Consider the following 57,671-nt stretch of genomic DNA (forward strand, 5'->3'; position numbering starts at 1 on the left):
CGGCGATGTGTTCGGCAGGGACGGCGAAAAAGCGGGTGTCGAATCGGCGCGGCCGGCGCGGTGGCGTAATGGCGCGGGCAATCAGCCGGAAGGGCGCGAGATCGGGCAGCAGCGAGCGTTCGGCAAACGCTTCCCAATCGGAACCGATTGGTTTCTTTGCGCTTTTGGCGCCGATGAACAGGCCGGCTTCCTCGTAGGTTTCGCGCACGGCGGTGACGGCCAACGCCCTGGCGCGGGCAACGGTCTTTGGCGCGCGCATGCGGGCCATCACGCGGGCACGGGTCGCTTCCTCGTAGTCGGAGGCGATCGGTACGCGCGAATCGGCCGGGTCGACGCGGCCGCCGGGGAAGACGAATTTGCCCGGCATGAACACATGGCCCATGTGTCGCTTGCCCATCAGCACGCGGGTTTCCGATTTGCCGCGTTCCAGAATGAGAAGGGTGGCCGCATCCTTCGGGCGCCGGTTCGGGTTGTCCATGGCCCGTTCGGTGGCGGTCAGCCGTGCGACGAAATCGTTCACCTGTGTGCCTCCACCGCAGGGTCGGCAATCGGGCCTTCCGGCGGGGCGTTGGGATCGAAACCGTGCATGTAGAGCGCCCACTGATAGGCCACCAGCGCGCCCTTGATCGGCCTGAGGAGCGACAGCGAGGCGATCAGCGTCAGCGGCCCCCACAACAGGGCGTGCACCCAAAGCGGCGGGTGCAGGGCAATTTCCACCGACAATACCAGGCTGACGATGACGTGGCCGACGATCACGATGGTGAAGTAGGGCGGGGCGTCGTCGGCGCGATGGTGATGCAGCGCCTCGCCGCAGGCGGGGCAGTGGTCGCGGACGGTCAGATAGCCCTCGAACATGGAGCCGACACCACAGGCCGGGCATTTGCCCAGCGCGCCGCGCTTTACCGCCGGCCAAACCGGACGAAGCGGCAGCTCTTCGGGCAGGGTTCCGAACGCGGACCGGGAGGGTTCAGACGTCATGCGCGGGCCTTTCTGCGTCCCTTCTTGGGCGCGGGCGATCGCTTGCGGGAAGCCGCAGTCGCCGGCCGCTTGGGACGGGCTTTCCTGCCTTGATAATCCCCTTCGCCCAGAAGCTCAAACCTGAGGGCGCCGGCAAAGGGGGCCGCTTCGACCAGGCGCACGTCGACTCGGTCGCCGAGACGGTAGCGCACTTTGGTCCGATCGCCGACCAACGAATGGGCGCTTTCCTCGTAGCGGAAATAGTCCTGGCCCAGCGTGGAGATCGGGATGAAGCCGTCCGCGCCGCTGTCGTCCAGGGCGACGAACAGCCCGGACCTCGTGACGCCGACGATCCGGCCGGTGAACTCCGCTCCGACATGATCGACGAGCCAAAGCGCGATCAGCCGATCGATGGTCTCACGTTCGGCGGCCATGGCTCGGCGCTCGGCCGCCGACAGCTCTCCGCCGAGCACATCCAGACGCTCGGCGTCTTCGTCGGTCAAGCCATCCGACCCGAGCTTGCAGGCGCGGATCAACGCGCGGTGCACCACCAGGTCCGCATAGCGGCGGATCGGCGAGGTGAAGTGGGCATAGCGGCGCAGGTTCAGGCCGAAATGGCCGATATTGGTCGGCGCATATTCCGCCTGGGCCTGGCTTCTCAGCACCACTTCGCTGACGAGATGGGCATTCTCCGTGTTCGCCACCTTTCCCAGGATGCCATTGAACTGGGAGGGCCGGAGATTGCCGACCTTGGGGAATTTCATGCCGATGGTCGACAGGAAGTCGCGGAAGGCGGCCAGCTTTTCCTGGCTCGGATTGTCGTGGATCCGGTAGAGCAGGGGGATGCGGGCTTTCTCGCAGGTCTCCGCCGCCGCCACATTCGCCTGGATCATGAATTCTTCGATCAGCTTATGGGCGTCGAGGCGTTCCGGCGTGACGACCCGCTCCACCATGCCGTCGGACGTCAGCAGGATCTTGCGCTCGGGGATGTCGAGCTCGAGCGGCTCGCGTGCGTCACGGCCGCGTGTCAGGCAGGCATAGGCCTGCCACAGCGGCCTCAGGATTGGCTCCAGGATCGGTTCGGTCTTGGCGTTGGGACGGCCGTCGATCGCCGCCTGGGCCTCCTGATAGGACAGCTTGGCGGCCGAGCGCATCATCACCCGGTGGAAGCGATGGTCGAGCTTGCGGCCCTGGGCGTCGAAGGTCATGCGCACGGCCATGGCCGGGCGATCCTCGCTTTCGCGCAGGGAGCAGAGATCGGTGGACAGCCGTTCCGGCAGCATCGGCACGACGAAGTCGGGGAAATAAACCGAGTTGCCGCGCTTCTCCGCTTCCTGGTCCAGGGGGGCACCGGCGCGGACATAGTGCGCGACGTCGGCGATCGCGACGGTGACGATCACGCCGTCCTTGTTGGCGGGATCGGTGTCGGGTTCGGCGTGGACGGCGTCGTCGTGGTCCTTGGCGTCGGCCGGGTCGATGGTGATGAGCGGCAGCTCGCGCCAGTCCTCGCGCCCCTCGAGACCGGTGACGGCCTTCGTCTTCTCCGCCGCATTCAGCACTGCTTTCGGGAACTCGTGCGGGATGCCGTGCGCGTGGATCGCGATCATGGAGACCGCGCGTTCGGAGTGCATGGAGCCGATGCGCTCGATGACCTTTGCCTTGGCGGGCCCGTAACGGCTGGAGCGCTTGACCTCGACCTCGACCAGGTCGCCGTCCTTGGCGTCGCCGATGTCGTCGGGATCGAGCACCAGCTCCTTCTGTTTCTTGTCGATCGGAGAGAGCTGCGCGCCGCGTCCGGTGTCGTTCAGAACGCCGAGCACACGGGCCGGCTTGCGCGCGATGACCTTGATCACCTGCGCGGTTTGCTGCGGCTCGTCCGCCGTGCCTTCGCGCACGCGCACCAGCACCCGGTCGCCCACGCCGGGCGCCGGGCCGGGACGGCGGCCACGGCCTCCGCCCTTGCGATCGGCGAGAACCACGACCTTCGGCGCCGGGCCGTATTCTTCCTCGTTCCACTCGGTGGGCTCGCCGATCAGCTCGCCATCGCGCGAGGTGCCCGACAGATAGAGCACCGTCACCTTGGGCAGCACGCCCGGCCGTTCCAGCTTCTTGCCGCGGCGCTCCACCAGCCCTTCGTCGTCGAGCTCGCGCAGGATTCGCTTCAAGGCGATGCGCTGGTCGCCGGTGATGCCGAAGGCGCGCGCGATCTCGCGCTTGCCGGTGGCGCCGGGATTTTCGGCGATGAATTTGAGGATCGCCTCGCGGGAGGGCAGCCCGTTGTCTTCGTTCGTCTTCTTCGTCCGGGCCACAGAGGCCTCGTCATCAGTTGGATGTCTTTGTGGAGCGGGTGGCGCTCTTGCCGCCCGCCGATTTGCCCGTCGCCTTCTTGGTTCGGGTTGAGGAGGAAGTGGTGCTTTTCTTCGCCGTTGTCGAGGTCTTTGCCTTCGACTTCGCGCCGGATGCCTTCTTCGGTGCGCCGGCTTTGGCCTCCAAAAGCTGGACCGCCTCGTCCATGGTCACGCTCTGCGGATCGGTGTCCTTGGGCAGCGTGGCGTTGACCTTGCCGTGGTTGACGTAGGGGCCATAGCGGCCGTCGCGGATGCTTACGGCACCGCCGGCGCTCGGATGCTCGCCCAGCGCCTTGAGCTCCGTCGCCGCGGCGCGTCCCTTGCCGCGTTTCTCGCGCTTTTCCGCAATCAGCGTGACCGCGCGGTTGAGACCGACGGAGAACACCTCCTCGACCGACTCCAGATTGGCATAGGTGCCATCGAGCTGGACGAACGGCCCGTAGCGGCCGATGCCGGCGGTGATCGGCTTGCCGGTTTCGGGATCGGCACCGACCTCGCGGGGCAGCGACAGCAGCTTCAGCGCGTCTTCAAGCCCGACAGTGGCGGCGCTCCAGCCCTTGGGCAACGAGGCCCGCTTCGGCTTCTCGCCGCCGCTCTCCGCCTCGCCGAGCTGCAGATAGGGGCCGAACCGGCCGGACCGTACGGTGACCTGCAGGCCGCTTTCGGGATCGATGCCGAGCACTTTCGGACCGTCGGCCTCCGCCTCGCCGTCGCCGTTCGGCTGGGCGAGCTGGCGGGTGTAGCGGCACTCGGGATAGTTGGAACAGCCGATGAAAGCGCCGAACTTGCCGAGCTTCAGCGAGAGACGGCCGTCGGCGCACGACGGGCAGGCGCGCGGATCGCCGCCATCGGCGGGCTTGGTGAAGATGTGGTCGCCGAGGATCTCGTTGAGCGCTTCCAGAACGTCGGAAACGCGCAGCTCCTTGGTCTCGTCGACATGGGCGGAGAAGTCCCGCCAGAAGTCGCGCAACACCTCCTGCCAGGCGAGATCGCCGTTGGAGATCTTGTCGAGCTTCTCCTCCAGACTGGCGGTGAAGTCGTACTCCACCCAGCGCTCGAAGAAGGACTCCAGGAAGGCGGTGACGAGCCGGCCCTTGTCTTCCGGCACCAGCCGGCGCTTGTCCAGTACGACGTAGCCGCGGTCGCGCAGGACCGCCATGGTGCTGGCATAGGTCGACGGCCGGCCGATACCGAGCTCCTCCATCTTCTTGATGAGGGTCGCCTCGGTGTAGCGCGGCGGCGGTTCGGTGAAGTGCTGGCGGGTCTCGATCGCCGTCTTCTTGGGCTTCTCGCCCTTGTCGATCGGCGGTAGCCGGCTGCCGTTTTCGTCCTCTTCGTCGTCACGGCCCTCTTGATAGAGGGTCAGGAATCCGTCGAATTTGATCACCTGGCCGGTGGCGCGCAGCTCCGCCTTGCGGTCCGCGCTCGAGGCGGCGATGTCAACGGTGGTGCGCTCGATTTCCGCCGATTCCATCTGACTGGCGACGGCGCGCTTCCAGATCAGCTCGTAGAGCTTGGCCTGGTCGTCGTCGAGGACGCGCTTTAGATCCTTCGGGTGGCGTGAGGCGTCGGTCGGCCGGATCGCCTCGTGCGCCTCCTGGGCGTTCTTGGCCTTGGTGGCGTAGTGGCGCTGCTTTTCCGGCAGGTAGCGTTTGCCGAACGCGCTTTCGATTTCGCGCCGGACGGACTGAATGCCCTCCTGGCTCATCTGGACGGCGTCGGTCCGCATATAGGTGATGAGGCCGACCGTATCGCCGCCGAGGTCGATGCCTTCGTAGAGCCGCTGGGCGATCTGCATGGTGCGCGAAGACGAGAAGCCGAGCTTGCGCGAGGCCTCCTGCTGCAGCGTCGACGTGGTGAAGGGCGGTTGCGGATTGCGCTTCTGCGGCTTGGCCTCGACGGAGGTGACGACATAGTCGGCGCCGTCCAGGAACGCCTTGATCGCGCTCGCCTCGTCGCCCGTCTTGATCGCCAGCTTGTCCAGCTTCTTGCCGTCGAGCCCGGTCAGCCGCGCATCGAACGGTTCGCCGCCGGCCGTCAGCATCTTGGCCAGCACCGTCCAGTATTCCTGGGAGACGAAGCGCTCGATCTCCGCCTCGCGGTCGCAAACCAGACGCAGCGCCACCGACTGCACGCGGCCGGCGGAACGGGCGCCGGGCAGCTTGCGCCACAGCACCGGCGACAGGGTGAAGCCGACCAGATAGTCGAGCGCCCGGCGAGCGAGATAAGCGTCCACCAGCGGCACATCGATCGCGCGCGGATTGCGCATCGCGTCGGTGACGGCCTGCTTGGTGATGGCGTTGAACACCACCCGTTCGATGCGCTGGTCCTTGATTGCCTTCTTCTCGCGCAGCGCCTGCAGCACGTGCCATGAGATCGCTTCGCCTTCGCGATCGGGGTCGGTGGCGAGGATGAGCGCGTCGGCTCCCTTCACCGCCTTGGCGATCTCGTTGATCCGCTTCTGCGACTTTCCGTCGACCTCCCAGGACATGGCGAAGTCTTCGTCCGGCCGCACGGATCCATCCTTCGCGGGCAGGTCGCGGACATGTCCGTAGGACGCCAGGACGTAATAGTCCGAGCCGAGATATTTGTTGATGGTCTTCGCCTTAGCGGGCGATTCCACGACAACGACGTGCATCGTTACCTTCGCGTCTTCGAGTTCTTCGGCCGGCGCGCCGCCGCATATGCGGCGCGCGATCCGCGTGCCGAGTGCAACTGATCCGATCCCAGAGGTGGGGAGGCCACCGAGCCGCGGACAATCCGGAATCCTGGCGGGCCTGTCAAATGGGGAACAAAAGTGGAGTGGGAACCCCCAAATTTCCGAGGAACAACTAATAAGAGTATCTTCACGAAATAATGCACGTCATGATACACAGGAGATGGAGCGCTGAGACGCTCCGTCGGGGGCAGATCAAATCCGGTCGGGCAAGGGCTAAGATGGGTCGACGAAGCGACACCGAGGAATCCACGCGCGTGTTGGTGACGCCCGACGACACGGCACGCTATATCGAAAACATGAGCGCCGAGCTGGCGCGGCTCGCCCACGTGTCGGGCTTCGATCTTCTCGCCTATCTGCTGGACGTCGCCCGCGAGGAAGCTGCCGCGCGGTCGCTCGAGGGGGCAAGGTCGGCGAAATCGAAGCTGTCCTGATCGTCCCCGGCGCCTGTCTTAACCTTTTCCTCAGAAATGGGTTGCCTCGAGCCGCGCTGTCGTGACCCTTTCGCAAACGGCATCGTATGCGAGGGTGTCCGGGAACTTCTTCGGGTGCGAGCCGTTTCCAGGGCGATTGGGCTGGGCACCTCAGCCTTGGATAGCGATAAAGGACGGAGGCGACGATGGCTGAACCGCAGGCGAAAGACGCTGAGACCGCGGCCAAAAAGACGACCGACGACATTTCGAAGGACTTAGACGCACTGCGCTCCGACGTGTCGCGTCTGGCCGATACGGTGCGGACGCTGATCGGTGAGGAAGCCGACACGGTCCGTTCGCGTTTCAACGAGCGCGCCGAGGACATGGCGCGGCAGGGTCGCGCCTATCGCGATGCCGCCTATGACGAGTTTCGCTCCTACGAGGCGGAGGCGGAAGCCGCTATCCACCGCAATCCCTTCACCGCGATCCTGGTCGCGCTGGGACTTGGCCTGTTCCTTGGCTTTCTAAGCCGCGGCCGATGATCGCGACGATCTTCAACGAACTCACGGCGACGGCGCGCCTCGCCGCGCTCACCACCGTTCGCTCGATCGTGCGAACGGTGGTGTTTGCGTTGGCGGCGTTGCTGACGGCGCTCGGCATGGTGATCTACCTCGCCAATGCCGCGCATCGGGTGATCGCCGACCACTCCAGTCCGGTGATCGCCGATTTGTCGCTGGCCGGATTTTTTCTGGTCCTCTTCCTGATTTTCCTCATCGTGCTGAGCCGTCCGCGCAGGAAGGTTGTCGTCCGCCGCCCTTTCGCTGAACCGCCGGTGGCGCCGCCGCCGGCGGAGAGCGCTGCTCCAATCGGCCCCGCACCGGGCGTGGCGGAGACCGTGAAGGCCTCGGTGCCGCGCAAGCCACTGGTGTTCGGGGCGCTGGTGACGGCTTTTGCGATCGGCTTCGGTGTCGCGCGGCGATAGCGTTCGCGGGGTGGACGCCTCGGGTGGTGCCGTCTTTCGGAAAATACGCGGGCGCGACGGGGTGTTCGCGCTTGCCTGTCTGGTCGCCATCGGCCTCTATGTGCTTCTGGCGGCGGCGCTTCTGCGACAGCCTCCGAGTCTGTCTTCCGACGATGGCTTCAACTTTGCGCGGGCGCTGACCCGCTTTTCCGTTCTCGATTTCTCGCCGCACTTTCCTGGCTATCCGGTCTTCGTCGGGTTGGGGCGGCTGGTGCGCCTGGTTGTGCCGGATCCGGTTTCCGCCCTGCAGCGCACCACGACCGGTGTGGCGCTCGCCTTGCCGTGGGCGGCGGCCTGGGCCGCCTGGTCCTGGACCGGCGCGCGCTGGGCTGCACTCGCCGCGTTCGGTCTCACGCTCATGCAGCCGATCTTGCCGGCGCTGGCGCTCTCCGGCCTTTCCGATGGCACCGGACTTCTCTTCTTCGTCGCCTTTCTGGCGCTGGTGCTGCTCGCGGAGCGAAACGCGGGCGGAAGCGTGGCTGCCGGCCTGTCGCTGGGCCTGTCGGCCTGGGCGCGTCCGTCCTACGGCCTGATTCAGGCCGGTGCCTGGCTGGTCGTTGTCGGAAGATCGCCATGGCGAGGCTCTGTCATTCTAGTTGGTGCCATCGCCGTCACGATGCCCGTTCTCGCCATTCTGCTTTCTATAGAGGGTTGGGGCTATTTTCGAGAGGGCCTGCGCTTTTTTGAGGGCCACACCCTGGTGTGGGGCAACACCGCCCTTTCCGGGTCAAGCGATGGAGCAGGGTGGGGCGCGGTGCTCTTGGAGCGGCCGGCGGTTCTGGCGCTTCTTTGCCTCTACGCCGGTGCGGCGGTGGTCTCGCTCGCTGGGGAGCGACGACGCGTGGCCGCTCCCGCAATCGCCGCTTTCGCCGTCTCTCTGGTCTGGATGCTGGCCATGCAGAACCCGGACAATCTGCGCCATCTCGCGCCGACGCTGATGCTTGGTGGGCTGCTTGCGGCGACGATGCCGGGACGGCGTGCTGTGCGGGCTGCGGTGATCGGCCTGGCACTGGTGTTGAACAGCTGGCTTGCGGCCACGACCTGGGACCTTGCCGACCCCCGGCCCGCACCGTTGGCCGCCGCCAGCGTCGCCCTGCAAGATCGCGCGCCGGCGCTTTTGGTAACCAACCAGGGCGTTGGCTTCCTACGCGACCGTCTCAACGAGGTCCGGGTCTACGATCTTTTCTATCCGGAAACGGCACATGCCGGAGTTGCCGCTTCGGATCTGCCGGCCTACCGGCTTACCAGCACGCCAATCCCTGCTTGCGAGCTCGCCGCGGTGTTTCCGGGACGGGCATTTGGGGAGCCGGCGCTCCTGCTCTATCGGCTGAACCGGGCGGGACCGGCTCCCGTCTGTGAGTGGGAGCCGCAATAGGCTGAGTTCCCGCCCGGAACGACATATTCCGCTTAAATGGTTGAAATCGATCAGGCCGCCGCCGGCGAGGCCGAAGCGGCGGCGAGCCGCGCGGCGATCTCCGTGACTTCCTTATCGATATAATAGAGCGTGTGGGGGCCGTCGCCGATCAGCTTGGTGCGATCCACCAGCTCGCGGAAGGTTTTCTCCTCCTCGCGTTGCTCCATGATGAACCATTGCAGGAATTCGAAGGTGCCCTGGTCGCCGATCGCCTGGGCCTCGCTCGCCGCGGCGTAGATGTTGCGGGTGACCTTGCGCTCGTGCTCCAGGATCAGCTCGAACAGGTCGCGAACATGCTCAACCGTGATCTTCGGTTCGGGCAGGGCGGCGAAGCTCGGCTGCAGGTCGACATCGATCATGTAGTCGAGGAACTTGCGCATGTGCATCAGCTCCTCGGTGGAATGGTCGAGCAGGAAGGTGGAACAGCCGTCCAGGCTGCGGGCGCCGCACCACGCTCCGGCCTGCATATAGATGTGAGCCGCCTGCAGCTCTCCATTGAGGAGGCCGTTCAAGGTCGGTCCGATCGATCCGAGTGTGTCTTCACTCATGTCTTGGAATCCCCCAGCGAGAAATAGATGCCAGATTAACTGGCAGATCGGCCATTAAGCGGCAAGTGAGGGATCTGAATATTAGATTATTACTATTCTAAACCGTGCAGCCCGGATTTAGGCCGTCTGCGATTCGAGTTGATCGAAAGTTGCAGAGGACGGGGCGGACCGTGAACTTCGCCGGTCGGGTTCTTGGTTCAAATCGTTTCGTTATTTCAGTGCGTTAGTCTGGTATGGTTCGCGTCTTGCCGAGCGGCTCTCCCTATGTCGGCGACTGGCCGAAACGCGTTGGACCGAGAAGATGGGCGCGAATACCGGCCAGGCCGGCGATGCTGTCACTCCCTCTTAATCCGGGGGTAATCTGAATAGGAGAGGAGAGCGGGATGAGGAAAGTGGGCTTCCCATTTCCCGTCCGGCGCTTTCGGACGGTCGCGAGTTCCAATTTCCAGCAAAGCACCTAAGAGGGCAGCACAATGATAACTGAGGGGGAAATCGCCGAGGCGGTGGCGGCGCTGGATACAGCGGAAAAGAGCCGGGTGCAGACCGGGCTCCTGTCCCTGAAATATCCCGGTATGGCGCTCGACGACGCCTATCTGGTCCAGGGCGAATGGGTGCGGCGCAAGCTAGCTGCGGGGCGGACTTCGATCGGCTGGAAGATCGGGCTGACCTCCAAGGCGATGCAGGACGCGCTCAAGATCGATACGCCGGATTCCGGCGTGCTGTTCGACGATATGCTGTTTGAGAACGGGACGACGATCCCCGCGGATCGGTTCATCCAGCCGCGCATCGAGGCGGAGATCGCCTTCGTCATGAAGGCTCCGCTGCAAGGCCCCGGCGTCAGCGTGTTCGACGTCCTGTCGGCGACCGACTACGTCACGCCGGCCCTGGAGATCCTCGACACCCGCATCCTGCGCGCCGACCCGGAGACGGGGAAGACCCGGACCGTGGTCGACACCATTTCCGACAATGCCGCCAATGCCGGCATCGTGCTGGGCGGCCGCGCCATGCGGGTCGACCAGGTTGATCTGCGCTGGATGGGCGCGATCGTGTCGCGCAATGCGGTGGTGGAGGAGACCGGGCTCGGCGGCGGCGTGCTCAACGATCCCGCTGTTGGGATCGCCTGGCTCGCCAACCGGCTAGGGAGCTATGGCGGGCGGATCGAAGCCGGGCAGGTGGTTCTGGCCGGCTCCTTCATCCGCCCGATCGAGGCCGGCCACGGCTCTACGATCATGGGCGACTATGGCCCCTACGGAACGGTCGGCTGCTATTTTGCCTGATTTTGTGAAGTCCGGAATCCCGCTTAGTCTCGCCACTCGATCGGAATGTCTTCGCGGAAGGCGAACCGAACGAGATGGCGGACCACGACGTCCTTGAGCTGCTCCATCTCTTCTTCGTTGCGGGCTGCAAGCGTGAGCGTCAGCGTCTGATCGTTCGCGTCCAACCGGCACGTGCCGATCGCGAAGGAAATCTCTCCATGCTGGGCGTCGAAATTGACCGGCCGCTTGTGCTGGAAGTGCTTGCAGAGCTGCTGCAGGTACTTCGATGCGGACGGCGTGGGCACGTCGGCGATGGCGGTCAGGGTGAGGTCGCCGGCTTGGGTGTCGGTCATGGACGTCTCCAGGGTACGGGTGGCCGTCTCGAGAGCGGAAGTGATGGTCGCGACAGTGTCGGGATCGATCGGCCCCTGGTAAAGGTGCGTGCGTATGGCGGATTTGAGGTCGCGCATGGCGGTTCGGATCTCCTCCGGCCGGTCCGCACCGCCGCGGTGACGGTGCCGGCCTAGCGCACCCTCGGATGCGCCGCCTGCCATTGCCTCGGCCGGCTCCCGCCCGGAGCCGGTCTCGGCGGCTCCATGCTGCCAGCCGTGGCGGCCGCGATGGCGATGACGCCGTCCTCTCGTTTCAGAATGGGAATGCTCGCCCTGTGACCCGGGGCCGGGGATGTCTGTGTGTTTCATGACGATCACATATATCTCGATATGTCGTAAATCAAGATATATCGAAATAGGTCGTGTGACGTCAAGCACGACCGCCGGCGTGCCATGTGTCGGAGGATGCCTTCTTTGGCGGGAGCGAACACGAAAAAGGGGCGGCGACCGGGCCGAATTGGCCGGGTCGCCGCCCCAGGGTGTTTGTCGCGATAGAGCGGTTTCCGCTCAGAGGAAAACATCTGAGCGAAAAAAATTGCTCCTTCCTCCGGCCTTCGCAGGAATGAGCGGAGAGGATTGCGGCTTAGTTCCCGTCCTGTTTGGCCTGATGGGCGCCGTTCACCACCTCGCTGTGCAGCTTCTGCACGCGGGAGTGATAGGGGTGGACCAGATCGGCGAAGTCGGCCTGGGACTGGTAGACCTTGGCGAAGAATTCGTCGTCGGCGATATAGTCCTTCACCACACCGTTCTGCGCCTCGATGAACAGGTCGTAATACTCGTCCGGCGTGTCGAGCATTTCCACGCCTTCGGCTTCGTACTCCTTCACCGCCTTGGAGTTCTCGTAGAGATTGACGGCCTGTGTCATGGTCGCATTCGCCATGATCGCCGTCTCCACGATCGCCTGCAGGTCGGTCGGCAGCTCGTCCCAGAAGTCCTTGCAGATCATCAGCTCGCCGACGTCGGTCTGCTGATGAAGGCCTTGGAGATAGTAGTACTTCCAGATGTTGTTGAGGCCGAGATTGCGGTCGTCGGCCGGGCCGATCCATTCCGCCGCATCGATCGTTCCGCGCTGGGCGGAGGGCACGATGTCGCCGCCGGGCATGGCGACGGCCGGTACGCCCATGGCAGTGTAGGTCTGGCCGGCAATGCCGGGGGGTGAGCGATATTTGATCGAGCGGAACTCGTCCATGTTCTCGAATTTCTTGGAGAACCAGCCGAGTGGGTCGGGCCCCATCGGCTGCATCAGGAAGGGCATGACCCGGTAGCCCATCACGTCCTGGGTCAGCTCCTGATAGAGCTTCTTGCCGTCCCCGGCATAATACCAGGCCATCAGCGATTCCTGGTCCATGCCCGTGCTCGCGGGCACGTTGGAGAACAGCACATAGGCGGGGTGCTTGCCGGACCAGTAGTGCGGCCAGGCATAGCCGGCCTCGACCACGCAGTTGTCGACGGCATCCAGGATCTCGAATGCCTTTACCTCGGCGCCATCCGGCAGAACTTCGACTTCCATGCGGCCGCCGGACATGGCCTCAACGCGATCGCCGAAGTCCTGAAGCAGCTGGAAATAGAGGCTGGAGTTGGGGATCGCGGTCTGGATCCGCATCTCGTAGCTTTCGTCCTGCGCGAAGGCAGCTCCGGCAAGCAGGCAGAGTGCACCGGCGGTGCTGCCGGCCAATAGCCCGATCCTTGAAATCGGCATTGGTAGTCCTCCCAATGTTCGTTGGTTTGTTGATGGTTTTCTCAGGTGTCTCCCGGTCGATATGTCAGTGTGCGTCTCCCTTGCGGTTGCAGGTCGGGGCGGGATCTGGAGATCATTTGAGCGCGTTCGGCAGCCAGAGAACGATTTGCGGGAACAGCACCAAGAGCAGCACGACGATGAGCTGCAGCGCCACGAACTGGGTCATGCCGAGATAGATGTCCCCCATCTTCCAGCGCGGCACGACGCCTTTCAGGAAGTAGGCCGAAAGCGCCATCGGCGGTGTCAACCAGGAGGTCTGGAGCGTCACCGCGATCAGGATGGAGAACCACAGTGGATCGTAGCCCATCTCCACCATGGTCGGCAGGAAGATCGGGACGATGATCAGGACGATCGGGATCCACTCCAGGGGCGAGCCGAGCACGAACACGATGGCGAGGATGATCAGGAGCATCACCGTCGGCGAGAATGGCAGGCTCAAGAGATAGTCCGTGAGCAGGTTTGCCGAGCCCAGCCGGGAGAACACCGCGCCGAAGAAGTTCGCCGAACCGAGCAGGAACATGATCATCGCCGACATCACGAGCGTGGAGTAGACGCAGCGCTTGAAGGCGGCCCAGCTCAGCCGTCGGTAGGCGATCGCCAGCACCAGCGAGGCCAGCCCGCCGCAGGCGGCGGCGTCCGTTGGCGTTGCGATGCCGGCGATGATGACGCCGAGGGTGCAGGCGATCACGATGGTGACCGGGACGATGCCGAGCAGGAGCTCGCGCACCTTCTCCCCGGCGGTGGTCTCGGCGATTTCCTCCAGCGAGAGCGGCGGCCCGAGCTCGGGGTTCATATAGCTGCGGGCGAGCGTGTAGATGATATAGACCGTCGACAGGATCACGCCGGGAATGATCGCCGCCGTGAACAGGTCCGACACCGGCACGCCGACCACCGGCCCCATGACGATCAGGAGGATCGACGGCGGGATCAGGATGCCCAGCGTGCCGCCGGCCGCGATCGCGCCGGCCGACATGCGGGTGTCGTAGCCCGACGACATCATGATCGGCGCGGCCATCACGCCGAGCACGGTAACCGAGGCGCCGACGATGCCGGTTGCCGCGGCAAACACCGTCGCGACCAGGAGAACGATCAGGTAGAGCGAGCCACGCATCCGGCCGAGTAGCAGCCGCAGCGCCTTGAACATGCGCTCCATCAGCCCGGACTGCTCCAGCACGAAGCCCATGAACAGGAACAGGGGGATCGCGGCTAGCGTGGTGTCCCGCATCAGCGCGAAGAACTGATACTGCATCAGCGAGACGACGCGGTGCCCCATGCCCAGATAGCCGAACAGAAGCGAGATGAAGATGAAGGTGAACGCCATCGGATAGCCGGTCAAAAGACCGACGAAGATGAGGCCCAGCGAAATCAAACCCAGCGTGGCATCCGTCATCACGCGGCCTCCTCGCTCTGGCTGCGGAAGCGGCGGTTGGTGACGATGGAAAAAAGGCTTTTGAGGAGTTCCGAAACGCCCTGGATCAGAAGCAGTGCGCCGGTGATCGGCATCACCGTCTTCAGCGGGTAGATGATCGGCATCAGCGGACTGGTCGGGATGCGCTCGCCGCGCTGCCAGGACACCAGCGCGAAGTCGAAGGTCGCGACGGTGAAGAAATACATCGCCGGGAAGAACAGGCAGAGCGTGAACAGCCCGTCGATGACGCCCTGCCAACGCGGCGACAGGACGTTGAACAGAAAGTCGGCGCGCACATGGGAATCCTGGCCCAGCGTGTAGGCCGCTCCGAGCATGAAAAGCGCGCCGTAGAACATGAAGGTGGCGTCGTAGGCCCACATGGTCGGGGCGTTGAAGCCGAAGCGGGCGACCACTTCGTAAACCAGCGCGCCGATCATCGGGATGATCAGCCACGCTGCGGCCTTGCCGACCAGCATGCCCGGAACATCGAGAATGGCAGTGATGCGCCTCAGGCGGGCTTCAGCGGGGCTCATCGGAGAACCGCGCTCCCGCCGCCGGCGAGGAGGGGCGCGGGCCGTCCGCGACCCTGGACCGCGATCGAACGCGGTACCCGTTTCATCCGATGAAGGCGAACCGCGCTACGGCTCGCGCGCCGAGGGCGGGGCGATTGCGGCCCGCTCACAACGCACACTGGAACGACGTCACGCTCATCTTCCCTCCCCAGTGAAAATGAGACTTTTAGCCTCAATAAACCTTATGATGACGCAGGGTGCAATCTCCGATTGGCCCGGGAGCCGGGACCCGATGAGGCTTTCGCCTTCTGTTCCGTTCGGACTTCGCCTGCGTCGGTGCAAGCGGGGGGCGGGAAAGACGATGCTGGTCCGCCCGAATTCCGCTTTGAACCAAAAGCCGATCAACTCCCCCATTGGACAGTGTCCGAAGGCGTTGATCTTGAGCGTGACCACGGAAAAGTCGGTGTCGGCTTTCCGCCGACGTCACGCTTGCAAATAAAATGCGTTCAAACGATCCCTGTGGTCACGACCTGAAAGGTGTGTTCTGGAGCGAAATCAGGAAAAGTGAGTTCCAGTTTTCCGCTCTTTTTCTTATTCGCAGTGCTTGACGACCGCCGCTCCTCTTGCGCCGATCCTCGCTTCGATGGTGGAGCGGTCGGACGTTCGGCCCGACCGCGGTGCGCTCCAGGTCAGACGACCTGGGTGCGCATGTCGTTGCGGTCGATGCCGGCAACCACGACTGGCTTCTTCATGGCGTCGCGCCGGAATGGCTCGCCGAGTTCCTGGTTGATGAGCGCTTCGATCAGCGTGGTCCGCCCGTGCTCCATCTGATCGCGGATCGCCTGGTCGAGCGCCTGGGTGAGCTCGTCCATGGTCTTCGCCGCAACGCCCTGAAGCCCGCAGGCCCGGGCAATACCGGCGTAGCTGACCTGCTCGTCGAGCTCGGTGCCAACGAAATTGTCGTCGAACCAGAGCGTGGAATTGCGCTTTTCCGCGCCCCACTGATAGTTGCGGAACACCACCATGGTGATGCCGGGCCACTCCTTGCGACCGATTGCGGTCAGCTCGGTGACCGCGATGCCGAAGGCGCCATCGCCGGCAAACCCGACCACCGGTGTGTCCGGACAGCCGATCTTGGCGCCGACGATCGCTGGCAGGCCGTAGCCGCAGGGACCGAACAGGCCGGGCGCGAGATATTTCCGGCCCGCCTCGAACGACGGATAGGCGTTGCCGATCGCGCAATTGTTGCCGATGTCGGACGAGATGATGGCCTCACGCGGAAGCGCCGCCTGAATCGCGCGCCAGGCCATGCGCGGACTCATCCAATCCGGCTTGGCGTCGCGGGCGCGCTGGTTCCAGGTCGTGCCGGGATCGTCGTCCTCGTGGTCCATGGAGCTGAGCTGCTGTGCCCAGGTGGACCTGGTGGTCGCGATCAGGTCGCGCCGCTTGCGGCTGGCCTCGTCGTCGGCGCGCTCGGGCAACAGCTCCAGAAGACGGCGCGCGACCTTCCCGGCGTCGCCCACGATCCCGACGCTCACCGCCTTGGTCAGTCCGATGCGCTCCGGCTTGATGTCGACCTGGATGACCTTGGCGTCCTTGGGCCAGTAGTCGATGCCGTAGCCGGGCAGCGTGGAGAACGGGTTGAGCCGGGTGCCCAGCGCCAGCACGACATCGGCCTTGGAGATCAGCTCCATCGCCGCCTTCGAGCCGTTGTAGCCCAGCGGGCCGGCATGCAGCGGGTGCGAGCCGGGGAAGGCATCGTTGTGCTGATAGCCGACGCAGACCGGAGCGTGCAGACGCTCGGCGAGCTCGACCGTATCGCCGATCGCACCGGCGAGCACGACGCCGGCACCGTTCAGGATTACCGGGAAGGAAGCGCTGCCGAGTAGCTTGGCAGCATCGGCAATGGCCGTCTCGCCGCCGCCGGGTCGCTCGAAGTTGACGACGGCAGGGAGCGGCACGTCGATCACCTGGGTCCAGAAATCGCGCGGCACGTTGATCTGGGCCGGGGCGTTGGCGCGCTTGGCCTCGCAGATGACGCGGTTGAGAACCTCCGGGATGCGAGAGGGATCGCGCACCTCTTCCTGGTAGGCGACCATGTCTTCGAACAGCTTCATCTGCTCGACTTCCTGGAACCCGCCTTGGCCCATGGTCTTGTTGGCCGCCTGGGGTGTCACCAGCAACAGTGGGGTATGGTTCCAGTAGGCCGTCTTCACCGCGGTCACGAAGTTGGTGATGCCGGGCCCGTTCTGGGCGATCATCATGGACATCTTGCCGGTGGCGCGGCTGTAGCCGTCGGCCATCATGCCGGCGGAGCCTTCGTGGCCGCAGTCCCAGAAGGTGATGCCGCCGCGGCCGAACAGGTCCGAGATCGGCATCATGGCCGACCCGATGATCCCGAAGGCGTGCTCGATGCCGTGCATCTGGAGCACTTTCACAAACGCCTCTTCCGTCGTCATCCGCATCGGGCGTGTCTCCCCTGTCATCCTGTCTCTCGGCAGGCCGACCGGCGGTCGGCCGCGATCATGTCGCTGGCTTTTTCGCCGATCATGATGGCCGGCGCATTGGTGTTGCCGGACACGATGTCCGGCATGATGGAGCAGTCGGCGACCCTGAGCCCGTGGACGCCGCGAACCCTGAGCCGGGCATCGAGCACGGCGTGGTCTCCCGTTCCCATCGCGCAGGTTCCCGTCGGATGGTAGATCGTGGTGGCGGTGTTGCGCGCCCACTCCAAGAGACCGTCGTCGTCTTCGACGTCCGGCCCTGGACGATATTCCGACGCGATCTTCTCCGCGAGAGGGGCGGCTCCGGCAATCTTGCGGGCAATCTTGATGCCGGCGACCACCGTGTCGCGATCGGTCTGCGTGGCCAGATAGTTCGGACGGATGATCGGCGCGTCCTGGGAGTTGGGCGAACGCAGGCGGATCTCGCCGCGGCTTTCCGGGCGGAGCTGACAGACCGACATTGTGAAGGCGGAGAAGGGGTGCACGCCTTCGCCGGGGCTGTCGGCCGACCAAGGCTGGACGTGAAACTGGATGTCCGGCGTGGCGAGCCGAGGGTCGGTCTTGAGGAAACCGGTGGCGAGGCTCGCCGCCATGGTCATCGGGCCCGTGCGATAGAGCGCATATTCCATGGCAATGCGGCCGCGCCCCCACAGGCTGCGAACCTCGTCGTTGAGGGTGGGTCCTGTGCATTTGTAAACCAGCCGGGCCTGCAGATGGTCCTGCAGGTTTCGGCCGACGTCCGGCCGATCGCAGACAGGGGCGATGCCGTTGGCCTGGAGGTGATCGGCCTCTCCGACGCCGGACAGCATCAGGATCTGCGGCGAGCCGATGGCACCGGCCGACAGGATCACCTCGCCGTCGGCGGCGGCGAAATGGGCGGTGCCGTCGGCACCGACGAACTCGACCCCGCTTGCGCGGCCATCCTCGATGCGCACCCGCTGCACGTGGGCGTGCGTCACGATGCGCAAATTTGCGCGGTTGCGCACCGGCTTCAGAAAGGCGACGGCGGCGCTGCAGCGCCGGCCATTGCGCGCCGTGAATTGGAAGAAGCCGACACCTTCCTGGGTCGCGCCGTTGTAATCGGAGTTGAAGCGGTAGCCGACCGTCTGGGCGGCATCGATCCAAGCGTCGCAAATCGGCCGGACCAGGCGCATGTTGGAGACCGAAAGCGGTCCGCCGGTGCCGTGATAGTCGTCCGCGCCGCGCTCCTGGTCTTCCGAGCGCTTGAACAGCGGCAGCACCTCGTCCCAGCCCCAGCCCTCAAGCCCCATCTGGCGCCAGCGATCGTAGTCTTCCGGTTGGCCCCGAACATAGAGAAGGCCGTTGAGGGAGGAGGAGCCGCCGAGCACCTTGCCGCGCGGCCATTCCAGGCTGCGCCCGTTCAATCCCGGGTCCGGCTCGGTCTTGAAGCACCAGTCGACCGAGGGGTTGTGCATCGTCTTGAAGTAGCCCACGGGCACGTGGATCCAGGGATTGCGGTCCGGTCCGCCGGCCTCGATCAGCACCACGCGCACGGATGGGTCGGCCGACAGCCGGTTCGCGATCACGCACCCCGACGAGCCGGCGCCGACGATCACATAGTCGGCTTTCACCTCTTCCATGCCGTTTCCCACCCGTGTGCACCTTCTGCGTGGTGCTTTCCCTACACAATCTACATTTGATATTGAGACTTCAAGTATCATTTTATAATTTGTTTTGGACTGAGGTGGCTGGGCAAGGCGCGCTGGCGGGGATGACCACGGAGACGAGCTTGCTGCACGGAATTGATGCCGGTGGTCGCCTCACTTAAGGTCGGCCGGCATTTCCTCCGTCTTTCAAGGGGTTGGGTGATCGATCATGGAGGCGCTGGACGAGACGCGGGACACGATCCCCACCAACCTGCGGCTCCTGATGGTGATGGAGGCGGTTGCCGCCGCCGGGGTGCCGGTGACGCCGACCCAGGTGAACCAGGCGCTCGGCCTGCCCAAGCCAACGATCCACCGGCTGTTCGCGACCTTGGAGGAGGAGGGCTTCCTGCAGCGCGACGTGGACGGGCGCAGCTACGCCCCGGGTCGGCGGGCGCGGGAGATGGCCGGCGGCATCCTCTCCTCCCTGCGGTTGCGCACGGCGCGGCTGGCGATCCTGACCCGGATTGCCGAGACGATCGGGGAGACCTGCAACATATCGCTGCCCGAGCGCGATTCCATGATCTATCTGGAACGCGTGGAAACGGCCTGGCCGCTGCGGATCCAGCTTCCGGTCGGCACACGGGTGCCGTTTTACTGCACCGCGTCGGGCAAGATGTATCTGAGCTCGCTACCGAACCGCCATCTCGACCGCTACCTCTCCGCAGCACCTCTGGAGCCGCGCACGCCGCACAGCCTCACCGATCCCGACCGGTTGCGCGCGGCACTTTTGCAAACCAGGGCCGAGGGGTTCGCCAGCGACGACGAGGAATTCATGGAAGGGATGGTCGCCGTGGCAGTCCCGATCCGGGATCTCAACGGGCGCCTGTTCGCGACGCTCTCCTTTCACGCACCGACCCAGCGCTTCGACATTGCACGCGCAAAAACATTTCTGCCGGACCTTCACGCCTCGGCCGCGGAATTGTCCCGGCTCTCCTTCGAGTAAAGCGCCGGGCGAAAAAATGAGTGCGGTTTTTCGCAGAAACCGGCGCGACGGAGCAAAGCGCCGCCTCGGGGCTGTAGCCGGCAATAATCAGAAGGCCGACCGGCGTCGAATGGCGCGGAGTTTAGGCCCGAAACAGGGGGGAGGCATGATCCTCACCGTCAATGCGGGCTCGTCGAGCCTGAAGGTTGCGGTTTTCAATCGCGGCGGAGAGCTCGCCGAGGTCGCCTCCGGCATGGTGGCCCGGATCGGGACCAATGCCGTAATCAAGCTCACCGACGACGTGCGCGGCGAGACCTCGGGCGCGGTCGAGGCGCGCGATCATGGCGAGGCGCTTGCGCGCCTGATCGAGGCGCTGGCCCCGGTTTGGGAGCACCGGCCGCTGTCGGTCGTCGGTCACCGGATCGTACATGGCGGTCCCAACCTGCATGCACCGCGCCTGCTCGACAACGATGTCGTCGCCGAGCTGGAGCGACTGGAACCGCTGGCGCCGCTGCACCAGCCGATCAATCTCGCTTGCGTGCGCGCCGTCGCCGACATCGCGCCAGCCATCCCCCAGGTCGGCTGCTTCGACACCGGCTTTCACCACACCATGCCGTGGACCCAGTCGGCGTTCGCGCTACCCCAGCAGTTCCATGAGGAGGGGCTGCGCCGCTACGGCTTCCACGGGCTCAGCTACACCAGCGTGTCCCGCCGGCTCGAAGCGCTTCGGCCCGACCTTCTCGCCGGTCGGGTGATCATCGCCCATCTCGGCAACGGCGCTTCCATGTGCGCTCTTTCCGAAGGGCGCAGCGTTGCGACCACCATGGGTTTTTCCACCCTCGACGGGCTGGTGATGGGCACCCGTTGCGGCCAGATCGATCCGGGCGCGCTGCTGCATCTGATGCGGGCCTACGGTATGACGCTGGAGGAGTTGGAGCGGCTGCTCTACCGCAAAAGCGGGCTGACCGCGCTCTCCGGAGCCGGGGGCGATATGCGCGACATCGAAGCGGCCGGGACAGATGCGGCCGAAAGCGCGATCGCCTTCTTCGCCGCCCGGGCCAAGCGTGAAATCGGCGGTTTGACGGCGGTGCTCGGCGGGCTGGACGGTCTCGTCTTCTGCGGAGGGATTGGCGAGAACTCAGCCCGCATCCGCAGCGAAATCGTGGATGGGCTCGGCTATCTCGGCCTTAAGATCGACTCGGAAGCCAATATAGCCAACGCTGCGGAGGTCGGCGTCGGCGCGACGCCAATCTTGGTGGTGCGCACCAGCGAGGAGGAGGTCATCGCCGAGGCCGCCCATCGCCTTACGCGTTAAATCCTGTAAAGTCTCGCCGTCGACGTGAAAGCTGCGCGCAGACGCACCTGTCGAGGAGGGAACGATGAAGATCCAAGCGGCCGTGCTGGAGGAGATCGGGCGCCCCACGCCCTATGCCCGTTCGAATCCGCTTCGCATCGAAACCTTGGAGTTGGACGCGCCGCAATCGGGTGAGGTCCTGGTCCGGATGGTTGCCGCCGGCCTGTGCCATTCCGATCTTTCCGTGATCAACGGCGACCGGCCGCGGCCGCTGCCGATGGCGCTGGGCCACGAAGCGGCGGGGATCGTCGAGGCGGTCGGGGCGGACGTTACCGATCTTACGCCGGGCGACCCGGTGGTCTGCGTGTTCGTTCCGAGCTGCGGCCACTGTGCGCCATGTGCGGAAGGGCGGCCGGCCCTGTGCGAGCCGGGGGCGGCGGCGAACGGCGCCGGAACCCTTCTGTCGGGTGGCGTGCGGCTGAGCGGACCGGACGGGCGTGTGCTGCACCATCTGGGAATTTCGTGCTTCGCCGACCATGCCGTGGTGTCGCGCCGCTCCATTGTGAAGATCGACAAAGACATTCCGCTGCACATCGCCGCGTTGATGGGCTGTGCGGTGCTGACGGGTACGGGCGCTGTTTTCAACACCGGTGCGGTGCCGCCGGCCTCCAAGGTCGCCGTCGTCGGGCTGGGCGGCGTCGGGCTTGCCGCCGTCCTGGGAGCGGAGGCGGCCGGCGCGGAGACGATCGTGGCGATCGACATGCTGGACGACAAGCTGGAACTCGCCCTGAAGCTGGGTGCGACCCATGCCTTCAATGCCGCCGATCCCGATCTGACGGAAAAAGTGAAGGACGTGACCAAGGGCGGTGTCGATTCGGCGCTGGAATTTGCCGGCTCGGCCAAGGCCTTGGCGGGCGCCTATCGGATCACGCGCCGGGGCGGGACCACGATCACCGGCGGCCTGCCCAACCCGCAGGCGGTGCTGGAGCTTCCGGCGGTGTCTCTGGTGGCCGAAGAGCGGACGCTGCGCGGCAGCTATCTCGGCTCTGGCGTACCCTCGCGCGACATCCCCCGCTTTCTCGGGCTCTACCGGCGCGGCAAGCTGCCCGTCGACAAGCTTCTGACCCATCGTCTCACGCTCGATGAGATCAACATCGGCTTCGATCGTCTGCACGAAGGCGAGGCAATTCGTCAGGTCGTCGAGTTTTCGTAACCCGCAACGGATAGGGTGTCGAAAGGCCTTGGCCGCTAACAGCGTCGAGCCGCGCTCCGATGCAAAGTAGAAGGATCACGCCATGCAGTTCGCCCGTCGGACAGTCACCAAAGTTGCGGCCTCCGCATTCGCCGCGCTCATTGCCTTCGCGCCGGCGGCGCAGGCCTGTACCGGCATCACGCTGACGGCTAAGGACGGCACCGTCGTGCGTGCACGCACGATGGAATTCAACGTCAATCTTCAGTCGGAGGTCATTCTCGTCCCGCGCGGCTATGAGCGCACGGGTGAGACGCCGGACGGCAAGCCGGGCCTGAAATGGAAGGTCAAGTACGCCAATGTCGGCACCAATCCGGAAGGGCTGCCCTACGTCGTCGATGGGCTGAACGAGAAGGGGCTCTCGATGGGCCTGTTCTACTTCGATCAGTCCGCGAAGTATCAGCCCTATAAGCCGGAGGATGCGTCGAAGACGATGGCCTCCTGGCAGCTCGGCTCCTACATTCTCGATAACTTCGCGACCGTCGAGGAGGTCAAGGCGGCGCTGTCGGACGTCGTCGTCGCGCCGGTCGTCTTCAAGGCGTTCAACATCGTCCTGCCGGTGCATTTCGTGGTGACCGACCCGACCGGGGCTTCGATCGTCATCGAGTATGTCGATGGCAAGCTGAATATTCACGACGATCAGATCGGCATCATCACCAACAATCCGCCGTTCGATTGGCACATGACCAATCTGCAGAACTATGTGAACTTGAGCGTGACGAATTCCGCGCCGCAGAAATTGGGTGACGTGACCATCGAAGGGTTGGGTCAGGGGACCGGCCTACTCGGCATGCCGGGCGATTTCACCTCGCCGTCCCGCTTCGTGCGCGCGGCCATTTTCGCCCATGGCATCGGTCCGGTGGCGAACAGCGACCATGCCGTGTTCCAGGCCTTCCACATCCTGAATAATTTCGACATTCCCAAGGGCGTGGCCCGGGCCGACGAGGCAAGCTCCGACGGCAAGATCTCGGCCGACTACACCCAGTGGACCAGCGCCAACGATCTCGCCAACAAGCGATTCTACTTCCGGACCTACGACAACAGCGACATCCGCTTCGTCGATCTGACCAAACAAAAGCTCGACGGCGACGATATCCAGACCTGGTCGATGGACGGATATGAAGTCGCTCACGAGCTGGGCCAGCCGGAATAGACGTTCTTCAGCGTCTCTGGTTCGCTGTCCGGCGAGCTTGGAGGAATGCGGGGATGCAGCGGGTATCGGCCGACAAATGGTATCGTACGCGGCGGCTGGCCGACGACGTTACCCATATCGACGAGCCTCATATCCGCACGTTCTATCGTTGCAACATCTGGCATGTCCGGGGCCGGGACCAGGACATGTTGGTCGATTCCGGCATGGGCGTGGTCAGTCTCCGCGCCCATGTTGCGCTGGTGAACGAACGGCCGCTGACCGCTGTCGCAAGCCATACCCATTTCGATCATATCGGATGTCATCACGAGTTTGCGGAGCGATGCGTGCACCATGCCGAGGCTGAGATCCTGGCGCATCCGACGCGGCAGGCGACGCTCGCCGATTCTTATGTGAACAACGAGATCTTCACCGCCCTGCCGCCGGAGCCCTATCGCGCAGAAGCCTATGCCGTGGCAGCGGCCCCGGCTACGCGCCTGTTGGGCGACGGCGATGCGATCGACCTCGGCGACCGCTATTTCGAGGTGATCCACACGCCGGGGCATTCGCCGGGCGGAATCGCACTCTATGAGGCGGCGACGCAGATCCTGTTCTCCGGCGATATCGTCTATGACGGACCGCTGGTGGAGGACTGCTACCACTCCGACGCGACTGACTATGTTGCCTCGATGGCGCGGCTCTACGATCTACCGGTGTCGGTGGTCCATGGCGGGCACTTCCCGAGCTATGGTGCGGAACGCCACAAAGAGATCGTCGGTGAGTGGCTGAAGACGAAGGGCGCGCTCTGATCGCGCTTTCGAAGGGGCATCGCCGGGTCAGTTGCCGGTGGGTGGCCTCGTCCGCCAGACGTCGCCATTGAGGGCGCGCTGATAGCCGTAGTCGAACAGCGCCGTCATGTAGTCTTGGTCGAACGGCGCGGGCAGCTCCTTGTCGAAATCGCGGCCGACATAGGTGACGTAGAAGGCGACGCCCCGGCTCTTGGCGATATCGTACATGATCTCGATCGATTGGATGCCGTGGCGTTTGATGATGGTGGAAAGCGAGCGCCCGGCGATGGAGAAGGTGCGCGCCTTGGTCTGCTCGAAGCGCGGCTGCATGGTGTTGTTCATCAGGATGTAGAGGGCGCGTTTGCGCTTATCCAAGGATGCCCGCCGGTCTCGTGTGGCTTTGATTCTCGAGGGAAGGGTCAGAACCTGCATGGTGGATCCGCCGTCCACGTGCATTTCCTTGAAGGTTTCTCCGTCGGCAATCGCGGTGATGTAAACCGGCGGGAATACGCCGGGGATGGCGGCAGACGCCTGCAGGACGTCCAGGAACAGCTTGCGCCGGTTGGGGGCAGGGGTGGCGGCGATCGCGCCCATATCCCAGACCACGGGGCGCTGGGCATCGAGATTGGTGGTCACCACGTAGAGCCGGCGGCCTTTCTTGTGCTCGGCCGCGATCTGGTCGAGCATCCGCTTGGTGACCTTCTGCTCCATGGTTTGGCGAAGCGGCGCCGAGCTCGCCGCGGCCGCACCGCCGATGATGCCGCGTAGGCCGACAATCTGAAAGATCTGGTCGCGACCGATCTCCGTGTAGATAGACTTCAGCTCCTTGTCGTAGGCGGGACCGAGAAACACGAACGGCGCCATCAGCGCGCCGGTCGAGACGCCCGACACCATATCGAAATCCGGGCGTTTGCCGGTCTTGCTGAGGCCAACCATGACGCCGGCGCCATACGCGCCGTCTTCGCCGCCGCCGGAAATCATCAGCCAGTTGACGCTGCCGTGATTGAGGATCTCCATGCCGTTCACGGCGACTTGGTTCATCACTTGCGCCACCACATGATCGCGGAAGTTCGAGCCGTCATCATCGGCGTAGAAGCGGATATTTTCGAAGCCGGGGACGGTTGCCGCCGCCTGGTCGTCCGCATCGAAATCCGGCCGTTCCGGCAACGACGCGCAGCCGGCAAGGGCGAGAAGGGTCAGCGCGAGCGCGGCGACCGGCAGTCGCAGACGCCTGGAACATGTGCCGTACGCCATGGCGGAGCCCCCTTGCAGCATGGCAAATTGTGCGCCTGCAGCCGATTGGCCGGACGCTCGTGCCCCAGTTGCCTCATTCTTAGCCAAATTCGCGCACACCCGCAGCCGAATTCTGCGTGCCCGAACAGGCCCTGGACCGATACGCCCGAAAGGCGAGGCCGACGTGCTTCTCGTGCGGATCGCCGCCTGATCGCGCATTGCATGCAGCTTCCTGGCTTTGCCGGCGAGAGCCTCTATGTGTCGCAGGAGCCCCAGCTCTGAGCCGGAAGCGGTTCAAGCCGCGCGCACTTTGGGCTAAGGGAGGGGGTGCACCGACGTTCGCGGCTTGAGATGAGGAGCGCGCGACGGGGTGCGCGGGCCGTCGGGCAGAGGCGGCCTTGAACTTGCGTGGCCGACGCCCAACAATGAGCGGACTATGGTGACACTTCTCGACACGACCGACCGCCCCGCCGAAATCAGCCGTCCGCGCCATCCGGAAAAGGCGCGCCGGCCCGACACGCCGATGCAGCGCAAGCCGGACTGGCTGCGCGTGAAAGCGCCGGGCTCGCCCGTTTATCGCGACACCCAGAAGATCGTGAAGGACAACGGCCTCGTCACCGTGTGCGAGGAGGCGGGCTGTCCGAATATCGGCGAATGCTGGTCGAAGAAGCACGCCACCTTCATGATCATGGGCGACACCTGCACCCGCGCCTGCGCGTTCTGCAATGTGCGTACCGGCATGCCGGAGCCGCTCGACGGCGAAGAGCCGCGCAAGGTGGCGGAAGCCGTCGCCATGCTCGGGCTGCAGCATGTGGTGATCACGTCCGTCGATCGGGACGACCTCGCCGACGGCGGCGCGGAGCATTTCGTGGAGGTGATTTCCGCAATCCGCGCGGCCGCGCCCGGTACGACCATTGAGATTCTGACGCCGGATTTCCTGCGCAAGCCCGGTGCGCTGGAGCGCGTCGTCGAAGCCAAGCCGGACGTCTTCAACCACAATCTGGAAACCGTGCCCGGGCTTTATCTGACCGTCCGCCCCGGTGCGCGCTACTACCACTCCATCCGATTGCTGGACCGGGTGAAGCAGCTCGATCCGACCATGTTCACCAAGTCCGGCATCATGGTCGGGCTCGGGGAGGAGCGGAACCAGGTTCTGCAGCTCATGGACGATCTGCGCTCGGCGGATGTGGACTTTCTGACGATCGGCCAGTACCTGCAGCCGACCCGCAAGCACCACGTGGTTGAACGGTTCGTGACGCCGGAGGAGTTCAAGTCCTACGAGGCGATCGCCTATGCCAAGGGCTTCTTGATGGTCTCGTCGAGCCCGCTGACCCGCTCGTCGCATCATGCCGGAGAGGATTTCGCCCGGCTGAAGGCGGCCCGCGAAGCCAGATCACAATGATGTCGGGTCGCTTCGAGCTTTGATCGCGAACCACGACGGCGGGCCGGACGTTAGCGCAGAGAGCGAGTTTGCCGGTGCCGCGTTTCGTCTCTGAATTGAATCTAGCCCGTGTCGGACCGAAAGACCCCGATGCCGCATTTTGAAACCACACGCCGCGTCGCCCATACCGCCGAGGACATGTTCGACCTTGTTGCGGACGTGGAGAAGTATCCGAATTTCGTTCCGCTGTGCCAGTCGCTGACGGTGCGCGGACGGCGCGAACAGGACGACGGGACCGAGCTCCTGATCGCCGACATGACGGTCGCCTACCGCTTTATCCGGGAGACGTTCACGTCGCGGGTGCAACTCGACCGCGCCAATCAAACGATCTTCGTGGAGTATTTGGACGGGCCGTTCCGGCACATGGAAAACCGCTGGACCTTCAAACCGATCGACGAGGGTCACTGCGAGGTCGGCTTTTTCATCAACTACGAGTTCAAAAGCCGAGCGCTGGCCGCCGTCATGGGTTCGGTGTTCGACCGCGCCTTCCGCCGGTTCGCTACGGCCTTCGAAGAGCGCGCTGACGAGGTCTACGGGACCTGAATAAACAAGGTCTTCTTCTTCGTTCGCGCCATCTCGCCGTGCTCGCGGCTGCGCGGGCGCGGCCAGCAGAGGTGTGTTCCTTCGCCTCAAGCCCTTCCGCTCAGATGGAACCATCCGACCGTTTCACGCCGCCATCGCGAGCCGTGGGCCGGACTGGCGATAGGCCAGGGCTTCGGCCAGGTGCACCCGGCGCACTCGATCCGACTCGTCGAGGTCCGCCAGCGTGCGGGCGACCTTCAACACCCGGTGATAGCCACGGGCCGATAAGCGCATCGCCTCGGCCGCATCCGCAAGCAGCCGGGCGCCGTCCGTATCCGGCGTGGCGATCTCTTCAATCAGCGACGGACCGCATTCGGCGTTGGTGCGCATCGGGACATTCAAGGCCGCGAAGCGATCGGCCTGGCGGGTCCGGGCCGCACTCACGCGGGCGGCGACTTCCCGCGAGCCTTCCGTGGGCGCGGGTAGCGCGAGATCGGCGGCCGTGACGGCGGCGACATCGATCCGCACATCAATCCTGTCCAGGAACGGGCCGGAGAGGCGGGCCTGATAGTCTGCGGCGCAGCGGTCCCCGCGCCGGCACTGATGGCCGGGCTCACCATAGTAGCCGCATCGGCACGGGTTCATGGCGCAAACGAGCTGGAATTGCGCGGGATAGCTGACCCGATGGTTGGCGCGCGCGATCACGGCCCGGGCGGTCTCTAGCGGTTCGCGCAAGGCGTCGAGCACCTGGGGCGCGAACTCCGGCAATTCGTCGAGAAAGAGCACGCCGAGATGGGCCAGGGACGCCTCGCCCGGCCGCGCCCGGATTCCGCCACCAACCATGGCCGCGCTGGAGGCGGAATGGTGCGGCGCGCGAAACGGCCGCCGGCTCGACAGGCGCCCTTCGGCGAGCTGCCCCGCAATCGACTGCACCATGGAAACTTCCAACAGTTCCCGTGGCGACAGAGCGGGCAGGATAGTGGGCAGGCGTTGCGCCAGCATCGACTTGCCGGCGCCGGGCGGGCCGACCATCAGGAGATTGTGCCCACCGGCCGCGGCGATTTCGAGCGCGCGCTTGGCGGTTTCCTGACCCTTGACGTCGGCGAGGTCCCCTTGCGGCAGGGCCTCGTCGCGGATCTTCGGATCCGGTCGCGATAGCACCTGTGTGCCTTTGAAATGATTGGCGAGCGCGATCAGGCTGCGCGGGGCGAGGATCGCCATGTCGCCGGAAGCCCAGGCCGCCTCGGGGCCGGATGCGGACGGGCAGATCAGGCCCTTGGAGAGGGCGTTGGCGCCGATTGCCGCCGGCAGGACGCCGGCGACGGGCGCGATGGTTCCGTCAAGCGAGAGCTCGCCGAGCACCACATAGTCGAGCACCTGGTCCGCCGGCAGCACCCCCATTGCGGCCATCAACCCGACGGCGATCGGCAGATCGTAGTGACTGCCTTCCTTGGGCAGGTCGGCGGGAGCGAGATTGACCGTGATGCGCTTGGGCGGGAGCGATAGCCCGGATGCTATCAGGGCGGAACGCACCCGCTCGCGACTTTCCGCTACGGCTTTGTCCGGCAGGCCGACGATGGTGAAGGCGACCGCCCCCGGTCCGATCTGGACCTGCACGTCGACCGGCACCGCCTCGACGCCCTGAAAGGCCACCGTGGTCACGTGGGACACCATCTTGCCACCCCTCTTCGCCCGAACCGCAATTCAGGGTAGTCGATCGGGCGAAGTGTGGCAAGAACAAGACGTGAACAATTCGGGCGTTTCCAAGCGAAGCGCACGCCGCTTCGCCTCGAAATGCCGTCCTGGAGGCTAGAAGAAGCTCCGGCGCTGCCACCAGCCGCGCTTGGCGCGAGGCTTGTCCTCGTCGTCTGCGCCATCGCCCGTCTCCGCTTCGGCGGGCTCGCCACCACCGGTGGGGCCATGGATCGGATGCAGAGCCGCCTGCGCAGTCTCCTCCGTGCCGCTGTCCTCATCGGACGCGGCCTCGACCGGCTCTTCGCTCTCCTCCGGTCCGGCCAGGCTCGGCGCCGGTTCCGCCGGCGTCTCGGGCTTGGGAGCAGCTTCGGGCGCTTCGACCTTCGCCGACGCATCGACTGCATCCTGAGCGGATTCCGCGACGGATTCGTCGGCGACAGCGGCCGGAGCCGGCCTCTCGTCCTCCGCGGAAGCGGCTTCGGTCTCGGCCTCTTTGGCCCCGTCCGCTTCGGTGTCGGCAATCTCGGCCGGCGCGGACTGCGCGCCGTCGGTCGCGGCCGTCGCGTCGGCAGCCGGTGCGGATTCGCCCTGCGCCTCGGTGTCCTCGCTGGTCGCGGCTTCGTCCTCGCCGCGTTCCCGGCGATTGCGGCGTCCGCCCCGACGGCCACGGCGGCGGCGCGGCTTGTTGTCGTCCTCGGCCCCGGCCTCGCTCTGATCGGCGCCCTCGGCGGTCTCTTCCGAGCCTTCCTCCTGCGCGCTTTCGGTCGTCTCCTCGGCATTGGTGGGCGGGGTGTCGGCCGTTGCCTCCTGAGGTGCGCTGTCGGCTTCGGCGTCCGATCCGCTGCGGCGACCGCGCCGGCGGCGCTTGCGGCGGCGCTGGTTGCCGTCTCCGCTCTCCTGTGCCGGCTGCGGTTCGGCCGGGGCCGGTGCAGGAGCCTCTTGGACCTCCGGTTCGATCTCGATCACCGCCTGGGGCGGAGCCTCGCCTTCCGCGCGCTCCACCGGCTCGCGGTTGTCGATTTCCAAATGCTTGGTGCCCAGGCTGTCATCCGCCGCGATCGCCACGGTCAGCCCGAAGCGCGCTTCCAACTCGGCCAGGTGGTGGCGCTTCTGGTTCAGGATATAAAGCGCGACCTCCACCGGCGTGCGCACGGTCAAATGATGGGTCGCGGTCCGCAGAAGATGATCTTCCAGCGCGCGCAGCACATAGAGCGCCACGGAATCGGTGGAGCGCACGATGCCGGTGCCGTGGCAATGGGCGCAGAGCGTCGTGGAGCTCTCCACTACGCCCTGGCGGATGCGCTGACGCGACATCTCCAACAGGCCGAAGTGCGAGATCCGGCCGACCTGGATGCGAGCGCGATCGACCTTCAGACATTCCTTGAGCTTGCGCTCGACCGACCGGTTGTTGCGCTTCTCCTCCATGTCGATGAAGTCGATCACGATCAGGCCGGCAAGGTCGCGCAGCCGGAGCTGGCGGGCGATCTCCTCCGAGGCTTCCAGATTGGTCTGGAGCGCGGTCGCCTCGATGTTGTGCTCGCGCGTGGCGCGGCCGGAGTTCACGTCGATGGAGACCAGGGCCTCCGTCGGGTTCAGCACGATATAGCCGCCCGACGGCAGAGTCACCTGCGGCGAGAACATCGCATCGAGCTGCGCCTCCACGCCGAAACGGGTGAAGATCGGCGTGATCTCGCGATAGGGCTTCACGTTCTTGGCATGGCTCGGCATGAGCATGCGCATGAACTCTTTCGCCTCGCGATAGGCGGCCTCGCCGTGGACGAGGATCTCGTCGATGTCCTTGTTGTAGAGGTCGCGGATCGACCGCTTGATCAGGCTGCCTTCCTCGTAGACGAGCGTCGGCGCCACCGATTTCAGCGTCAGATCGCGCACGTTTTCCCACATGCGCAGAAGATATTCGAAATCGCGCCGGATCTCCGCCTTGGTGCGGCTTGCGCCGGCGGTGCGCAGGATCACGCCCATACCTTCCGGCACGTCGAGATCGCTGACGATCTCCTTCAGCCGCTTGCGGTCTTGAGGCGTGGTGATCTTGCGCGAAATGCCGCCGCCGCGGGCGGTGTTCGGCATCAGGACGGAGTAGCGGCCTGCGAGCGAGAGATAGGTGGTCAGCGCCGCGCCCTTGGTGCCGCGCTCTTCCTTGACGACCTGGACCAACAGGATCTGGCGGCGCTTGATGACCTCCTGGATCTTGTAGGTCTTGCGAGCCGGGCGCTGGCGCCGCTCCATCGCCTCGTCGAGCGCGTCTTCCGCTCCGACCGATTCGACGGTGTCGTCGTCACCCTCGGTGTCGCTGTCGCCGTTGTCTCCGTTCTCGCCCGCCTCCGAGGCGCTCGGGGCGGCCTTCTCGGGACGCTCGCCATCCTCGTCCGCGGTTTCGGAGCTCTTGGCTTCGGCCTCGTCGCTCTCCACTGCAGCGCGCTTGGCTTTGGAGCGCGACTTCTGAGGCTGATCCTCCGACTTGGACTGGGCGCGCGCCTCTTCGGCTTCCGCGTCCAGAAGAGCCTGCCGATCGGCGTGGGGGATCTGGTAGTAGTCGGGATGAATCTCGTTGAAGGCGAGGAAACCGTGGCGATTGCCGCCATAGTCGACGAAGGCGGCCTGCAGCGATGGCTCCACGCGCGTCACCTTTGCCAGGTAGATATTGCCCCGCAACGGCTTGCGGGCGGCGGCTTCGAAGTCGAAATCCTCGACCCGGTTACCGCGAACGACGACGACGCGCGTCTCTTCCGGGTGGGCTGCGTCGACGAGCATCTTGTTGGCCATAGGGCGAAAGCTCCTTGCCTCCAGACCCCGGGGGCGGCGGCGCAACCGCGCGCGCCGGTGGCCGGGGGGAGGCGATCTGGGTCGTTGAAACGATCACGGATGGGAAAGCGTCGCTGCGTGCGCCCCGGCAGAGGATGAGCTGACCCGGACTAGCGGGCAGGTTGGCCATCATGCGTTCGGAAAGGGGCAGCGCCGGGTCACGCGCTCGAACAATTCAATATCGATCCGCCGCGATTTTTCGAGAATCGCGGCGAGCGGATGCGCCGTTTGTCGTTCGGCGGCCATTGCTGCGCCACACATGAACCCTACAGCGCGGTTCGCACATGCGAACTCACTGGACGGGCTCCGTGTCCATCGAAGGAGCCGGGGCTCCGGCGCACGCTCAGGCTTCCCGTCCGGTCTGCTCGCCGATCCAAAAACACGCCACATGGCGTTCGAAGGATGATGGAGAGCTCTGATAAGGCAGCGCCTGCACCCTCCAACGGGAACGGCAAGGCCCGGAAAAGGAAATCATCCACAAGACAGATATTTACGGTTCTGTGTTGCAATTGGCAAGCAATTGATGGCGCACCGGAGATGACGGTCCGCGGATGGCAGCCGGGCGTTAACGGCAGGGCGATAATCCGCTATAGGCCGCAGCCGAGGCGCCGGGGGAAAGCGCGAAGGAATGAGGTGAGACAGGATGCGTGAAGGCCGGACCGCCAGCCGAGTGATCGCTGTGCTGATGGCGATCCTTCTCGCAGGTGCGATCGCACGCCCGGCCGACGCCGCCGCGCCGGACGATGACACGGAGGCGGTCGCGACCGGCGCACGGGTGGAGGGCGACGGCGAGCGCACGCGATTCGTGATCGATGTCGCCAAGGCGGTGGAATTCGGTACGTTCGTGCTTCCCGATCCGCGTCGCGTGATTATCGATCTTGCCAATGTGCGCTTCGATCTGTCTCCCGACGCCGGCCGAAAGGGCGCCGGCCTGGTGACGGCCTGGCGCTACGGCCAGTTCGCTCAGGGCCAGGCGCGCATCGTGCTCGACGTCGATGGGCCGGTGTCGGTGGAGCACGCCTTCTATCTGCCGCCGGTGGCCGATCAGCCCGGTCATCTGGTCGTCGACCTGGTGTCCGCCAGCGAGACGGACTTTCAGGCCGCCGTGAAAACGAGCCGCGGACGATCCGCCGGTGCGGAACCCGCACTCGCGACACCGACCGAGCCCGTTGGCGGGTCGAAGCCGGTGGTCGTTCTCGATCCCGGCCACGGCGGCGTCGACCCCGGCGCGGTCGGGGAGGGGGGCGTGTTCGAGAAAGACGTGGTCCTGACCTTCGCGAGCGAGCTGAAGAAAAAGCTGGAGGCGACCGACGACGTTGAGGTGCGCATGACCCGCGACGACGATCGCTTCTTGTCGCTGCGTCAGCGCGTGGAGGTCGCGCGTGGCTATGGCGCGGACTTGTTCGTCTCGATTCACGCCGATTCTGCGCCCCAGGACTATGTGCGCGGCGCGACCGTCTATACTCTCTCGGAGCGCCCCTCAGACGCCCAGGCCGCCGCGATCGCGGCACGGGAAAATCGGTCCGACGTGCTTGCCGGTATCGAAGTCGACGAGACCACCGACGAGGTCACCGACATTCTGATCGACTTGGCGCGCCGGGAAACCAAGGTGTTCTCCCACCACTTCGCCGAGGATGCGATCCAGCAGCTCGGAACGGCGGTGCTGATGCACAAAAATCCGCACCGGTCCGCGCGTTTCCGGGTGCTCAAGGCGCACGATATTCCCTCGGTCCTGATCGAGCTGGGCTATCTCTCAAACGCGCACGACGAGCAGCTTTTGACCGATCCGTCGTGGCGCGATCGAGCTTCGGATGCGTTGAGCGCGGCGGTGGAGCGCTTTTTCGGCCCCCGGCTTGCCCAGGGAAAAGGGGACACGGTTCCGCAATGATTGCCCCGAAGCGACCACTTTTTGGGCATATTCAAGGGAAGCTTAAGAGCTTCGGTTCAAACGATCGTGATGGGAGCCGTGGTTCTTGCGTCATTCGGGCGCCGGACGCTATGGCTTGAGTTTCTCGGGCCGAAGAGTGGGCGACCGGTGGGAAGGCTGCCGGGCGGGACGTGCGGATCGCGAGGCATGGATCCGGTGAACGTGGTGAGACCGTCGCCGGCGAGCGTGTCAGGCGATGTCGCAGACGGCGGACGGATCGGGATTGAGAGAGGCGTGTCGTTCCCTCGTGGAGGCAGGACGGCACCCCGACGCACCCTTTGGGCGGAGTTGAATACGGCACGATGCGCTTTCTTGTGAACACCATCGGCTATCTGGTCGGCATCGGCGTGGTCCTGGGCCTGATCGCCGCCGGCGCTGTCGGCTATTATGTGTACATGATGTCCGAGGATCTCCCGGACTACACGCAGTTGCGCAACTACGAGCCGCCGGTGATGACGCGTATCCACGCGTCCGACGGCAGCCTGGTTGCCGAATATGCGCGCGAGAAGCGCTTGTTCCTGCCGATCCAGGCGATCCCGGCGGTGATCAAGGAAGCCTTCCTCTCCGCCGAGGACAAGACCTTCTACACTCACAACGGCATCGACCTCGGCGGCATCGTGCGGGCCGCGGTCACCAACTTCCGCAACCGGGGAAGCGGTCGCCGGCCGGTCGGCGCCTCGACGATCACCCAGCAGGTCGCCAAGAACTTCCTTTTGACCAACGAGGTCTCGATCGAACGTAAGATCAAGGAAGCGATCCTGGCGCTACGGATCGAGCAGGCCTACACCAAGGACCGCATTCTCGAGCTGTACCTCAACGAGATCTATCTCGGCATGGGCGCCTACGGCGTCGCAGCGGCTGCGCTCGTCTATTTCGACAAGTCGGTGCACGAGCTGTCGATCGCGGAAGTCGCCTACCTGGCGGCGCTGCCGAAGGCACCGAACAACTACAATCCGTTCCGCGAGCCCGCGCGCGCCATCGAGCGCCGCAACTGGGTGATCGATCGGATGCTGGAGAACGGCTACATCACCGAGTCGGAGGCCGAGCAGGCCAAGAACGAGCCGCTGAAGGTGACGCCGCGTGACACCGGCTCGCATCTGTTCGCCTCGGACTATTTCGCCGAGGAGGTGCGCCGCCATCTGGCCAACATGTACGGCGAGAAGGGGCTATACGAAGGCGGCCTGTCGGTGCGCACGACGCTTAATCCCGAGCTTCAGGTCATGGCCCGCAACGCCCTCATGGACGGCCTGATCGATTTCGATGTCCGGCGCACCGGCTGGCGCGGTCCGGTCACCACGGTCGATCTCGGCAACGGGGCCGACTGGGGCGCGCGGGTTGGCGAAGTGAATGCCTATTCCGACTTGCCGGAGTGGCGGCTTGCCGTCGTCCTGTCGGTGGACGGCAACGAGGCGCAGATCGGCCTGCAACCGGAACGGCTCGTGTCCGGCGCCCTGTCGATCGAGCGCGAGCGCGGCCGCATTCCGTTCAAGGATGTCGCCTGGCGCCGGATCCAGCACGGACCGAAGCCGGGACAGGACTATGCGCACTACACCGGTGTGCGCAACATGACCGACCTGCTGCAGCGCGGCGACGTCGTTTATGTCGAGAAGGACGAAAGCGCGGACGGCGACGACGTCTACAATCTGCGCCAGGTGCCGGAAGTCTCCGGCGCGATCGTGGCCATGGATCCGCACACCGGACGCGTGCTGGCGATGGTCGGCGGCTTTTCCTTCGCCGAAAGCGAGTTCAACCGGGCCACCCAGGCCTATCGCCAGCCCGGCTCCTCGTTCAAACCGTTCGTCTACGCCACAGCGCTCGACAATGGCTATACGCCGGCCTCGATCGTGGTCGATGGTCCGATCGAGATCGATCCGGGCGCGGGCCAGGCGGTGTGGCGGCCAAAGAACTATGGCGGCAAATATGCCGGTCCGCGCACCCTGCGCTATGGCATCGAGCGCTCGCGCAACCTGATGACGGTGCGGCTCGCCAAAGACATGGGTATGCCGCTGATCGTCGAATATGCGCGGCGGTTCGGCATCTACGACAATCTGAAGCCGTTCCTGTCGATGTCGCTCGGTGCCGGTGAAACCACGGTGATGCGGATGGTCGGGGCCTACTCGATCATCGCCAACAGCGGACAGAAGGTGACGCCGACGCTGATCGACCGCATTCAGGACCGTTATGGTCGCACGATCTATCGTCACGACGATCGGATCTGTCAGGGGTGTGTCGCGGAGAGCTGGCACGACCAGCCCGATCCGACCATCATCGACGAGTCGGAATATGTGCTCGACCCGATGACCGCCTACCAGATCACCTCCATGATGGAAGGCGTGGTCCAGCGCGGCACGGCCACCCGGGTGCGGGCCGTCGGCAAGCCGATCGCCGGCAAGACGGGCACGACCAACGACGAGCGTGATGCCTGGTTCGTGGGCTTCACCCCGGACCTCGTTGCCGGTGTCTATGTGGGCTACGACAATCCGCGGCCGATGGGCCGCGGCGCCACCGGTGGCCAGGTTGCCGCGCCGATCTTCATCGACTTCATGAAGAGCGCGTTGGCCGATACCCCGGGGGTGGAGTTCCGCGTCCCCGAAGGCATCAAGCTGGTGCCGGTCTATGCCAGCACTGGCCAGCCTGCACCGAGCGGCGGTGCCGGCGTGATCCTGGAGGCGTTCAAGCCCGGCACGGCGCCCGGCGACACCTTCTCCGTGATCGGCCTCAACAGCGGCAAATCCTCGCGCTCCACCGTGACGCGCGAAAGCGAGCGTGCCGTCCTGTCCGGTACCGGCGGCCTCTACTGAGGCCGCCTCGCGGCGGATTTCCGATAAGGTCCGGACGGCGCGTTGCGTATGGCGCGCTCGCGCCTTATGTCGGGCAGTTCCCGGCGCGGCGCCGTCCGCGCCGAGCCCCCTTCTTTCCCTGATCCCGGATAGTGGAATGAGACCCGAGACCACCAACACCATCGAAGAAATCAAGCAGGCGTTGGGCCTGCTGAGGAGGTATCTTTGACTGGGAAACGGCACTCAAGCGGCTCGATGAGCTGAACGCGAAGGCGGAGGATCCGAGCCTCTGGAACGATCCGGGCGAAGCTCAGGCGCTCATGCGCGAGCGCCAGATGCTGGAGGATCAGATTTCGGCGGTTCGCCGGCTCGAGCAGGAGCTCGCCGACACCGTCGACCTGATCGAACTCGGCGAGATGGAAGAGGAAGCGAGCGTCGTGGAGGACGCGGAGGCGCAGTTGAAGGCGCTTCTGGCCGAATGCGACCGCCGCCAGGTCGAAGCGATGCTGTCCGGCGAGGCCGACGGCAACGACGCCTATCTGGAAGTCCACGCCGGTGCCGGCGGCACGGAAAGCCAGGACTGGGCGCAGATGCTTCTGCGCATGTACGTACGCTGGGCGGAGCGTGCGGGCTACAAGGTCGAGACGCTCGAAGTCCATGACGGCGAAGAGGCGGGCATCAAGTCGGCCACGATCCTGGTCAAGGGCCACAACGCCTATGGCTGGCTCAAGACCGAATCGGGTGTGCACCGTCTGGTGCGGATTTCTCCGTTCGACAGCCAGGCGCGCCGCCACACCTCGTTCGCTTCGATCTGGGTCTATCCGGTGATCGACGATTCGATCGACATCGAGATCAACGAGTCCGACGTCCGCACCGACACCTATCGCTCGTCCGGCGCCGGCGGTCAGCACGTCAACACCACCGATTCCGCGGTGCGCCTGACCCATATTCCATCCGGCATCGTGGTAGCCTGCCAGGCCGGTCGCTCTCAGCATCAGAACCGCGCTCAGGCGTGGGACATGCTGCGCGCCCGCCTCTATGAGGCGGAGCTGAAGAAGCGGGAAGAAAAGGCGATGGCGGAGGCCGCGTCCAAGTCGGACATCGGCTGGGGCCACCAGATCCGCTCCTATGTCCTGCAGCCCTATCAGCTCGTTAAGGATCTCCGGACCGGGGTGGAGAACACCTCGCCCCAGGCGGTGCTCGACGGCGATCTGAACGGCTTCATGGAAGCCACGCTCGCCCAGCGGGCCCACGGCGATACGGGTGTCGAAATCGAGGATGTGGACTGAGCAAACCCAGGAAAAGTGGGAACCGGTTTTCCATCCGGGTTTGCGGAGAGAGACAGCAAACCCAGGAAAAGTGGGAACGGGTTTGGGTTTTCGCCCTCACGCCGGGTTCGCTGGGCTCACCGGCTCCGGGTGGGCGGCCTGACCGGCCGGCGGGCAGTCGCCCGCTGGCTTCGCGAATTTCAGAAAAGTGGGAACCGGTTTTCCATCCGGGTTTGCGGTCTTCCGTTAGCGCTCGCCCAATACGCCGCTCATTCCCGCATTTGCGAGAATGAGCGGGTGGCGTGGTCCCGTCGTATAGGGTTCGCCCCGCCTGCCGGCACCGAAAGGGCAGCCAAAGGAACCCTCCCGCAGGCACGCGGAGCCGAGGTTCACGTCCGGATGATCTCCAGCGGCTTGTAGAAGCCGGGCGTGAGCCCGGCCTCGGAGCGGGCGCGGTCGTTGAAGGGCGGCTTCAGCGGGCTGCGAAAGTGCTTGCGCACCAGCGCGTGGAAGGTCGGCTCATAGGGCCGTTTCTCCCGGTCGCAGAGGAATTTGAACCACTTGGCGCCGAAATGGACGTGTTTCTTCTCGTCCTCGTAGATGCGCCGTAGGACGGCCGCGTCCGCCTCGTCTCCCCGCGCTTCGGCCTTTTCGATCATCGAGGGCGTGACGTCCAGGCCGCGCGCTTCCAGCACCAGCGGCACGATCGCAAGCCGGGCCGCCAGATCGTGACCGGTCTCCTCCGCCGCCTGCCACAGACCGTCATGGGCGGGAAGGTCGCCATAGCTGGCGCCGAAATCGGCCAGCCGGGCCTGCAGCAGCCCGAAGTGGATGCTCTCTTCCAGCCCCACCGTCACCCAGTCGTCGAAAAAGGACCGCGGCACCGGCTCGCCGGCAAAGCGCCCGACGATGTCCCAGGCAAGATCGACGGCATTGAGCTCGATATGGGCGAGCGCGTGCAGCAACGCGATATGGCCCGCCCGGCTGTCGCCGGAGCGCTTCGGCATATCGCGTGGTGCAAGCAGCATCGGCCGTTCCGGCCGTCCGGGGCGCGTGGGGACCGGCGGATCCAGCGGGGTCCGCTTCAACGATAAGGTGCGATCGAACCACAGCTTTGCCGTCGTGCGGGCGAGCGCGATCTTGCGATCGAGATCGGCCGTGGCGACGACGGTTCGCGCGCCGGCCGCCAGCGAGGCCGGCGCTTCGAGAGGGGTGTCGGAAGCGGTCGTCACAGGTTCTTGGCGGCCTCCAGAACCGCTTCGGCGTGACCGGCAACCTTCACTTTCCGCCAGATTTTCGCGATCGTGCCGTCAGAATTGATCAGGAAGGTGGCGCGCTCCACACCCATGAACTTTCGGCCGTACATGGATTTTTCGACCCAAACGCCATAGCTTTGACATACGGTTTTGTCTTCGTCCGAAGCCAGGGCCACTGCGAGGTCGTGTTTCGACCTGAACTTGTTGTGGCTGGCCACCGAATCGGGCGAGATCCCGACCACCGGAACGCCGAGGTCGGAGAAGCGGGGCATCAGCTCGGAAAAGCCCACAGCCTCTTTGGTGCAGCCTGAGGTGTCGTCCTTGGGATAGAAATAGAGGACGACCGGCTTGCCGCTGAACGACGACAGGGAGATCTCGCCGAGCGTGTCCGTTGAGAGCTTGAAGTCCGGTGCCTGATCGCCTTCCGACAGGGTGTTCATGGGCAAGGCCTCGCGTTGGAGAGAAAGGGTCGAGTTCCGAGGTGGGAAGCGAAGCAATCACGACTGGTTTTCGCTTCGCACGAACCTGGGTTTTGCCTGCCCGACGCGTGCGGTCAAGCGGTCCGATCGGCGCGGGCTGGTTCCGCCGGCCTGAGCGGAACGCGCGCGTATGAAGCCACAGAGGAGACACGTGGGAGGCAGACGCTTGCGGCCGACACTGCCGGTGGCGCGACGACGGCGAAGGGGGCTGCGTCTCCTTGGCCTGGTCGCTGTGGCGTTGGTCGGCCTTTTTCTCGCCCTCTCCGTTCGGGTGTGGGTCGCGCCGCTGACGATTCCTTCGGCGGACCGGACCGCCCGGTCAATCCTGCGCGAACTCGCCGGCGACGACGGGCGGGTGTCGGTGGGTGGCGTTTCTTTGGCCTGGACGCCGCAGCATGCGATCGAGATCGTGGTGCGGGACGTGACGCTGCGCGGCCCTGCTGGCGCGCTGGACACCCCCGAGGTGGTGTTCGACGTTGCGACCGGCTCGCTGCTGTCGGGCACCGTGCAGGTGCATTCGATCTCGATTTCCGATCCGGTTCTGGAGGTGAACTATCCCTCGCTCGGGAAGATGAACCTGCCGCAGCGCGATCGCTCGGCGGAGGACCCACCGATTCCGCTCGACATGCTGCCGGTCGCCGAACAGCGTCTGGCCCGCATTTCCACCCTGGCCCGGCGCTACGGGCTGTCGGCGCTGCACATCCTCAATGGCGAGCTCAGGCTTCCCAATCTCGACCCGCGGCTTGCCGACCGGACCTTCACCGCGATCGACGCCACCTTCCGTCCCGAAGCCGATGGCGATGTTGCCATCGATGCGCTCGGTCAGGCTGACAGCGGAAGCTGGCGGATCGCCATCAATCGCGCCAGCGCCGGCGATGGGTCCCAGCTCACCGCGTCTGCTCATGGCATCGGCCTGACGGATTTTGTCGACCTTCCGATCATTCGCTCCGGCTTCCTGGTTTCGCCGAAGATCTCTGCCAAATTCGCCCCTTCCGGGGCGCTCGACGAGGCCAAGATGGAGGTCACGGTCGACGAGGGTGTGTTCCAGATCGCCAAGGACCCCTCCCGCAGCGTCGATCATCTGCAGGTGACCGCGACCTGGAGTGCCAAGAACAACTTGATCACGCTGGCGCCGGTCGAGCTTCTGGCCGGTGCGACGTCGATGACGGGCAACGGCGTTCTGACGCCGCCCGATCGGACCGACGGTCCCTGGAAGTATCAACTGCAGACTGATGCGGCACGCATCGGACCGGACGATATCGACGGGCCGCCGCTGGAGCTGCTTGAGCTGTCGGTGGCGGGCACCATCGAACCGGGGCGCAGCTATCTGTCGTTCGATCGCCTGACGGCCCGCTCGAACCTCGGCTCGATCTACGGAGTGGGCTCGCTGGACTTCGGGCCGCATGGGCCGACCCTGGCCGCCGCCCTACGCCTGTCGGAGATGTCGGTCGCGACGCTTATGCGTATGTGGCCGGTCATCCTGGGCTACGAGGCCCGCAATTGGCTGGTGGGCAATGTGCCGTCCGGCCGGGTCAAGCAGGCGGACATGCAGTTCGCGCTGTTGCCGCGCGACATGGACGGCGATCCGACGACCCAAAGCCCGATGGAGCACACCATCGACATCTCGATTGCCTATTCGGACGGATCGCTGAAGCTGCCGGGCGAACTGCCGGCGATCACGGCGGCCACCGGCACGGCGAACGTGGTGGACCGCCACGTCACCCTCGACACCAAGACGGCCGAACTGATCCCGGAGAAGGGCGGTCCGGTGAAGGTGGAGGGCTTCTATGCCGACGTTCCCTCCGTCACGGCGAAGCCGCCGGTTGGCGAAATCCGTACCCGTCTGGTTGGGCCGGCAGCCTCCTTTGCGTCGCTGGCCGACGCCGACCCGATCGACGCGCTCAAGCTGGCCGGCGTTCAGCCGGACGACCTGTCGGGTGAGATCGCAGCCGACTTCCTGGCCGTAGGCCCGTTCGGCACGACCATCGAGCCCGATGCGCTCGACTGGTCCGTCGATGCGGCGCTGACCAATGTCTCCAGCTCAGCGCCGATCAAAGGCCAGACGATCAAGAACGCGAACCTGACGGTGACGGCCAACCGCACCCAGGCGACCCTCAAGGGCAGCGCGACCGTCGACGGCGTGAAGGCGACGGTGGATATGACCCAGGTCTTCTCCGGCGACGATCAGGGGCGGGAGGGAGACGTGTCGTTCATCCTGACCGATGCCGAGCGCAAGCGGCGGGGATGGGACGCAGGATCGCTGTTGAAAGGCCCGGTCGAGATTGCGGTGGCGGAGACGGCCGATGGGGCCCGGACATTCCAGGCCGATCTCACCAAAGCGCAAGTGACGCTTCCCGGCTTCGGCTGGACGAAAAGCGCCGGCGTTCCGGCCAAGGCGACCTTCGCGGTGGTCCAGGATGAAAACCGGATCGATGTGAACGATCTGCGGATCACCTCCGACGGCCTGGATATCGCGGGGACGGTGAAGCTCGCGGATGGCAAGCTCGAGCGAGCCAGCTTCGACCGTTTTGCTCTGCGTGCGAAGGACAGCGCCAAGCTCGTCATCGTGCCGGACGGCTCCGGCTACGACGTGAAGCTGACGGGGACGTCGTTCGACGGGCGCGGCGTGATCGATTCTCTGAAGAATGGCGGCGGCGATGGCGGAGGGGACGGCATGTCGGTTCCCATCGACATCCAGATCGCTCTCGACGAAGTCCAGGGCAATGGCGGCGTGCAGATGTCGGGGTTCACGGGCGACGTCAAGCTGCGCGACGGCCGATTGTCCGCGCTCGATCTCCAGGGGTCGACCAATGGCGGGCGGACCACGGATTTTAGCGCCGATGTCGCGCCCGGACGCGCCAATGCCCGTACCGTTACGGTCCAATCCGGCGATGTCGGTCGGCTGTTGCAGTTTCTCGATGTCTATCAGCGGCTTGCTGGCGGACAGGGCTCGCTACAGGCAACGCTGCGCCGCAACGCTCCGACGACCGGCCTGTTGACGGTGGAGAAGTTCCAGATCACCGGCGATCCGGCGGTGGAAGATCTCATCGATCGGACCGTGGGTGGAGACCGGGGGCGCCCGCAGCGCCCGCTTGCCTATCAGGAAGCGCCGAACGGTCCCGCCACGCGCGGCGCCTTTGATCAGCTCATCGTTCCGTTCAGCGAGCAGGACGGGCGCATCGAGATCTCCGATGCGATCCTGCGCGGGACCGCGATCGGCGGCACGGCCGGGGGCGTGGTCGATCTCGACAGCCGCATGCTGCAGATCAGTGGCACGGCGATCCCGGCCTATGTGGTCAACAATCTGTTCGGCCGGGTGCCGATCTTGGGCGAGATTCTGGGCGGGGGGAAAGAAGGCGGTCTGTTCGGGATCACGTTCCGCCTGGATGGGCCGATGTCGAGCCCGAATTTCTCGTTCAATCCGATCTCGGCGGTGACGCCGGGCATCTTCCGCCGGATTTTCGAGCATCAAAACGCCGACGGCGTGCCGGCGTTCCAGGCCCCTCCGCCGCGCACGAACAGGTAGCGGCGGGAAGTGGGGCGGGAGGGCCTCGGTCCCGCTGGTGCTGTGCAGGCCTATTCGGCCTTCAGGAGCACGTGCTTCTTGCGCCCGAGCGAGAGTTTCACGACGCCGTCGCCGGTGAGGTCGGCGAGCGACACGATCCGGCGGTCGTCGTCGATCACCGTGTCGTTGACGCGCACCGCGCCACCTTTGATGTGACGGCGCGCTTCGCTGTTGCTGGCGGCGAGGCCGGCGAGCCGGAACGCGTCCAGGATGCCGACGCCGGTATCCAGCTCGCCGCGCGCCACCGATACGCTCGGCAGGTTTTCCGCCAGCGTGCCCGCCTCGAAGGTCTGGCGGGCGGTTTCGGCGGCTTCCTCGGCCGCAGCACGACCGTGGAGCAGCGCGGTCACTTCCGTCGCGAGCACCTTCTTGGCGTCGTTGATTTCCGCCCCGCCCAAGGCGGCGAGCCGGGCGACCTCGTCCATCGGCAGCGTGGTGTAGAGCTTCAGGAAGCGGCCGACGTCGGCGTCCTCGGTGTTACGCCAATACTGCCAGAACTCGTAGGGGCTCAGCACGTCGGCGTTGAGCCAGATCGCGCCGGAGGCCGTCTTGCCCATCTTGGCGCCGGAGGCCGTCGTGAGCAGCGGCGAGGTGAGGGCGAAGAGCTCCACGCCCTCCATACGACGGCCGAGCTCGATGCCGTTGACGATGTTGCCCCACTGGTCGGAGCCGCCCATTTGCAGCCGACAGCCGGTGCGCTTGTTGAGCTCCACGAAATCGTAGGCCTGGAGGATCATGTAGTTGAACTCTAGGAACGACAGCGACTGTTCGCGGTCTAGCCGCAGCTTCACCGAATCGAAAGACAGCATCCGGTTGACGGAAAAATGCCGGCCGACGTCACGCAGGAACGTGACGTAGTTGAGCCCGAGGAGCCAGTCGGCATTGTTGATCATTTTGGCCGGTGCGCCGTCGCCGTCCAGCGTCAGGTAGCGGGCGAACACGGTCCGGATCCCGGCGAGGTTGGCCTCGATATCGTCCACGGACAGGAGCCTGCGGGCCTCGTCCTTGAAGGAGGGGTCGCCGATCATGGAGGTGCCCCCGCCCATCAGCGCGATCGGCTGATGACCGGTTTTCTCCATCCAGTGCAGCATCATGATTTGGATCAGCGAGCCGGCATGCAGGCTCTTCGCCGTGGCGTCGAATCCGATATAGCCGGTGACAGAGGTCGTCCTGAACAGATCGTCGAGGCCGGCGTCATCCGAAGTTTGGTGGATGAAGCCACGCTCGCTGAGGGTGTGCAGAAACTCTGACTTGAAACCGGTCATCGAAGGAGAATCCTGTTAACGCTACGGGCTGCCCACAACAGCCTTTGGGGGCGGGTGCCCCGATCTTCGGCGCGGTTTAGCAGTCTTGCCGACAAATTCCAGATGCGGAGTCGATTTTGAGCGACGAAACAAGCGAACGGCGGGTGCGGCGCGCCATCGGGTTGATGAGCGGAACCTCCATGGATGGGGTCGATGTCGCCCTGGTCGAGACCGATGGCGAGGCGATCGTACGGCCGGGATTGACGGCGTTCACGCCCTACCCGAACGCGCTGCGCCAGCTTTTGCGCCGGGCAAATGCGGTCGCTCTCGAGCTCGACGATCGCACGGCTCGCCCCGCACCGCTTGCGGAGGCCGAAGCCTGGGTGACCCAGGTGCAGACGGCGGCGGTGAAGGCCTTTGCCAGCACGTTCGCCGAGGCGCCGGATGTGGTCGGTTTCCATGGCCAGACGGTAATGCATGCGCCCGATCGCGGTATGACGATCCAACTCGGCGACGGTGCGGAGATGGCGTCCGGTCTCGGCATTCCGGTGGTCTACGACTTGCGCGCGGCCGATGTGGCGGCGGGCGGCGAGGGTGCGCCTCTGGTCCCCGTGTTCCACCGCGCATTGGCGCTTCAGGCCGGGCTCGAGATGCCGGCGGCCGTGCTCAACATCGGCGGAGTCGCCAACGTCACCTATGTCGGCGCGGATGGCGAGCTGATCGCGTTCGACACGGGGCCCGGCAACGCGCTGATCGACGATCTGATGGAGGCGCGCACTGGCGCGCCGATGGACGAAGGCGGCGAGCGGGCTGCTGCGGGCACCGTGGACCGGGCGATCGTGGATGCCTATCTCGCCGATCCCTATTTCGAGCGGTCGGCGCCGAAATCCCTCGATCGCGGCCATTTCAACCGCTCTTTGACCGATCCGCTTTCCCTCGAGGACGCGAGCGCGACCCTCGTGGCCGTGACGGCGGAAACAATCGCGCGCGGCCTCAAGCAGCTTCCGGCCTATCCCAAGCGGCTGGTGCTGGGGGGCGGCGGCCTCAAGAACCCGGTGATGATGCAGGCACTCGAAGCCGCGACCGGGCTGGAGCCGGAAAGCGCCGATGCGTTCGGTTGGTCGGCGGCCTTCCTGGAAGCTCAGGCCTTCGCCTATCTGGCAGTGCGCGCGCTCGACGAACGCGCGATCACCTTTCCCGGCACCACTGGCGTGGCGCAGCCGCTGACGGGTGGTCGAATCGCCCGACCGTAAGCAGGGTGCTCCAGCCCTTCCGTAAGCTGCGGCCTCAACCCCAGCCGCTCATTACCGCGAAAGCAGGAATCCATAGTGAATCAGACCTGTTCGAGGTGGAAACCGCTGTCAACGGAACCCGATCTCTTTGGGCGCACCTTCGCTGATCCGTTCGTCGACTCAGGAGACCCATCGAACGGCCCTATGGATTCCTACTTTCGCGGGAATAAGCGGAGATCTGGGCAATTCACGGGCCGCGAGCGAAGCGAATTCGACGCGAGGGAAAGTTTATTCCCCGCAAATCCGGACGGAAAACTGGTTCCCACTTTTCCTGGATTTGATCAGGCGGCGTCGGACGTCTGGCTGAGGCGCTTGTCGAGATAGCCGCTGCAGATGTCCATCAGCGTATCCACCCGGTCCTCGAAGAAATGGTTGGCGCCGGAAATGATCTCCTGGTCGACCACGATTCCCTTCTGGGTCTTCAATTTGTCGACGAGCGCCTGGGTGTCCTTCATCGGCACCACCTTGTCGACGTCGCCATGGACGATCAGGCCGGAGGAGGGGCAGGGCGCGAGGAAGGAGAAATCGTGCAGGTTCGCCGGGGGAGCAATGGAGATGAAGCCTTCGATCTCCGGGCGCCGCATCAGAAGCTGCATGCCGATCCAGGCGCCGAACGAGAAGCCGGCAATCCAGCAGGAGCGCGCATCGGGATGAATCGTCTGCACCCAATCGAGCGCCGCGGCCGCATCGGACAGCTCGCCGGAGCCGTGATCGAACGCGCCCTGGCTACGGCCGACGCCGCGGAAATTGAACCGCAGGACCGCGAAGCCGCGCTTCTGGAACATGTAGAACAGGTTATAGACGATCTGGTTGTTCATCGTGCCCCCGAACTGGGGGTGGGGATGCAAGACGATGCCGATCGGGGCGTTACGGGTCTTGGCCGGCTGGAAGCGGCCCTCGATGCGGCCGGCCGGCCCGGCGAAGATCACTTCGGGCATCGGAACAAATCCTTTAAGACACGGTTGGTGGGCAAGGTAGGGACACGGATTGGAAGCCAGGAAAATCTTGACGGCACCGGTCGCCTTCCTACACTAAGATAATCTGGAACCATTCGAATTCGATAGCGGCCGCACCGGCTTCTCGCTCAGCGGGTCGAATGGGGCCGAGGTGCGCGGGTTATCCACAGCCGGGCGTGCCAATGCAAGATTTTTCCCGAACGGTGTCGAGGAAACCGATGGCGACGGCCGCGAGCCGGATCTACTTCGACTGGAACGCTGGCGCGCCGCTTTCGGCTGACGCCCGGGCGGCCGTGGTCGATGCGCTGGATGGTCTCGGCAACCCGTCCTCCGTTCATGGCGAGGGGCGCGCCGCACGAGCCCGGATGGAAACCGCGCGCCGTGCCGTGGGCGTCCTTGCCGGTGCGCCGGCTGAGGCGGTCAGCTTCACCAGCGGTGGTACGGAAGCGAATGTGACCGCGCTGTCGCCGGATATGGAGATCGACGGCGCGCCGGTCCACTTCGAACGCCTGCTGGTCTCGGCGGTGGAGCATCCTTCGGTGCTCGCCGGTGGGCGGTTCGCCGCCGCCGACGTGGCCACGGTACCGGTCGATGCATTCGGCCGGGTGCAGCTCGATCAGCTCGAGCAGCGGTTGGCGGCGGTTGCGGGGCCGGTTCTGGTCTCGCTCATGGCGGTCAACAACGAGACCGGTGTGATCCAGCCGATCGCCGAGGCTGCAGAGATCGTACACCGCTCCGGCGGCGTGCTGCACGTCGATGCCATCCAGGCCGCCGGGCGGATTGCGCTCGCCGACGTTGCTGACGGCGCCGATATCCTCACGCTCTCCGCCCACAAGATCGGCGGGCCGCGCGGCGTGGGCGCCGTGGTGCGGAATCGGCCGGGCCTCAGGATCGCGCCGCTTTTGAGCGGTGGTGGGCAGGAAGGCCGGGCTCGCGCCGGCACGGAGAATGTGTCAGGGATCGCCGGTTTCGGCGCGGCTGCGGAAGCTGCGCGGGCTGATCTGACCCGATCTGCCGAGATTGCAAGGCTGAGGGACTGGCTAGAGGCGGAGCTCATCACCATCTCCCCGGACGTGACCGTCTTCGGTGCGGATCAGCCGCGGGTGTGCAATACCACCTGCTTCGCCGCGCCGGGCCTGAGTGCGGAGACCTTGGTGATTGCCTTCGATTTGGAAGGCATCGCGGTCTCCTCCGGGGCGGCCTGCTCGTCGGGCAAGGTCGATGCCTCTCATGTGCTCGCCGCAATGGGCGTCGATCAAGAGACGGCCAAGGGCGCGATTCGCGTCAGCCTCGGCCCGACCAGCTCGGCCGCCGAGGTGGAGCGTTTTCTTTCCGTGTGGCGCACGCTGCGCCACCGTTTCGCGCGGCGTTCGGAGCAATCCGCGTCGCATTTTGATCGTCTTCGACAACCAGCGGGCCTTGAACCCGCCACGGATGGAGAGACCGATGCCGGCAGTGCAAGAAACGATCGATCAGGTTCGGTCGATCGACATCGACAAGTACAAGTACGGGTTCGTCACGGACATTCAGTCCGAGAAGGCGCCTAAGGGTCTCAACGAAGAGATCATCGCCTTCATTTCGGCGAAGAAGAACGAGCCCGAATGGATGCTCGAATGGCGGCTCGAGGCCTATCGGCGTTGGCAGACGCTGACGGAGCCGACGTGGGCGCGCGTGAGCTATCCGAAAATCGATTTCCAGGAGCTCTATTACTACGCCGCGCCGAAATCCTCCTCGGATGCGCCGAAGAGCCTGGACGAGGTCGATCCGGAGCTGTTGCGGACCTACGAGAAGCTCGGGATCCCGCTCAAGGAGCAGGAAATCCTGGCCGGGGTGCGCAAGCAGGGCGAAGCGAGCACCCTCGACGAGGGCGCCGGCGACAACCCATACGGCAAGGTCGCCGTCGATGCGGTGTTCGATTCCGTCTCTGTGGTGACGACGTTCAAGGAAGAGCTCGCCAAGGCTGGTGTGATCTTCTGCTCGATCTCCGAGGCGATCCGCGAGCATCCGGAGCTGGTGAAGCAATATCTCGGCTCCGTTGTGCCGATCACCGACAATTTCTATGCGACGCTCAATTCGGCGGTCTTCACCGACGGTTCGTTCGTCTACGTGCCGCCAGGCGTGCGCTGCCCGATGGAGCTGTCGACCTATTTCCGCATCAACGAGCAGAACACCGGCCAGTTCGAGCGGACGCTGATCATCGCCGATAAGGGGTCGTACGTCTCCTATCTGGAGGGTTGCACGGCGCCCCAGCGCGACGAGAACCAGCTCCACGCTGCCGTGGTCGAGCTGATTGCGCTCGACGATGCGGAGATCAAATACTCGACCGTCCAGAACTGGTATCCGGGCGACGTCAACGGCAAGGGCGGCATCTACAACTTCGTCACCAAGCGCGGCGACTGCCGGGGCGCCAACTCCAAGATCTCCTGGACGCAGGTGGAGACCGGTTCGGCGATCACCTGGAAATATCCGTCCTGTATCCTGCGCGGCGATAACTCCCGGGGCGAGTTCTACTCGATCGCGATCTCCAACGGCCATCAGCAGATCGATTCCGGCACCAAGATGATTCACCTCGGCAAGAACACGTCGAGCCGGATCATTTCCAAGGGCATCGCCGCCGGAAAATCGGAGAACACCTACCGGGGCCTCGTCCAGGCGCACCGCCGGGCAGCCAACGCCCGCAACTTCACCCAGTGCGATTCGCTTCTGATCGGCGACCAGTGCGGCGCGCATACGGTGCCTTATATCGAGGCGAAGACCGCCAGCGCGAAGTTCGAGCACGAGGCCACCACCTCGAAAATCTCCGACGACCAGATGTTCTATTGCCGCTCCCGCGGGATCGGTGAGGAAGAAGCGGTCGCCCTCATCGTCAACGGCTTCGTCAAAGACGTGATCCAGCAGCTCCCGATGGAGTTTGCCGTGGAGGCGCAGAAGCTGATCGGGGTGAGCCTGGAGGGCTCGGTAGGCTAGTCCGGGGTATGGATCCGGAATTCTGGTTCAAGCCGAAGGCGCGAGGGTACGGCGCGATACCGACCAACTGGAAGGGCTGGGCGGCAACCGGGATCTATATTGCCGGCGTCCTGCTCTCCGTGCTCGCCCATATCGCCGCGCTGCTGGCTTCCAGCCCGGCAACGGCGATCGCGGCAACGGCGATATGGCTCGGCTTCCTGGTGCTTTGGAGCGGTGGCTTTCTGGCGCTGGCTCGTGCCAAGACCGACGGCGAATGGCGGTGGCGCTAACCACCAAAGAGTTAACAGGGCTCGCGCAGCGAAATCCGGCTTGGCCGGCGCGCGACGGGGCCGATCAAGATGATGGACGTTGAAACGATGTCGATGCTTCAGATCAAGAATTTGCACGTCAACGTGGACGACCGCGAGATCCTGAAGGGGATCGACCTTGAGGTCGACGCCGGCAAGGTGCACGCGATAATGGGGCCGAACGGCTCCGGCAAGTCGACCCTCTCCCATGTGTTGGCCGGCCGCGACGGCTATGAGGTCACCGAGGGCTCGATCGAGTTCAAAGGCGTCGACCTTCTGGAATTGGAACCGGAGGAACGGGCCGCGACCGGCGTGTTCCTGGCGTTCCAGTATCCGATCGAGGTGCCCGGCGTTGCCAACATGACCTTCCTCAAGACCGCTTTGAATTCCCAGCGCAAGGCGCGCGGCGAGCCGGATCTGTCGACGCCGGAGTTCATGAAGCGGGTGAAGGCGGCGGCCGACAAGCTGGCGATCAGCCAGGAGATGCTGCGCCGTCCGGTCAATGTCGGCTTTTCCGGCGGCGAGAAGAAGCGCAACGAGATCCTGCAGATGGCGGTGCTGGACCCCACGCTCGCGATCCTGGACGAGACCGACTCCGGCCTCGATATCGACGCGCTCAAGATCGTGGCCGAGGGCGTCAACGCGCTGCGCTCGCCGGAACGCGCCTTCATCGTCATCACCCACTATCAGCGGCTTCTGGAGCACATCGTGCCCGACGTGGTGCATGTGCTGGCCGGTGGGCGGATCGTGAAGTCTGGCGGCAAGGAACTGGCCCTCGAACTGGAAGCCCGCGGCTACGCCGATTTCGTCGCGGCGGCGTAACGGAGGCGCGAGATGGCACAGGACGGAGACACCAACCGGACAGCGGCCGAGACGGCGCTGTTTGAATGGTTCGCGGCCGAGGCGGGAACGCGCGCCGAGGAGGGCTCCATCGGGGCCCAACGTCAGGAGGCGTTCGACCGCTTCAGTGGGCAAGGCCTGCCGCATCGCCGCGTGGAGGCTTATAAATATACCGATCTGCGCGCCACGCTGAGGACGCTGCCGCCGGTTGCCGAAGCGCCGGCTTCGGCCGAGCTGGAAACGGCTTTGGCTGCCGTCCCGCCGCTTGGCGGCGAGGAGCTGGTGCCATCGCGCATCGTGATCGCCAACGGCCGCTTCGTACCGGAGGCCTCCGATCTGGCCGCGCTGGACGGGGCCGTGTCGGTGCGTGGCTTCGCCGAATTGCTGCTGGCCGCCGATCCGGTGCTCGGCCGCATCGGTACGCTCGCCTCCGAGGTCGATGACCCGATGCTGGCGCTCAACACCGCGCTGTTCGAGGACGGGGTGGTCATCACGGTTGCCGACGGCGCGACCGTGAACCGGCCGCTGGAGATCCTGCATGTGGCGACCGGTAGCGATCCGGTCACGACCATGCCGCGGCACGCCGTGTTCGTGGGCGAGGGGGCGTCGGTGCGGATCCTGGAGCGCTACGAAGGAGCCGGAGAGGCTGCCCACGTGACCAACGCGGCGATCGAGCTCGCCGTTGCACCGCGGGCGAGCGTGGTTTGGGCCAAGCTCCAGGCCGATGGCACCTCGGCGACCCATATCGGGACGACCACCGTTGCGATCGGCACCGCGGCGCGCCTCAATCATCTGACGATCAATCTCGGTGCCAAGCTGTCGCGGTCCCAGATTTTCGCCCGTGTCGATGGCGAGGAGACCGATATCGCGTTCGATACGGCCACCTTCATCACCGGCAAGCAGCATGCGGACCAGACCCTTGTGGTCGACCACAAGGTGCCCAACGGCGTCAGCCGAGAGCGTTTCCGCTCAGTGGTCGACGACCAGGCGAAGGCGATCGTGCAGGGGCGGATCAATGTCTGGCAGTACGCCCAGAAGACCGACGCCCGGATGATGTCGAACGCGCTTCTTCTAAGCGAAGGCGCCGAGGCGGTGAACAAGCCGGAGCTGGAGATCTTTGCCGATGACGTCCAGTGCGCTCATGGCGCAACGGCCGGCCAGATCGACGAGGATGCGTTGTTTTATCTGCGCTCGCGCGGTGTGCCGAAGCGGCTGGCCGAACGGCTCTTGATCGAATCCTTCCTGGTCGAGGCGGTCGAAGGCCTTGGCGACGACACGCTGGTGCCGGCATTGTCGGAGCGCCTGCGGTCCGCCCTGCGAGGGGAGTGAGGCGGCGATGACCAAGCCGATCGACACCGTTGCCGATGCCGGTGCCTACGATGTGGAGGCCGTGCGTCGGGACTTTCCGATCCTGTCGCGGAAAATCCACGACAAGCCGCTGGTCTATCTCGACAACGCCGCCTCGGCCCAGAAGCCGACCCAGGTGCTGGAACGTATCCAGGCCGCTTACGCGGAGGACTATGCCAACGTCCACCGCGGCCTGCATACGCTCGCTAACCTCTCCACCGAGGCCTACGAGGGCGCGCGCGAGACCGTTACGCGCTTTCTGAACGCCCCTTCGAGCGAGGAGGTGATTTTCACCCGCTCCACCACTGAGGCGATCAACCTGGTTGCCTCCAGCTTCGGCGGAATGGTGCTTGGCGCGGGCGACGAGGTGGTGATCTCCGTCATGGAGCATCACTCCAATATCGTGCCCTGGCACTTCCACCGAGAGCGCAACGGCGCCGTGCTGAAGTGGGTCGACGTAAAGCCGGACGGCAGCTTCGATCTGGACCGCTTCGAGGCGGCGCTGTCGGAGCGCACCAAGGTGGTGGCGATGACCCAGATGTCGAACGTGCTCGGGACCGTCGTGCCCATGCGGGAGGTGATTGCGATCGCCCACGCCCGCGGCATTCCGGTGCTGGTGGACGGTAGTCAGGCGGCGGTGCACATGCCCGTCGACGTGCAGGCGCTCGACTGCGACTTCTACGTGATGACGGGCCACAAGCTCTACGGGCCGACCGGGATCGGTGTGCTGTACGCCAAGCGGACGCACCTGGAAGCGATGCCGCCTTATATGGGCGGGGGCGAGATGATCGGCAGCGTCAGCCGCGATCGCATCACCTACGGCGACCTGCCCAACAAGTTTGAGGCCGGTACGCCGCCGATCGTCCAGGCGATCGGGCTGGGTGCGGCCCTGGATTATATGGAGCAGATCGGGCGCGATCGGATCGCCGCGCACGAGGCGCGACTGAAGGCCTATGCCGAGGAGCGGCTCAGGGCGATCAACTCGATCCGGGTGATGGGAAGCCCGTCGGAAAAGGGCGCGATCTTCTCCTTCGATATGGAAGGCGCCCACGCCCACGACGTTGCTACCATCCTCGACCGGGAAGGGATTGCGGTGCGCGCCGGCACGCATTGTGCAGAGCCGCTGCTCGAAGCCTTTGGTGTCACGGCCACCTGTCGTGCCTCATTCGGGCTCTACAATACGCTGGAAGAGGTCGACCGCCTTGCGGAAGGCATCGAGAAGGCCCATAGATTCTTCACATGAGGAGAGCCGGCATGGATGAATCGACGCTTCAATCCGGCAGTGTTGCGGTTGCCGAGGCTTCCGAGCCTGAAAAGGCCGAGGTTTCGGCCATCCCGCAGGAAGAACTCGACCGGATCACCGACGATATTATAGCCGCTCTAAAGACGGTGTACGATCCGGAAATCCCGGTCGACATCTATGAGCTTGGGCTCGTCTATCGAATCGACATCGACGACGATCGCACGGTCGATATCGATATGACGCTGACGGCGCCGGGCTGCCCCGTCGCCGGCGAAATGCCGGGCTGGGTGGAGAATGCGGTCGCGACCGTGGAAGGCGTTGGCGATGTGCGGGTGCGGATGGTGTTCGATCCGCCGTGGGATCCAAGCCGCATGTCCGACGAGGCGCGCGTCGCGCTCGACTTCTTCATGTAGGCCGAAACGAAGCTGTGCTGCCGTAAGGTGGAGAAAACCGACATGTCTCAGGCAAGGCCGAAACCGCAAGTGCTCACGCTGACCGAAGCGGCGGCGGAGCGCCTGCGGGAAATCATGGAAAACGCCGACAAGCCCATCGCCGGTCTGAAGATCGGGGTGAAGAAGGGCGGCTGTGCCGGCATGGAATACACCATGGATTATGTCGAGGAGCCGAACCCGTCCGACGACAAGGTGGAACAGGACGGCGTGACGGTGTTTATCGACCCGTCTGCGGTGTTGTTCCTGCTTGGCACGCGTATGGACTACAAGATCGACAAGCTGCAGTCTGGGTTCGTGTTCGAGAATCCCAACCAGGTCTCGGCCTGCGGTTGCGGCGAATCAGTCGAGTTGCGTCCGGCGGATCTCCAGACCGCCTGATGGATCTGTTCGATCGCCTGAAGGACGCCGCCTCGGCAGAGTGGCAAGCCTATGTTGGGCACCGCTTCGTCGCGGGGCTGGGAGACGGCACGCTGCCGGAGGAATCGTTCCGCCATTATCTGGTGCAGGATTATCTGTTTCTGATCCAGTTCGCCCGCGCCTACGCGCTTGCCGCCTATAAGGCGCCCACGCTTGCCGACATGCGCACGGCCGCAGCCGGGCTATCGGCGATCGCCGACACCGAGATGGATCTGCACGTGCGCCTGTCGGCCCGCTGGGGGCTTTCCGCGCAGGACCTGGAGACCGCCACCGAGGCGCGCGCCACGGTTGCCTATACGCGGTTCGTGTTGGACACTGGCCATCGCGGCGATCTGCTCGATCTCTACACCGCGCTTGCGCCCTGCATGCTGGGCTACGCCGAAATCGGGACCGCGCTCGCGAAGGTTCCCGGCGCGCTTGCTGACGCCAACCCCTACCGCGAATGGGTCGCGGAATATTCCGGCGACGGCTTCCAGGAGGCCGCGCAGTCCGCACGGGCAATGCTGGACCGGCTGGCTGCGGATCGGTTGACGGAGGCGCGCTGGCGGGATCTGGTCACCATCTTCGCAACCGCGACGCGGCTGGAAGCGGACTTCTGGGAAATGGGCCTGACACGCGCCCAATAGCGCTTCCATGGCCGGACTGACATTCTGGCCGCAATCTGCCCGAGGCGATGCTGGCCATGCTCGATCCGGACTACCTTATCGACCTGTTCGCGCCGCTTGGCCCCGTTTCCGTCGAACGTATGTTCGGCGGGCAGGGGATCCGCTATGACGGGCTGATGATCGCGCTGGTGATGGGCGACGATATCTATCTGAAGGCATCGCCCGAGACGATTTCCGCTTACGAGGCAGCGGGCTCGACGCCCTTTTCCTACGAAAACGGCAAGAAGCGGGTGGTGACGTCCTATTGGCGGTTGCCGGACGCTGCGGCCGACGATCCGGACGCGTTCTGCGAGTGGGGGCGGCAAGCCCATGCGGCCGCTCTTCGCGCCGCGCAGAAAAAGCCAGCAAAAAAATCGATAACGGGACGGCGGTAAGGGACATCCGCCCGAAACCGGCGGATCTTCTCCATCTCCAGGCAAAGCCCGAACGGAAAACCGATCAATCCCCACTTCTGCTGGAATTTGCCTACTTCGTCTGAAGCAGATGCCGGATGCGGGCGTACTGGTCTGCGATCGGCCGTTCGGCTTTCGTGGCTGCCGGCACCGGCTGCATTTCCGGATCGGTTTCGCAGATCACCCGACTCACGTCGAACTTCGACGCGGCGGTGAGGCAGCGGTCGGCAAGCGACAGCGCTTTGGCCGGATCTTCGTCGGCCATCAATGACACAGCCGCCGACGAGAACACGATCTGGCCGTTGCCGTGGCTTTCGGCAAGCGCACGCTTGGCTTCCATGCTGCGCCGAACCGCTTCGGCGATCGACACCGTCTGGCGCAGGTTCACGCCGGAGAGAATCAGCCCGATCGTCTGCGGATCGTAGCGGTAGACCGGCCCCAGCTTTTCGAACACCCGGGTCAACGCGACCAGCATCACCGCCTGCATCGGCGACACGAAATCGTTGGCCGCCTTGTTGGCCTGCGCACCGTCGTCGACGCGCCGACAGGACGACAGGAAGATCGTTTGCGGCCCCTTCTTGGCGTCGGGATGTAGCCAGCGTCGCCGAACATCCTTGGCAAAGGCATGGCGGTTGGGAAGCTCGGCGAGCTTCTCGAATGGTGCGGTCTTAGGGGCCTGCTCGAAATTGGGGCGGGCCACGCGCTCGACATGCTCGGGCGCGGGCTTGTGCACGGGCTGCGGCCTCTGTGCCCGAAGCGGTACGGCGGTGGGTTCAGCGGCTCTTGCGCGCGGCTCTGGGGCGGGCGTGGAGGATGCATGCTGGGTGCGCCGCGCCGGCTGTGCTGGCTCTGCACTGCGCATTGCGACCCTGCGCGGTTGCGCAGCGGCGGCGGGAGCAGGCTCGGGCCGAGGGTGCGACGGCCGCTGGGGCGCCTCTTGCACGGGCGGCGGAGCGGCGTTCATGAACATCGCTCGCGGCGGCTCTTGCGGCAACAAATGCAGCAGGCGATCGATATCGTCGCGGGTCACGGTGTCGCCGCGCGAATCGAGCCGGTCGATATAGCCGGTGACGAGCGGATCTTCCTGGGTCACATAGGCGAACCAGACCCGGAAGGTGTCGGCGTCGATCGAGAATCCGCGCTTCTCGGCCTCCTGGATCGCGGCCCGCGCGAGCGAGATCGACGGATCGATGGCGGCCTTGGTCAACGGTGAGTTCCCCACTACGCGCGATCGGGCACGACACACGTCGCCCGCTTCGGGGATGACTCTCGTCCGTCTCGGTTAAATTGGGGTTAACCGGAAAAGCCTCTTCGACCCGGTCCGCTCTGTCCGAACACGCCCTGACCGCTCAAACCGAAAACCGAGTGAAAGAAACATCAGGACCCCATCCAGGGGAGGGGCAGAGGACAGCATTTCCGCTCTCCTCTTGCGTTCGGGGTGTCCCATCCGAACCGATCGTGACGGCGATCCAGGCTTGTCTGGCGAGGTCGGAGATTCCGCTATTCGACGAGCGCGTCGTCGGAGCGGGAGTTTTCCGCGTCGCCATTGTCGCCGCCATCATCATCGGATGGCGAAGTTGCGGGCGGGCTCGGCCGCACTGGGCGCAGCAGGAATGCGGGCACGAATTCGCTCTCGCCGAACACCGGCTCGGACTCTTTCGACGAGCGCCGCGACCCTTTGGAAGGCGACGAAGAGGAAGACGGACCGCTCTTGGGCGGGGTCGGATCTCCGCCCTTTGGCGACGTCGCGCTGCCTCCGGAGCCGCTACCGCGCGAGCGGGTGGACTTCTGAGCGCTGTCGGCGTCGGCCTTTTTGCTGGGGGAACTCCGCCTACCGCGGCTCGGTGCGCGCGGTGCGGTCTCCATCTCGTCGATGCTTCCGCCGTCCCATTCGATGGTCTTTTTGATCAGCTTCTCGATATTGTCGAGCGCTTTCCGGTCACCCGGGGTGACGATCATCTTTGCCGTGCCGGCTCGGCCGGCGCGGCCGGTGCGACCTATCCGGTGGACATAGTCCTCCGGGCTGTGCGGAACATCGTAGTTGAAGACGTGGCTCACGGCCGGGATATCGAGGCCACGAGCCGCCACGTCGGAGGCAACCAGAAGCTTCAGATTTCCCTTCCGGAAATTGTCGAGCATGGTCATGCGCGTGCGCTGGTCCATGTCGCCATGAATCGCGCCAACGGAGAAGCCATGACGTTCCAGCGACCGCATCACGACGCCAACGTCGCGCTTGCGATTGCAGAAAATGATGGCGTTCGTCAACTCGTCTCCGGCCTGCTCGATCAGCTCGCGCAGCACCGCACG

At 65.0% G+C, this 57,671-nt stretch carries 47 protein-coding genes (2 of these 47 running past the window's edge); 27 read left to right on the plus strand and 20 right to left on the minus strand.

Translation table 11 applies throughout. The annotated features are described in order from the left end of the window. The 4 genes in view from HNS03_RS08980 to topA are tightly spaced (at most 13 nt apart) and all read right to left on the minus strand, a layout consistent with a single transcriptional unit that may run on beyond the window. Nucleotides 1-520: the 5' portion of an NUDIX hydrolase gene (locus tag HNS03_RS08980; RefSeq protein WP_367194658.1), read on the minus strand. Its footprint begins 215 nt before the window's first position; 520 of the gene's 735 nt are visible here — the first part of the coding sequence; the start codon lies at nt 518-520; its stop codon lies off the left edge, out of view. After that, a complete protein-coding gene (locus tag HNS03_RS08985; RefSeq protein ID WP_367194659.1) occupies nt 517-978 on the minus strand; it encodes a DUF983 domain-containing protein in 462 nt (153 codons plus the stop codon). The genes HNS03_RS08980 and HNS03_RS08985 overlap by 4 nt, the downstream gene beginning before the upstream one ends. Continuing rightward, nucleotides 975-3,266, minus strand: a complete 2,292-nt coding sequence (gene rnr, locus HNS03_RS08990; protein WP_367194661.1) for a ribonuclease R — start codon at nt 3,264-3,266, stop codon at nt 975-977. The genes HNS03_RS08985 and rnr overlap by 4 nt, the downstream gene beginning before the upstream one ends. A gap of 13 nt (nt 3,267-3,279) precedes the next feature. Then, a complete protein-coding gene (gene topA, locus HNS03_RS08995) occupies nt 3,280-5,943 on the minus strand; it encodes a type I DNA topoisomerase (protein WP_367194663.1) in 2,664 nt (887 codons plus the stop codon). A gap of 299 nt (nt 5,944-6,242) precedes the next feature. On the opposite strand from topA, the gene HNS03_RS09000 reads away from it, so the two are divergent. The 4 genes from HNS03_RS09000 (at nt 6,243) to HNS03_RS09015 (ending at nt 8,830) form a co-directional block, all read left to right on the plus strand. Further along, nucleotides 6,243-6,455: a hypothetical protein gene (locus tag HNS03_RS09000; protein WP_367194665.1), complete on the plus strand. Its 213-nt coding sequence runs from the start codon at nt 6,243-6,245 to the stop codon at nt 6,453-6,455. 185 nt (nt 6,456-6,640) lie between these two features. Then, nucleotides 6,641-6,976, plus strand: coding sequence for a hypothetical protein (locus HNS03_RS09005; RefSeq protein ID WP_367194666.1), 336 nt, complete (start codon nt 6,641-6,643; stop codon nt 6,974-6,976). After that, on the plus strand, nt 6,973-7,416 hold the full coding sequence (locus HNS03_RS09010) for a hypothetical protein (protein WP_367194668.1): 444 nt from the start codon (nt 6,973-6,975) through the stop codon (nt 7,414-7,416). Before HNS03_RS09005 ends, HNS03_RS09010 begins: the two co-directional genes overlap by 4 nt. After that, nucleotides 7,400-8,830, plus strand: a complete 1,431-nt coding sequence (locus tag HNS03_RS09015) for a hypothetical protein (protein WP_367194670.1) — start codon at nt 7,400-7,402, stop codon at nt 8,828-8,830. Before HNS03_RS09010 ends, HNS03_RS09015 begins: the two co-directional genes overlap by 17 nt. 50 nt (nt 8,831-8,880) lie before the next feature. On the opposite strand, the gene HNS03_RS09020 is transcribed toward HNS03_RS09015, so the two are convergent. After that, complete coding sequence (locus tag HNS03_RS09020) at nt 8,881-9,417, minus strand: ferritin (RefSeq protein ID WP_367194672.1); 537 nt, start codon at nt 9,415-9,417, stop codon at nt 8,881-8,883. Nucleotides 9,418-9,890: 473 nt separating this feature from the next. Between HNS03_RS09020 and hpaH the strand changes: the two genes are divergently transcribed. After that, entirely contained in the window at nt 9,891-10,694 is an 804-nt protein-coding gene (hpaH, locus tag HNS03_RS09025; protein WP_367194673.1) for a 2-oxo-hept-4-ene-1,7-dioate hydratase, read from the plus strand. Between the two features lie 23 nt (nt 10,695-10,717). Here hpaH and HNS03_RS09030 read toward each other — a convergent pair whose 3' ends face one another. From HNS03_RS09030 to HNS03_RS09055, 6 genes are all read right to left on the minus strand, one after another. Further along, on the minus strand, nt 10,718-11,143 hold the full coding sequence (locus tag HNS03_RS09030; RefSeq protein WP_367194675.1) for a DUF2218 domain-containing protein: 426 nt from the start codon (nt 11,141-11,143) through the stop codon (nt 10,718-10,720). Between the two features lie 505 nt (nt 11,144-11,648). Further along, nucleotides 11,649-12,764 carry a TRAP transporter substrate-binding protein gene (locus HNS03_RS09035; RefSeq protein WP_367194677.1) on the minus strand — a complete coding sequence of 372 codons (1,116 nt, stop codon included), beginning with the start codon at nt 12,762-12,764 and terminating at the stop codon, nt 11,649-11,651. A gap of 112 nt (nt 12,765-12,876) precedes the next feature. Then, complete coding sequence (locus HNS03_RS09040; protein ID WP_367194678.1) at nt 12,877-14,193, minus strand: TRAP transporter large permease subunit; 1,317 nt, start codon at nt 14,191-14,193, stop codon at nt 12,877-12,879. Next, nucleotides 14,193-14,744 carry a TRAP transporter small permease subunit gene (locus tag HNS03_RS09045; protein ID WP_367194680.1) on the minus strand — a complete coding sequence of 184 codons (552 nt, stop codon included), beginning with the start codon at nt 14,742-14,744 and terminating at the stop codon, nt 14,193-14,195. Before HNS03_RS09045 ends, HNS03_RS09040 begins: the two co-directional genes overlap by 1 nt. A 668-nt stretch (nt 14,745-15,412) precedes the next feature. After that, nucleotides 15,413-17,188 carry a sulfoacetaldehyde acetyltransferase gene (gene xsc / locus HNS03_RS09050; protein ID WP_367194681.1) on the minus strand — a complete coding sequence of 592 codons (1,776 nt, stop codon included), beginning with the start codon at nt 17,186-17,188 and terminating at the stop codon, nt 15,413-15,415. A 17-nt stretch (nt 17,189-17,205) separates the two neighbouring features. After that, a complete protein-coding gene (locus HNS03_RS09055) occupies nt 17,206-18,828 on the minus strand; it encodes a GMC family oxidoreductase (RefSeq protein ID WP_367194683.1) in 1,623 nt (540 codons plus the stop codon). Between the two features lie 235 nt (nt 18,829-19,063). Here HNS03_RS09055 and HNS03_RS09060 point away from each other — a divergent pair, with 235 nt between their 5' ends. The 5 genes from HNS03_RS09060 to HNS03_RS09080 all read left to right on the plus strand — a co-directional run bounded on the left by HNS03_RS09060 (nt 19,064) and on the right by HNS03_RS09080 (nt 24,297). Continuing rightward, nucleotides 19,064-19,837, plus strand: coding sequence for an IclR family transcriptional regulator (locus HNS03_RS09060; protein ID WP_367194685.1), 774 nt, complete (start codon nt 19,064-19,066; stop codon nt 19,835-19,837). 145 nt (nt 19,838-19,982) lie between these two features. Next, nucleotides 19,983-21,131, plus strand: coding sequence for an acetate/propionate family kinase (locus tag HNS03_RS09065; RefSeq protein WP_367194686.1), 1,149 nt, complete (start codon nt 19,983-19,985; stop codon nt 21,129-21,131). A gap of 64 nt (nt 21,132-21,195) precedes the next feature. After that, on the plus strand, nt 21,196-22,323 hold the full coding sequence (locus tag HNS03_RS09070; RefSeq protein WP_367194688.1) for a zinc-dependent alcohol dehydrogenase family protein: 1,128 nt from the start codon (nt 21,196-21,198) through the stop codon (nt 22,321-22,323). Nucleotides 22,324-22,405: 82 nt separating this feature from the next. Next, a complete protein-coding gene (locus tag HNS03_RS09075) occupies nt 22,406-23,512 on the plus strand; it encodes a linear amide C-N hydrolase (RefSeq protein ID WP_367194690.1) in 1,107 nt (368 codons plus the stop codon). Between the two features lie 53 nt (nt 23,513-23,565). Continuing rightward, nucleotides 23,566-24,297 carry an MBL fold metallo-hydrolase gene (locus tag HNS03_RS09080; protein ID WP_367194691.1) on the plus strand — a complete coding sequence of 244 codons (732 nt, stop codon included), beginning with the start codon at nt 23,566-23,568 and terminating at the stop codon, nt 24,295-24,297. Between the two features lie 27 nt (nt 24,298-24,324). On the opposite strand, the gene HNS03_RS09085 is transcribed toward HNS03_RS09080, so the two are convergent. Then, the gene (locus tag HNS03_RS09085) at nt 24,325-25,530 is read right to left on the minus strand and encodes a patatin-like phospholipase family protein (protein ID WP_367194692.1); all 1,206 of its coding nucleotides are present in this window, start codon (nt 25,528-25,530) and stop codon (nt 24,325-24,327) included. Nucleotides 25,531-25,945: 415 nt separating this feature from the next. On the opposite strand from HNS03_RS09085, the gene lipA reads away from it, so the two are divergent. Together lipA and HNS03_RS09095 are read left to right on the plus strand one after the other, a co-directional pair. Further along, nucleotides 25,946-26,911, plus strand: coding sequence for a lipoyl synthase (lipA, locus tag HNS03_RS09090; RefSeq protein WP_367194694.1), 966 nt, complete (start codon nt 25,946-25,948; stop codon nt 26,909-26,911). 129 nt (nt 26,912-27,040) lie between these two features. Further along, the gene (locus tag HNS03_RS09095; protein ID WP_367194695.1) at nt 27,041-27,493 is read left to right on the plus strand and encodes a type II toxin-antitoxin system RatA family toxin; all 453 of its coding nucleotides are present in this window, start codon (nt 27,041-27,043) and stop codon (nt 27,491-27,493) included. A 123-nt stretch (nt 27,494-27,616) separates the two neighbouring features. Here the strand turns inward: HNS03_RS09095 and HNS03_RS09100 are convergent, their stop codons facing one another. Together HNS03_RS09100 and HNS03_RS09105 are read right to left on the minus strand one after the other, a co-directional pair. Then, a complete protein-coding gene (locus HNS03_RS09100) occupies nt 27,617-29,146 on the minus strand; it encodes a YifB family Mg chelatase-like AAA ATPase (RefSeq protein WP_367194696.1) in 1,530 nt (509 codons plus the stop codon). A gap of 135 nt (nt 29,147-29,281) precedes the next feature. Next, nucleotides 29,282-31,948 carry an Rne/Rng family ribonuclease gene (locus tag HNS03_RS09105; RefSeq protein WP_367194698.1) on the minus strand — a complete coding sequence of 889 codons (2,667 nt, stop codon included), beginning with the start codon at nt 31,946-31,948 and terminating at the stop codon, nt 29,282-29,284. A gap of 682 nt (nt 31,949-32,630) precedes the next feature. On the opposite strand from HNS03_RS09105, the gene HNS03_RS09110 reads away from it, so the two are divergent. The 3 genes from HNS03_RS09110 to prfB all read left to right on the plus strand — a co-directional run bounded on the left by HNS03_RS09110 (nt 32,631) and on the right by prfB (nt 37,983). Next, complete coding sequence (locus HNS03_RS09110) at nt 32,631-33,875, plus strand: N-acetylmuramoyl-L-alanine amidase (RefSeq protein WP_367194699.1); 1,245 nt, start codon at nt 32,631-32,633, stop codon at nt 33,873-33,875. A gap of 341 nt (nt 33,876-34,216) precedes the next feature. Further along, nucleotides 34,217-36,715, plus strand: a complete 2,499-nt coding sequence (locus tag HNS03_RS09115) for a penicillin-binding protein 1A (RefSeq protein WP_367194701.1) — start codon at nt 34,217-34,219, stop codon at nt 36,713-36,715. A gap of 136 nt (nt 36,716-36,851) precedes the next feature. Beyond that, a protein-coding gene (gene prfB / locus HNS03_RS09120) for a peptide chain release factor 2 (RefSeq protein ID WP_367194703.1) occupies nt 36,852-37,983 on the plus strand; the annotation gives its coding sequence in 2 pieces (ribosomal slippage) (nt 36,852-36,920 and nt 36,922-37,983; 1,131 coding nt in all). 368 nt (nt 37,984-38,351) lie between these two features. Here the strand turns inward: prfB and HNS03_RS09125 are convergent. Together HNS03_RS09125 and bcp are read right to left on the minus strand one after the other, a co-directional pair. Further along, a complete protein-coding gene (locus HNS03_RS09125) occupies nt 38,352-39,194 on the minus strand; it encodes a ferritin-like domain-containing protein (protein ID WP_367194705.1) in 843 nt (280 codons plus the stop codon). Then, nucleotides 39,191-39,658 (minus strand): thioredoxin-dependent thiol peroxidase, encoded by a 468-nt coding sequence (gene bcp / locus HNS03_RS09130; RefSeq protein ID WP_367194706.1) that lies wholly within the window; start codon nt 39,656-39,658, stop codon nt 39,191-39,193. Before bcp ends, HNS03_RS09125 begins: the two co-directional genes overlap by 4 nt. A 205-nt stretch (nt 39,659-39,863) precedes the next feature. On the opposite strand from bcp, the gene HNS03_RS09135 reads away from it, so the two are divergent. Next, on the plus strand, nt 39,864-43,223 hold the full coding sequence (locus HNS03_RS09135) for an AsmA-like C-terminal region-containing protein (protein ID WP_367194708.1): 3,360 nt from the start codon (nt 39,864-39,866) through the stop codon (nt 43,221-43,223). Between the two features lie 50 nt (nt 43,224-43,273). On the opposite strand, the gene tyrS is transcribed toward HNS03_RS09135, so the two are convergent. After that, complete coding sequence (gene tyrS, locus HNS03_RS09140; protein ID WP_367194709.1) at nt 43,274-44,527, minus strand: tyrosine--tRNA ligase; 1,254 nt, start codon at nt 44,525-44,527, stop codon at nt 43,274-43,276. Nucleotides 44,528-44,643: 116 nt separating this feature from the next. Between tyrS and HNS03_RS09145 the strand changes: the two genes are divergently transcribed. After that, complete coding sequence (locus HNS03_RS09145) at nt 44,644-45,759, plus strand: anhydro-N-acetylmuramic acid kinase (RefSeq protein ID WP_367194711.1); 1,116 nt, start codon at nt 44,644-44,646, stop codon at nt 45,757-45,759. 320 nt (nt 45,760-46,079) lie between these two features. On the opposite strand, the gene HNS03_RS09150 is transcribed toward HNS03_RS09145, so the two are convergent. Next, nucleotides 46,080-46,736 carry an alpha/beta hydrolase gene (locus HNS03_RS09150; RefSeq protein ID WP_367194712.1) on the minus strand — a complete coding sequence of 219 codons (657 nt, stop codon included), beginning with the start codon at nt 46,734-46,736 and terminating at the stop codon, nt 46,080-46,082. 236 nt (nt 46,737-46,972) lie between these two features. Between HNS03_RS09150 and HNS03_RS09155 the strand changes: the two genes are divergently transcribed. The 10 genes from HNS03_RS09155 to HNS03_RS09200 all read left to right on the plus strand — a co-directional run bounded on the left by HNS03_RS09155 (nt 46,973) and on the right by HNS03_RS09200 (nt 55,346). Beyond that, the gene (locus HNS03_RS09155) at nt 46,973-48,301 is read left to right on the plus strand and encodes a cysteine desulfurase family protein (RefSeq protein WP_367194714.1); all 1,329 of its coding nucleotides are present in this window, start codon (nt 46,973-46,975) and stop codon (nt 48,299-48,301) included. Further along, the gene (gene sufB, locus HNS03_RS09160) at nt 48,201-49,721 is read left to right on the plus strand and encodes a Fe-S cluster assembly protein SufB (RefSeq protein WP_367194715.1); all 1,521 of its coding nucleotides are present in this window, start codon (nt 48,201-48,203) and stop codon (nt 49,719-49,721) included. The genes HNS03_RS09155 and sufB overlap by 101 nt, the downstream gene beginning before the upstream one ends. An 8-nt stretch (nt 49,722-49,729) precedes the next feature. After that, entirely contained in the window at nt 49,730-49,990 is a 261-nt protein-coding gene (locus tag HNS03_RS09165; RefSeq protein WP_367194717.1) for a hypothetical protein, read from the plus strand. Between the two features lie 93 nt (nt 49,991-50,083). Then, the gene (gene sufC, locus HNS03_RS09170) at nt 50,084-50,830 is read left to right on the plus strand and encodes a Fe-S cluster assembly ATPase SufC (RefSeq protein ID WP_367194773.1); all 747 of its coding nucleotides are present in this window, start codon (nt 50,084-50,086) and stop codon (nt 50,828-50,830) included. A gap of 12 nt (nt 50,831-50,842) precedes the next feature. Continuing rightward, on the plus strand, nt 50,843-52,177 hold the full coding sequence (gene sufD, locus HNS03_RS09175) for a Fe-S cluster assembly protein SufD (RefSeq protein WP_367194718.1): 1,335 nt from the start codon (nt 50,843-50,845) through the stop codon (nt 52,175-52,177). A 7-nt stretch (nt 52,178-52,184) separates the two neighbouring features. After that, nucleotides 52,185-53,438 (plus strand): cysteine desulfurase, encoded by a 1,254-nt coding sequence (locus HNS03_RS09180; protein ID WP_367194719.1) that lies wholly within the window; start codon nt 52,185-52,187, stop codon nt 53,436-53,438. Nucleotides 53,439-53,449: 11 nt separating this feature from the next. Beyond that, the gene (locus HNS03_RS09185; protein WP_367194720.1) at nt 53,450-53,851 is read left to right on the plus strand and encodes an SUF system Fe-S cluster assembly protein; all 402 of its coding nucleotides are present in this window, start codon (nt 53,450-53,452) and stop codon (nt 53,849-53,851) included. Nucleotides 53,852-53,893: 42 nt separating this feature from the next. After that, nucleotides 53,894-54,268: a Fe-S cluster assembly scaffold SufA gene (gene sufA, locus HNS03_RS09190; RefSeq protein WP_367194721.1), complete on the plus strand. Its 375-nt coding sequence runs from the start codon at nt 53,894-53,896 to the stop codon at nt 54,266-54,268. Beyond that, a complete protein-coding gene (tenA, locus tag HNS03_RS09195) occupies nt 54,268-54,933 on the plus strand; it encodes a thiaminase II (RefSeq protein ID WP_367194722.1) in 666 nt (221 codons plus the stop codon). The genes sufA and tenA overlap by 1 nt, the downstream gene beginning before the upstream one ends. A 56-nt stretch (nt 54,934-54,989) precedes the next feature. Further along, nucleotides 54,990-55,346, plus strand: coding sequence for a TfoX/Sxy family protein (locus HNS03_RS09200; RefSeq protein ID WP_367194724.1), 357 nt, complete (start codon nt 54,990-54,992; stop codon nt 55,344-55,346). A 91-nt stretch (nt 55,347-55,437) separates the two neighbouring features. Here the strand turns inward: HNS03_RS09200 and HNS03_RS09205 are convergent, their stop codons facing one another. Next, the gene (locus HNS03_RS09205) at nt 55,438-56,571 is read right to left on the minus strand and encodes a hypothetical protein (RefSeq protein ID WP_367194725.1); all 1,134 of its coding nucleotides are present in this window, start codon (nt 56,569-56,571) and stop codon (nt 55,438-55,440) included. A gap of 293 nt (nt 56,572-56,864) precedes the next feature. Then, on the minus strand, nt 56,865-57,671 hold the 3' portion of the coding sequence (locus HNS03_RS09210) for a DEAD/DEAH box helicase (RefSeq protein ID WP_367194726.1). Its footprint extends 693 nt past the window's final position; only the last 807 of its 1,500 coding nucleotides appear in the window; its start codon lies off the right edge, out of view; its stop codon occupies nt 56,865-56,867.

It is taken from the genome of Amorphus sp. 3PC139-8 (genome assembly GCF_040750475.1).
In the GTDB taxonomy this organism is placed as follows: Bacteria; Pseudomonadota; Alphaproteobacteria; order Rhizobiales; family Amorphaceae; genus Amorphus.

Coding starts and splice junctions, on each gene's coding strand:
- sufD (WP_367194718.1), top strand. CDS start 50,843: ATGGCACAGGACGGAGACACCAACCGGACAGCGGCCGAGACGGCGCTG.
- HNS03_RS09100 (WP_367194696.1), bottom strand. CDS start 29,146: ATGGTGTCCCACGTGACCACGGTGGCCTTTCAGGGCGTCGAGGCGGTG.
- tenA (WP_367194722.1), top strand. CDS start 54,268: ATGGATCTGTTCGATCGCCTGAAGGACGCCGCCTCGGCAGAGTGGCAA.
- HNS03_RS09150 (WP_367194712.1), bottom strand. CDS start 46,736: ATGCCCGAAGTGATCTTCGCCGGGCCGGCCGGCCGCATCGAGGGCCGC.
- HNS03_RS09035 (WP_367194677.1), bottom strand. CDS start 12,764: ATGCCGATTTCAAGGATCGGGCTATTGGCCGGCAGCACCGCCGGTGCA.
- hpaH (WP_367194673.1), top strand. CDS start 9,891: ATGATAACTGAGGGGGAAATCGCCGAGGCGGTGGCGGCGCTGGATACA.
- sufA (WP_367194721.1), top strand. CDS start 53,894: ATGTCTCAGGCAAGGCCGAAACCGCAAGTGCTCACGCTGACCGAAGCG.
- HNS03_RS09005 (WP_367194666.1), top strand. CDS start 6,641: ATGGCTGAACCGCAGGCGAAAGACGCTGAGACCGCGGCCAAAAAGACG.
- HNS03_RS09165 (WP_367194717.1), top strand. CDS start 49,730: ATGGATCCGGAATTCTGGTTCAAGCCGAAGGCGCGAGGGTACGGCGCG.
- lipA (WP_367194694.1), top strand. CDS start 25,946: ATGGTGACACTTCTCGACACGACCGACCGCCCCGCCGAAATCAGCCGT.
- sufB (WP_367194715.1), top strand. CDS start 48,201: ATGCCGGCAGTGCAAGAAACGATCGATCAGGTTCGGTCGATCGACATC.
- HNS03_RS09075 (WP_367194690.1), top strand. CDS start 22,406: ATGCAGTTCGCCCGTCGGACAGTCACCAAAGTTGCGGCCTCCGCATTC.
- HNS03_RS09000 (WP_367194665.1), top strand. CDS start 6,243: ATGGGTCGACGAAGCGACACCGAGGAATCCACGCGCGTGTTGGTGACG.
- HNS03_RS09010 (WP_367194668.1), top strand. CDS start 6,973: ATGATCGCGACGATCTTCAACGAACTCACGGCGACGGCGCGCCTCGCC.
- tyrS (WP_367194709.1), bottom strand. CDS start 44,527: ATGACCGGTTTCAAGTCAGAGTTTCTGCACACCCTCAGCGAGCGTGGC.
- xsc (WP_367194681.1), bottom strand. CDS start 17,188: ATGCGGATGACGACGGAAGAGGCGTTTGTGAAAGTGCTCCAGATGCAC.
- HNS03_RS08985 (WP_367194659.1), bottom strand. CDS start 978: ATGACGTCTGAACCCTCCCGGTCCGCGTTCGGAACCCTGCCCGAAGAG.
- HNS03_RS09040 (WP_367194678.1), bottom strand. CDS start 14,193: ATGACGGATGCCACGCTGGGTTTGATTTCGCTGGGCCTCATCTTCGTC.
- sufC (WP_367194773.1), top strand. CDS start 50,084: ATGCTTCAGATCAAGAATTTGCACGTCAACGTGGACGACCGCGAGATC.
- HNS03_RS09060 (WP_367194685.1), top strand. CDS start 19,064: ATGGAGGCGCTGGACGAGACGCGGGACACGATCCCCACCAACCTGCGG.
- HNS03_RS09080 (WP_367194691.1), top strand. CDS start 23,566: ATGCAGCGGGTATCGGCCGACAAATGGTATCGTACGCGGCGGCTGGCC.
- HNS03_RS09065 (WP_367194686.1), top strand. CDS start 19,983: ATGATCCTCACCGTCAATGCGGGCTCGTCGAGCCTGAAGGTTGCGGTT.
- HNS03_RS09180 (WP_367194719.1), top strand. CDS start 52,185: ATGACCAAGCCGATCGACACCGTTGCCGATGCCGGTGCCTACGATGTG.
- HNS03_RS09110 (WP_367194699.1), top strand. CDS start 32,631: ATGCGTGAAGGCCGGACCGCCAGCCGAGTGATCGCTGTGCTGATGGCG.
- HNS03_RS09105 (WP_367194698.1), bottom strand. CDS start 31,948: ATGGCCAACAAGATGCTCGTCGACGCAGCCCACCCGGAAGAGACGCGC.
- topA (WP_367194663.1), bottom strand. CDS start 5,943: ATGCACGTCGTTGTCGTGGAATCGCCCGCTAAGGCGAAGACCATCAAC.
- HNS03_RS09115 (WP_367194701.1), top strand. CDS start 34,217: ATGCGCTTTCTTGTGAACACCATCGGCTATCTGGTCGGCATCGGCGTG.
- HNS03_RS09185 (WP_367194720.1), top strand. CDS start 53,450: ATGGATGAATCGACGCTTCAATCCGGCAGTGTTGCGGTTGCCGAGGCT.
- HNS03_RS09200 (WP_367194724.1), top strand. CDS start 54,990: ATGCTCGATCCGGACTACCTTATCGACCTGTTCGCGCCGCTTGGCCCC.
- HNS03_RS09020 (WP_367194672.1), bottom strand. CDS start 9,417: ATGAGTGAAGACACACTCGGATCGATCGGACCGACCTTGAACGGCCTC.
- HNS03_RS09155 (WP_367194714.1), top strand. CDS start 46,973: ATGGCGACGGCCGCGAGCCGGATCTACTTCGACTGGAACGCTGGCGCG.
- HNS03_RS09055 (WP_367194683.1), bottom strand. CDS start 18,828: ATGGAAGAGGTGAAAGCCGACTATGTGATCGTCGGCGCCGGCTCGTCG.
- HNS03_RS09095 (WP_367194695.1), top strand. CDS start 27,041: ATGCCGCATTTTGAAACCACACGCCGCGTCGCCCATACCGCCGAGGAC.
- HNS03_RS09030 (WP_367194675.1), bottom strand. CDS start 11,143: ATGCGCGACCTCAAATCCGCCATACGCACGCACCTTTACCAGGGGCCG.
- HNS03_RS09085 (WP_367194692.1), bottom strand. CDS start 25,530: ATGGCGTACGGCACATGTTCCAGGCGTCTGCGACTGCCGGTCGCCGCG.
- HNS03_RS09045 (WP_367194680.1), bottom strand. CDS start 14,744: ATGAGCCCCGCTGAAGCCCGCCTGAGGCGCATCACTGCCATTCTCGAT.
- HNS03_RS09070 (WP_367194688.1), top strand. CDS start 21,196: ATGAAGATCCAAGCGGCCGTGCTGGAGGAGATCGGGCGCCCCACGCCC.
- bcp (WP_367194706.1), bottom strand. CDS start 39,658: ATGAACACCCTGTCGGAAGGCGATCAGGCACCGGACTTCAAGCTCTCA.